At 64.8% G+C, this 45,615-nt stretch carries 39 protein-coding genes, 1 tRNA gene and 2 pseudogenes; 15 read left to right on the forward strand and 27 right to left on the reverse strand.

The genetic code is table 11. From position 1 onward, the window contains the following. Together V2I30_RS05715 and alaS are read left to right on the forward strand one after the other, a co-directional pair. A pseudogene (locus tag V2I30_RS05715) lies at positions 1 to 466 on the forward strand (recombinase RecA); the annotation flags it as partial. Positions 467 to 736: 270 nt separating this feature from the next. Continuing rightward, a complete protein-coding gene (gene alaS / locus V2I30_RS05720) occupies positions 737 to 3,436 on the forward strand; it encodes an alanine--tRNA ligase (RefSeq protein WP_330661118.1) in 2,700 nt (899 codons plus the stop codon). 34 nt (positions 3,437 to 3,470) lie between these two features. On the opposite strand, the gene V2I30_RS05725 is transcribed toward alaS, so the two are convergent. The 8 genes from V2I30_RS05725 to cpdR all read right to left on the reverse strand — a co-directional run bounded on the left by V2I30_RS05725 (position 3,471) and on the right by cpdR (position 12,313). Continuing rightward, positions 3,471 to 3,656 carry a hypothetical protein gene (locus V2I30_RS05725; RefSeq protein WP_330661119.1) on the reverse strand — a complete coding sequence of 62 codons (186 nt, stop codon included), beginning with the start codon at positions 3,654 to 3,656 and terminating at the stop codon, positions 3,471 to 3,473. A gap of 46 nt (positions 3,657 to 3,702) precedes the next feature. Further along, entirely contained in the window at positions 3,703 to 5,463 is a 1,761-nt protein-coding gene (locus V2I30_RS05730; RefSeq protein ID WP_330661120.1) for a cation:proton antiporter domain-containing protein, read from the reverse strand. 44 nt (positions 5,464 to 5,507) lie between these two features. Next, complete coding sequence (locus tag V2I30_RS05735) at positions 5,508 to 7,148, reverse strand: GNAT family N-acetyltransferase (RefSeq protein WP_330661121.1); 1,641 nt, start codon at positions 7,146 to 7,148, stop codon at positions 5,508 to 5,510. A gap of 23 nt (positions 7,149 to 7,171) precedes the next feature. Further along, entirely contained in the window at positions 7,172 to 8,392 is a 1,221-nt protein-coding gene (locus V2I30_RS05740; protein ID WP_330661122.1) for an NADP-dependent isocitrate dehydrogenase, read from the reverse strand. A gap of 243 nt (positions 8,393 to 8,635) precedes the next feature. Next, on the reverse strand, positions 8,636 to 9,331 hold the full coding sequence (locus tag V2I30_RS05745) for an SDR family oxidoreductase (RefSeq protein WP_330661123.1): 696 nt from the start codon (positions 9,329 to 9,331) through the stop codon (positions 8,636 to 8,638). Between the two features lie 116 nt (positions 9,332 to 9,447). Then, positions 9,448 to 9,522, reverse strand: a tRNA-Val gene (locus tag V2I30_RS05750). A 673-nt stretch (positions 9,523 to 10,195) separates the two neighbouring features. Beyond that, positions 10,196 to 11,701 carry a zinc ribbon domain-containing protein gene (locus V2I30_RS05755; protein WP_330661124.1) on the reverse strand — a complete coding sequence of 502 codons (1,506 nt, stop codon included), beginning with the start codon at positions 11,699 to 11,701 and terminating at the stop codon, positions 10,196 to 10,198. 222 nt (positions 11,702 to 11,923) lie between these two features. Further along, positions 11,924 to 12,313: a cell cycle two-component system response regulator CpdR gene (cpdR, locus tag V2I30_RS05760; RefSeq protein ID WP_330661125.1), complete on the reverse strand. Its 390-nt coding sequence runs from the start codon at positions 12,311 to 12,313 to the stop codon at positions 11,924 to 11,926. 108 nt (positions 12,314 to 12,421) lie between these two features. Here cpdR and V2I30_RS05765 point away from each other — a divergent pair, with 108 nt between their 5' ends. Then, the gene (locus V2I30_RS05765; RefSeq protein ID WP_330661126.1) at positions 12,422 to 13,447 is read left to right on the forward strand and encodes an N-formylglutamate amidohydrolase; all 1,026 of its coding nucleotides are present in this window, start codon (positions 12,422 to 12,424) and stop codon (positions 13,445 to 13,447) included. Positions 13,448 to 13,766: 319 nt separating this feature from the next. On the opposite strand, the gene V2I30_RS05770 is transcribed toward V2I30_RS05765, so the two are convergent. Then, entirely contained in the window at positions 13,767 to 14,573 is an 807-nt protein-coding gene (locus V2I30_RS05770) for a SapC family protein (RefSeq protein ID WP_330661127.1), read from the reverse strand. A 221-nt stretch (positions 14,574 to 14,794) separates the two neighbouring features. Continuing rightward, a complete protein-coding gene (locus V2I30_RS05775) occupies positions 14,795 to 16,291 on the reverse strand; it encodes an FAD-binding oxidoreductase (protein ID WP_330661128.1) in 1,497 nt (498 codons plus the stop codon). Positions 16,292 to 16,466: 175 nt separating this feature from the next. On the opposite strand from V2I30_RS05775, the gene V2I30_RS05780 reads away from it, so the two are divergent. Both V2I30_RS05780 and V2I30_RS05785 read left to right on the forward strand, forming a co-directional pair. After that, positions 16,467 to 17,111 carry a hypothetical protein gene (locus tag V2I30_RS05780; RefSeq protein WP_330661129.1) on the forward strand — a complete coding sequence of 215 codons (645 nt, stop codon included), beginning with the start codon at positions 16,467 to 16,469 and terminating at the stop codon, positions 17,109 to 17,111. Between the two features lie 188 nt (positions 17,112 to 17,299). After that, entirely contained in the window at positions 17,300 to 18,751 is a 1,452-nt protein-coding gene (locus tag V2I30_RS05785; protein ID WP_330661130.1) for a DEAD/DEAH box helicase, read from the forward strand. A gap of 24 nt (positions 18,752 to 18,775) precedes the next feature. On the opposite strand, the gene V2I30_RS05790 is transcribed toward V2I30_RS05785, so the two are convergent. From V2I30_RS05790 to V2I30_RS05800, 3 genes are all read right to left on the reverse strand, one after another. Then, on the reverse strand, positions 18,776 to 19,141 hold the full coding sequence (locus tag V2I30_RS05790) for a response regulator (protein ID WP_330661131.1): 366 nt from the start codon (positions 19,139 to 19,141) through the stop codon (positions 18,776 to 18,778). A 1-nt stretch (position 19,142) separates the two neighbouring features. Further along, positions 19,143 to 20,237, reverse strand: a complete 1,095-nt coding sequence (locus V2I30_RS05795) for an HWE histidine kinase domain-containing protein (RefSeq protein ID WP_330661132.1) — start codon at positions 20,235 to 20,237, stop codon at positions 19,143 to 19,145. A gap of 139 nt (positions 20,238 to 20,376) precedes the next feature. Next, entirely contained in the window at positions 20,377 to 22,689 is a 2,313-nt protein-coding gene (locus tag V2I30_RS05800; RefSeq protein WP_330661133.1) for an ATP-dependent helicase, read from the reverse strand. A 187-nt stretch (positions 22,690 to 22,876) separates the two neighbouring features. Between V2I30_RS05800 and V2I30_RS05805 the strand changes: the two genes are divergently transcribed. Beyond that, on the forward strand, positions 22,877 to 23,188 hold the full coding sequence (locus tag V2I30_RS05805) for a hypothetical protein (RefSeq protein ID WP_330661134.1): 312 nt from the start codon (positions 22,877 to 22,879) through the stop codon (positions 23,186 to 23,188). 280 nt (positions 23,189 to 23,468) lie between these two features. Further along, positions 23,469 to 23,846: a hypothetical protein gene (locus V2I30_RS05810; RefSeq protein ID WP_330661135.1), complete on the forward strand. Its 378-nt coding sequence runs from the start codon at positions 23,469 to 23,471 to the stop codon at positions 23,844 to 23,846. Here the strand turns inward: V2I30_RS05810 and rsmD are convergent. The 3 genes and pseudogenes from rsmD to V2I30_RS05825 form a co-directional block, all read right to left on the reverse strand. Further along, the gene (rsmD, locus tag V2I30_RS05815; RefSeq protein WP_330661136.1) at positions 23,843 to 24,394 is read right to left on the reverse strand and encodes a 16S rRNA (guanine(966)-N(2))-methyltransferase RsmD; all 552 of its coding nucleotides are present in this window, start codon (positions 24,392 to 24,394) and stop codon (positions 23,843 to 23,845) included. The genes V2I30_RS05810 and rsmD overlap by 4 nt on opposite strands. Positions 24,395 to 24,572: 178 nt before the next feature. Beyond that, positions 24,573 to 25,346 (reverse strand): annotated as a pseudogene (locus tag V2I30_RS05820) (pseudouridine synthase); the annotation flags it as partial. Positions 25,347 to 25,474: 128 nt separating this feature from the next. After that, on the reverse strand, positions 25,475 to 26,647 hold the full coding sequence (locus V2I30_RS05825) for an aromatic ring-hydroxylating oxygenase subunit alpha (RefSeq protein ID WP_330661137.1): 1,173 nt from the start codon (positions 26,645 to 26,647) through the stop codon (positions 25,475 to 25,477). 71 nt (positions 26,648 to 26,718) lie between these two features. Here V2I30_RS05825 and V2I30_RS05830 point away from each other — a divergent pair, with 71 nt between their 5' ends. Both V2I30_RS05830 and V2I30_RS05835 read left to right on the forward strand, forming a co-directional pair. Continuing rightward, positions 26,719 to 28,542, forward strand: coding sequence for an AmpG family muropeptide MFS transporter (locus tag V2I30_RS05830; protein ID WP_330661138.1), 1,824 nt, complete (start codon positions 26,719 to 26,721; stop codon positions 28,540 to 28,542). Between the two features lie 143 nt (positions 28,543 to 28,685). After that, positions 28,686 to 29,999 (forward strand): AmpG family muropeptide MFS transporter, encoded by a 1,314-nt coding sequence (locus tag V2I30_RS05835; RefSeq protein ID WP_330661139.1) that lies wholly within the window; start codon positions 28,686 to 28,688, stop codon positions 29,997 to 29,999. Between the two features lie 81 nt (positions 30,000 to 30,080). On the opposite strand, the gene V2I30_RS05840 is transcribed toward V2I30_RS05835, so the two are convergent. From V2I30_RS05840 to radC, 11 genes are all read right to left on the reverse strand, one after another. Continuing rightward, positions 30,081 to 31,370 (reverse strand): bifunctional folylpolyglutamate synthase/dihydrofolate synthase, encoded by a 1,290-nt coding sequence (locus tag V2I30_RS05840; protein ID WP_330661140.1) that lies wholly within the window; start codon positions 31,368 to 31,370, stop codon positions 30,081 to 30,083. A gap of 142 nt (positions 31,371 to 31,512) precedes the next feature. Then, positions 31,513 to 32,364 (reverse strand): acetyl-CoA carboxylase, carboxyltransferase subunit beta, encoded by an 852-nt coding sequence (gene accD, locus V2I30_RS05845; protein WP_330661141.1) that lies wholly within the window; start codon positions 32,362 to 32,364, stop codon positions 31,513 to 31,515. Beyond that, a complete protein-coding gene (trpA, locus tag V2I30_RS05850) occupies positions 32,361 to 33,152 on the reverse strand; it encodes a tryptophan synthase subunit alpha (protein WP_330661142.1) in 792 nt (263 codons plus the stop codon). The genes accD and trpA overlap by 4 nt, the downstream gene beginning before the upstream one ends. 82 nt (positions 33,153 to 33,234) lie before the next feature. Next, complete coding sequence (locus tag V2I30_RS05855) at positions 33,235 to 33,690, reverse strand: endonuclease domain-containing protein (protein WP_330661143.1); 456 nt, start codon at positions 33,688 to 33,690, stop codon at positions 33,235 to 33,237. 37 nt (positions 33,691 to 33,727) lie between these two features. Next, positions 33,728 to 34,945: a tryptophan synthase subunit beta gene (gene trpB / locus V2I30_RS05860; protein ID WP_330661145.1), complete on the reverse strand. Its 1,218-nt coding sequence runs from the start codon at positions 34,943 to 34,945 to the stop codon at positions 33,728 to 33,730. A gap of 88 nt (positions 34,946 to 35,033) precedes the next feature. Then, positions 35,034 to 35,702 carry a phosphoribosylanthranilate isomerase gene (locus tag V2I30_RS05865; protein WP_330661146.1) on the reverse strand — a complete coding sequence of 223 codons (669 nt, stop codon included), beginning with the start codon at positions 35,700 to 35,702 and terminating at the stop codon, positions 35,034 to 35,036. Positions 35,703 to 35,707: 5 nt separating this feature from the next. Beyond that, positions 35,708 to 36,214 carry a hypothetical protein gene (locus V2I30_RS05870; protein ID WP_330661147.1) on the reverse strand — a complete coding sequence of 169 codons (507 nt, stop codon included), beginning with the start codon at positions 36,212 to 36,214 and terminating at the stop codon, positions 35,708 to 35,710. 5 nt (positions 36,215 to 36,219) lie between these two features. Next, entirely contained in the window at positions 36,220 to 36,894 is a 675-nt protein-coding gene (gene pyrF, locus V2I30_RS05875) for an orotidine-5'-phosphate decarboxylase (protein ID WP_330661148.1), read from the reverse strand. After that, positions 36,891 to 37,334, reverse strand: a complete 444-nt coding sequence (locus V2I30_RS05880; protein ID WP_330661149.1) for a LapA family protein — start codon at positions 37,332 to 37,334, stop codon at positions 36,891 to 36,893. Before V2I30_RS05880 ends, pyrF begins: the two co-directional genes overlap by 4 nt. A gap of 65 nt (positions 37,335 to 37,399) precedes the next feature. After that, positions 37,400 to 38,710, reverse strand: a complete 1,311-nt coding sequence (gene purB, locus V2I30_RS05885) for an adenylosuccinate lyase (protein ID WP_330661150.1) — start codon at positions 38,708 to 38,710, stop codon at positions 37,400 to 37,402. Between the two features lie 110 nt (positions 38,711 to 38,820). Continuing rightward, complete coding sequence (gene radC, locus V2I30_RS05890; protein ID WP_330661151.1) at positions 38,821 to 39,582, reverse strand: RadC family protein; 762 nt, start codon at positions 39,580 to 39,582, stop codon at positions 38,821 to 38,823. Between the two features lie 118 nt (positions 39,583 to 39,700). On the opposite strand from radC, the gene V2I30_RS05895 reads away from it, so the two are divergent. The 6 genes from V2I30_RS05895 (at position 39,701) to V2I30_RS05920 (ending at position 45,565) form a co-directional block, all read left to right on the forward strand. Beyond that, positions 39,701 to 42,988 carry an intermembrane phospholipid transport protein YdbH family protein gene (locus V2I30_RS05895; RefSeq protein ID WP_330661152.1) on the forward strand — a complete coding sequence of 1,096 codons (3,288 nt, stop codon included), beginning with the start codon at positions 39,701 to 39,703 and terminating at the stop codon, positions 42,986 to 42,988. Then, positions 42,985 to 43,245, forward strand: a complete 261-nt coding sequence (locus V2I30_RS14915; RefSeq protein WP_442896905.1) for a YnbE family lipoprotein — start codon at positions 42,985 to 42,987, stop codon at positions 43,243 to 43,245. The genes V2I30_RS05895 and V2I30_RS14915 overlap by 4 nt, the downstream gene beginning before the upstream one ends. 33 nt (positions 43,246 to 43,278) lie before the next feature. Then, on the forward strand, positions 43,279 to 43,665 hold the full coding sequence (locus V2I30_RS05905; protein WP_330661153.1) for a YdbL family protein: 387 nt from the start codon (positions 43,279 to 43,281) through the stop codon (positions 43,663 to 43,665). A gap of 422 nt (positions 43,666 to 44,087) precedes the next feature. Beyond that, positions 44,088 to 44,426 (forward strand): AtpZ/AtpI family protein, encoded by a 339-nt coding sequence (locus tag V2I30_RS05910; protein WP_330661154.1) that lies wholly within the window; start codon positions 44,088 to 44,090, stop codon positions 44,424 to 44,426. 105 nt (positions 44,427 to 44,531) lie between these two features. Next, positions 44,532 to 45,287 (forward strand): F0F1 ATP synthase subunit A, encoded by a 756-nt coding sequence (locus tag V2I30_RS05915; protein WP_330661157.1) that lies wholly within the window; start codon positions 44,532 to 44,534, stop codon positions 45,285 to 45,287. A gap of 50 nt (positions 45,288 to 45,337) precedes the next feature. Continuing rightward, the gene (locus V2I30_RS05920; protein ID WP_330661155.1) at positions 45,338 to 45,565 is read left to right on the forward strand and encodes a F0F1 ATP synthase subunit C; all 228 of its coding nucleotides are present in this window, start codon (positions 45,338 to 45,340) and stop codon (positions 45,563 to 45,565) included. Positions 45,566 to 45,615: the final 50 nt, after the last annotated feature.

Below are 45,615 nucleotides of genomic sequence, written 5' to 3' on the forward strand. Positions count from 1 at the left end.
CATGGTGATCTTCATCAACCAGCTGCGCATGAAGATCGGCGTGATGTACGGCAACCCGGAGACGACGACCGGCGGCAACGCGCTCAAGTTCTACGCCTCGGTCCGCCTCGACATCCGCCGCACGGGTCAGATCAAGGATCGCGACGAGGTGATCGGCAATTCGACGCGCGTGAAAGTGGTCAAGAACAAGGTCGCGCCCCCGTTCAAGCAAGTCGAATTCGACATCATGTATGGCGAGGGCATCTCCAAGATCGGCGAGATACTCGATCTTGGCGTCAAGGCCGGCATCGTCGAGAAGTCGGGCAGCTGGTATTCCTATGACAGCGTGCGCATCGGCCAGGGCCGCGAGAACGCCAAGGTCTATCTGAAGGAAAACCCCGAAGTTTGCGACCGGTTGGAAGCCGCCATCCGCGGTAAGACCGACGAGGTTGCCGAGGAGATGATGACCGGTCCGGACGCGGACTGAGCATTCGCCTCCTCAAGCGGGTGCGTACAGGTTGAACGGGGCGCGAGGTCCTGTGGCACAACCTGACGCCGCCCGGAGAAACGGAAAACCGGCCCGAGGCCCGTTCCTGTCGCTGGGAACCGCGCCCGGGCCGGTTTTTCGTTGGTCACGGCCGGCCGCGGCTGCCAGGTCGGAGTCGTTCGCGGCCCCATCGCGCGCCCCCATCGCTCACGCGCCAGCGGACCTTTCGCTTGTCGCGATGCAGCGCAGGGCTTACTTGGCGCAGCCATGATGTCCAGCGCCACCACCAACGATATTCGCCGCTCGTTTCTCGACTTCTTCAAAGATGCCGATCATCTCGAAGTGCCCAGCGCCCCGCTCGTGCCGCACAACGATCCGACACTGATGTTCGTCAATGCCGGCATGGTGCCGTTCAAGAACGTCTTCACCGGCCTCGAGACGCCGCCCGCCCCGCGCGCCGCCTCCTCGCAGAAATGCGTGCGCGCCGGGGGCAAGCACAACGATCTCGACAATGTCGGCTACACCGCGCGCCACCACACCTTCTTCGAGATGCTCGGCAATTTCTCCTTCGGCGACTATTTCAAGGAACAGGCGATCCACAATGCCTGGACCCTGCTGACGAAAGAATGGGGCCTCGATGCCGGGCGCCTGACCGTCACCGTCTACCATACCGACGACGAAGCCTTCGATCTCTGGCGCGCAATCAGCGGCCTGCCCGAAGATCGCATCATCCGCATCGCGACCAGCGACAATTTCTGGTCGATGGGCGAGACCGGCCCGTGCGGCCCATGCTCGGAAGTGTTCTACGACCACGGCGAGGACATTCCCGGCGGCCCCCCCGGCAGCCCGGATGAGGACGGCGATCGCTTCGTCGAGATCTGGAACCTCGTCTTCATGCAGTTCGACCAGCAGGCCGACGGCACGCGCCGCGACCTGCCGCGTCCCTCGATCGACACCGGCATGGGCCTCGAGCGGATCGCCGCAGTGCTGCAGGGCGTGCACGACAATTACGACACCGACACGTTCAAGGCGTTGATCGCGGCGTCGGAAAGCCAGACCGGGGTCGAGGCGCGCGGGGATCACACCGCCTCGCACCGCGTCATCGCCGACCATCTGCGCTCGACTGCGTTCCTGATGGCCGACGGGGTCCTGCCGTCCAACGAGGGCCGCGGCTACGTGCTGCGACGCATCATGCGCCGCGCCATGCGACACGCGCATCTTCTGGGCGCATCCAAGCCGTTGATGCACCGCCTCGTGCCGGCGCTCGTCACCGAGATGGGGCAGGCCTATCCCGAATTGCCGCGCGGGCAGGCGCTGATCGAAGAGGTGCTGCTGCGCGAGGAGACGCAGTTCCGCCGCACGCTCGACAAGGGGCTGAAGCTGCTGGACGAGGCGGCCGGCGATCTCGATGCGGGCGCCGAGCTCGACGGCGAAACCGCCTTTCGCCTCTACGATACTTACGGCTTCCCCTACGACCTCACCGAAGACGCGCTGCGCGACCGGGAGATCGGCGTCGACCGTGCGGGGTTCGACGCGGCGATGGCGCGTCAGAAGGAGGCGGCGCGCGCTGCCTGGAAGGGCTCGGGCGAAGCGGCGTCGGACGAAATCTGGTTCGACATCGCCGAGCGCGAGGGTGCGACCGAGTTCACCGGCTATTCTGCGACCAGTGGGGAAGGCACGATCGTCGCCATCATCAAGGACGGCGCAGAAGTCGAACGCGCCGCTGCCGGCGAGACGGTGCTCGTCGTCGCGAACCAGACACCGTTCTACGGCGAGAGTGGGGGCCAGACCGGCGATAGCGGCACGATCGCCCGTCCCGGCGGCTCGGATTCGCAAGGCGCGATGGGCCGCGTCGAGGAGACCCGCAAGCCGCTCGGCCGATTGCATGTTCACCAGGTCCGGATGGAGCAGGGCGAGATCGCCCGTGGCGACAACGTCCAACTCGACGTTGACGCCGAGCGCCGTGCGCAGATCCGCGCCAATCACTCGGCCACGCACCTGCTCCACGCCGCCCTGCGCGCGCAGCTGGGCGATCACGTAACCCAGAAAGGTTCGCTGGTCGCGGAAGACCGGTTGCGGTTCGACTTTTCTCATCCTCGTCCGCTGGGCAAGGAGGAGATCGCCGCAATCGAGGCCGAGGTGAACGCCGAAATCCTCGCCAACGAACCAGTTGGCACGCGGCTGATGAGCCCCGACGAAGCGGTCGAGGCGGGCGCGCTCGCGCTGTTCGGCGAAAAATACGGCGAAGAGGTGCGCGTCCTGTCGATGGGCCGGATGGGAAGCGCGGGCAAGGGCCCGGCGCGCAACTATTCGGTCGAATTGTGCGGCGGCACCCATGTCCGCGCCACCGGCGATATCGGCGTCTTCCGCATCATTTCGGAAAGTGCCGTCTCCTCCGGTGTCCGCCGGATCGAGGCGTTGACGGGAGAGGCGGCGCGCGACTGGCTGGTCGCGCGCGAAGAGGCGCTGAAAGCCGCCGCTGCTGCGGTGCGCGCAGCGCCCGAAGAGGTGCCGGCGCGTGTCGCGGCGCTGCTCGATGAGCGCAAGCGGCTCGAAAAGGAGCTGGCCGAGGCGCAAAAGGCGCTGGCGTTGGACGGTGGCGGCGCGGCACGGTCCGATGGACCGCAGGACGAAGAAATCGGCGGGATCGCTTTCAGCGGTCAGGTGCTCGTCGGCCTCAACCCAAAGGAATTGCGCCCCCTGCTCGATGAAGCCAAGACGCGGCTCGGCTCAGGCATTGCCGCCCTGGTTGCCGTAAACGACGGCAAGGCGGCGATCGCGGCTGCGGTGACCGAAGATCTCACCGGTCGTTTCAGCGCGGTCGAACTGGTGCGCGCCGGGGTCCAGGAACTGGGCGGCAAGGGCGGCGGCGGGCGGCCCGACATGGCGCAGGGCGGAGGACCGGACGGCGACAGGGCCGAGGCCGCGCTCGATGCGATAAGGTCTCGACTGGCTGCAGTCGACGCCTGACCATCAGGCGCGGCGACTGCTGGCCTATGCGCGCTCAGGCGGCGGGCGTCTTTTTCGTCACGCCATCGCTGCCCTGCTCGACATCGTTGCCGCCGGTATCGCCCGGATGGCCGCGGCCCTTGTCGGTCGGCGCCTGATCCTTGCGCGTGCTCTGCACGTTTTGCGGCTTGAACTTCTCGTCGTTCGGGATCGGCTTGGTCGGATCTATGTCCTTGCTCATAATCTTTCTCCTTTTGCCGTACCAACGCATGGGACCGGCAAAAGGTTCAGCCCTCCAGCGTCGATGGACGCAATTTGGGCGGTTCCTTGAGTTCTCCATCGATCTCCAGCCGCGCGCGATATTCGTCGCGCTTCTCGTGGATCGAGGCGATGACCGGCCCCATCGCCACCCCGATATCGACGAGCACGGCTTCGGATAATTGCAGCGAGCTTTCGAGCGTTTCGGGGACGGCATGGCTGGCCCCGGCACGGTAGAGCTGGGCGGCGTGATCGGTATCGCGCGCGCGGGCGACGATCAGCAAATCGGGATATTCGGCGCGCAACTTCCCGACCAGGCGCTGCGCGAGCACCGGCTCGTCCATCGTCAGCACCACCGAAGGCGCGGTCGCGATGCCGAGCCGGTCCAGCGCATCGCCGCGCGCTGCATCGCCGAATGTCGCGCGGTAGCCATCGCGCCGCGCCCGGTCGATCAGGTCGGGATCGGAATCGAGCAGGACGTAGGACTGATCGTGCGCGGTCAGCATGTCGGCGATCAGCCGCCCGACGCGCCCGCCGCCGACGATAATCGTGCGCGGTTCGTCCTCGTCCCCGTCGGGCAGTTCGGGCGCGGAATCGACGCGGCGTGCGATCACGCGGCCCAGCTTCGCCAATAGCGGGGTGATGGTGAGGCCGATCGCGGTTACGGTCTGCCAGAATTGCGCGGTTTCCAGATCGATCACAAGCGCGCTGGTGGCGGCGGCCAGCACGATCAGCGTCGTCTCGCTGGGGCTCGCCATCAGCACGCCCGTTTCCGCCGCGGTGCTTCGCCGCGCGCCCATCAGGCGCAACAGGGTTCCGGTGACCACCGCCTTGAAGACGAGCACCCCGACCACGGCCGCGACGATCTCGGCGAGGTTGGCCGCGATGTCGGCAAGATCGATGCTCATGCCGATGGTGATGAGGAAGACGCCGAGCGCCAAGCCCTTGAACGGGTCCATGATCGCTTCGACCTCGCCGTGATATTCGGTTTCGGCGATCAGCAGGCCGGCGATCAGCGCACCGACGATCGGGGATAGGCCGGTCGCGGCGGTGGCGAGACTGGCGCCGATGACGACGAGGAGCGAAGCGGCGAGGAAGAGTTCGGGGCTCTTGGTGCGGGCCGCCTGACTGAACAGGCGCGGCAGCGCCACGCGCCCCACCACCAGCAGGACGAGAATGACGAGACCGCCATAGATCAGCGTGTTGGTGATCCCCTGAATGCCGTCCTCGGCGTTGGGCGCGAGCGCGCCGAGGATGAAGATGATCGGCACGATCATGATATCCTCGAACAGCAGCATCGAGAGCGCCGCGCGGCCCACCGGAGTGCGCGTGCCCGATATCGGCAGCACGATCGCGGTCGAGGAGAAGGCGAGCGCGAAACCCAGCGCGAGCGCTGCGGTCGTATCCATTCCCACATACTGACCGAAGAAGGCCGCCGAGATGCTGCCGATGATCAGCAGCTCGAGACTGCCGAGCCCGAACACCAGCTTTCTCAGCTGCCACAGTCGGTTGAACGACAGTTCAAGGCCGATCGCGAACAGCAGCAATATAATCCCGAAATCGGCGAAGGGGGTTAATCGCTCGGGGTCGGATATGGTTATGAAGCGCAGCCAGGGCACCTCGCCCACCAGCGAGCCGAGGCCGAATGGGCCGACGAGGATGCCGATCAGGATGAAACCGATGATCGGCGTGATGCGGAAGCGCGCGAAGACCGGAATGACGATCCCCGCCGATCCCAGGATTACCAGGGCGTCCTGCATAACAGGAGACATCGTGAGTTCGCCGGCCATATTCGTCGATTACCGCGCCTGCGAAGCGCTGTCATGCAAATGCGTCATCCGCCGCCATGACCTCGCGCACCGCTGGCGCTCGCAGGAGGCGTGTCCACCTCTTCGCCGAGCCGGTCGGAGATGTTGCCGACGCGGGCGTCCCATTCGATGCGGTAGAGGTCGAAGCGGCGATCGGCGAGGTTCTGCACGGTGCCCTCGGCGCGTGCCCATTGCAGGTCGGCGAGGTTCACGTCGCTGATCGTCAGCGTCTCGACATTCTCGCTCGCCTCCGCCGCGATCCCGTCGCGCGCGAAGGGGAAGTCGCAAGGTGTGAGGATGCAGCTTTGAGCGTATTGAATGTCCATATTGGCGACGTTGGGGAGGTTGCCGACATTGCCGGAGAGGACCACGTAGCACTGGTTTTCGATCGCGCGGGCCTGCGCGCAGTAACGAACCCGCATATAGCCCTGGCGGCTGTCGGTGCAGAAGGGCACGAAGATGATCCGCGCGCCCTCGTCGACCAGGCGGCGGGCGAGCTCCGGAAACTCGCTGTCGTAGCAGATGAGGACGCCGATCGGGCCGCAATCGGTCGGGATCGCATCGATGCTGTCGCCGCCCTTGATGTTCCACCAATAGGCCTCATTCGGAGTCGGGTGGATCTTCTCCTGCGCATAGATCGATCCGTCGCGCAGACATACATAGGCGACGTTGTGAATGTCGCCGTCGGGCAGCTTGGTCGGGTGCGATCCGCCGATGATGTTGATGTTGTGGCTTAGCGCAAGTTCGGACAGCGCCGCGCGGATCTGCGGCGTATAGTGCGAAAGGCTCTCGATCGCTTCCATGGGGTTGAGCTCGTCTTCCTCGGCGCTGAGCAGCATCAAGGTGAACAGTTCTGGGAAGACGATGAAGTCCGCTTCGTAATCAGAGGCAACGCCGACGAAGTACTTCACCTGCCGCATGAATTCGTCGAAACCCGAAACCGCGCGCGCCTGCAACTGGCAGGTGGCGATGCGCACGCCTTCGACATCGCGCGGCAGGCGGTGCTTGGGCGGGGCGTCGGCATCGACATAGGGGTTGCGCCAGACCATCCGCACGGCATTGCCGCGGCTCGCCTTGTCCTCGGGCAGGTAGCCGGGCAGGATGCCCGAAGGCTCGAACCCGTTGGCCAGTTGAAAGCGCAGGACGGGATCGTGGACCTTCCCTTCGAGGATCAGGTCGAGATATTCCCGCGGGTTTTCGGCGCGGTTGTTCTTGCGCCGCTTGGCCCGCGCATAGCCCGGCATCCGCCCGCCGAAGACGATGCCAGTCAGGTCGAGCCGTTCCGCCAGCGCCCGGCGTTCCTCGTAGAGACGCCGCCCGAGCCGTGACCCGCGCACATTGGGATCGACGCAGAGCTCGTAGCCGTAGAGCCAGTCGCCGGTCGGATCGTGGCGCGAGCCAAAGCCGTTGCCGGTCACCTCGTCCCAGGTGTGGTCGGACAGCGCGACATTCTCGTCGAGCCGCATCGAGGCGCAATAGCCGACGATCTTCCCGTCGAGCACCGCGACGAAGCAGCCGTCGCGGTAATTGTTGATCTGTCCGCGGATCTCGCCCTGCGTATAGGCGGGCAGATCGTCATAGGCGCGGCGGACGAGATCGCCGATGGCGCGCACGTCCTTGAGCTTCGCCTGCCTTACCTCAAGCCGCGCCTTCGACCCGCCCGCCATCGCCTAGAGAACAACCGGGCCGATCAAGCCCAGTTTTCCATCTCTTTCTCGAGGTTCTCGACGATCGCCTCGAAGAACTGCTCGGTGGTCAGCCAGTTCTGGCCCGGCCCGATCAGCAGCGCCAAGTCCTTCGTCATCTGGCCGTTCTCGACCGTCTGGATGCAGACCCGCTCGAGTGTTTCGGCGAACTTCACGACGTCGGGCGTCTCGTCGAACTTGCCGCGATACATCAGGCCGCGGGTCCAGGCGAAGATGCTGGCGATCGGATTCGTCGAGGTCGCCTTGCCCTGCTCGTGCTGGCGAAAGTGGCGGGTGACGGTGCCGTGCGCGGCTTCGGCTTCGATGGTCTTGCCGTCGGGCGTCATCAGCACCGAAGTCATCAGGCCGAGCGAGCCGAACCCTTGCGCCACCGTGTCGGACTGAACATCGCCATCGTAGTTCTTGCAGGCCCACACGAACTTGCCGGACCATTTGAGCGCGGCGGCGACCATGTCGTCGATCAGGCGGTGTTCGTAGGTAATGCCGGCTTCTTCGAACTTGTCCTTGAACTCGTTCTCGTAGATCTCCTCAAACAGGTCCTTGAACCGGCCATCGTATTTCTTAAGGATGGTGTTCTTGGTTGAGAGATAGACCGGCCACTTGCGGTCCAGCCCGTAATTCATCGAGGCTCTTGCAAAGGCGCGGATCGAATCGTCGAGATTGTACATCGCCATCGCGATGCCCGAGGTCTCGAACTCGAACACATCGAGATCGATGTTCTTGCCATCTTCACCCTCGAACACCAGGCGCAGTTTGCCCGGGCCGGGGATGAGGGTATCCTTGGCGCGGTACTGATCGCCGAAGGCATGGCGCCCGACCACGATCGGGTGGGTCCAGCCCGGCACCAGACGCGGCACGTTGTCGATCACGATCGGCTCGCGGAAGACCACGCCGCCCAGGATGTTGCGGATCGTGCCATTGGGGCTGACCCACATCTTCTTGAGGTCGAACTCCTCGACGCGCGCTTCGTCGGGTGTGATCGTCGCACATTTGACGCCGACGCCGTGCTCCTTGATCGCGTTCGCCGCATCGACCGTAATCTGGTCGTCGGTTTCGTCGCGCTTCTCTATCGAAAGGTCGTAATACTTCAGGTCCACGTCGAGATAGGGCAGGATCAGCCGCTCGCGGATCCACTGCCAGATGATCTTCGTCATCTCGTCGCCGTCGAGCTCGACGACCGGGTTCTTGACCTGAATTTTCTGCATGTCTCTGCCCTATCCCCTGGACTGAATGTGTGTGGCTTGCGCGCGCTCTAGCAGAGGTGCGGACGGGCGCAAGCGGCGCTCGCTTTCCTACTGGATGGAACAGGTGGAACACGGTTCTGGAGAAGAATTCCGCGGCCCTGAACCCCCGCGAAAAGGTAAGGGCTTTCAGGCGGATGACGAGCGGCGAGGTCATGGCGGGAGACGCTAGAGCACCCGCCCCATGTAGGAAAACGCGGACGCGCTCTAGAACGGCCAGAATTCCTCGATCAGCGCCGGCGGGGTCTCGAGCGCGGCGCTTTCCTTGCGCGCGACGAACGGCCGCTCGCGCACATGCTTTTCGAGCGTCGCGCATTCAAGCATGAACTGCGCGAGGTCCGGGCGACGGGTTCGCAGAGTGCCGGCGGGCAGATCGTCCAGCGACACTTCGAAATCGCCGGTCCGCTCACGATTGAGCAGCCAGCCGGGGCGGACCGCAGTCCAGTCGATGTCTTCGCACACGCGCAAGATCCGCTCCATCTCGCCCATCTGGCGAAAGATGCGATCGAGCGGCGCGGTCGCCGCCTTGAACCAGATCGGCACGGTCGCATCCTTGTCTGCGAAGGCAGCAGAGATCGTCACCAGTCGTTTGACCTTGGCCTTGCGCATCGCGGTGATCATGTTGACCGCGCCTTCGGTGTAAAGCGGCGGCGGATTGACCAATGTCTGCGGATCGCGCGGCACGCCGACCGCGGAGATGACATAGTCGATCCCGTCCATGAGATCGTCGAGGCCGCCGCTTAGAAGGTTGGCCTCGCGCGTTTCGAGATTGGGATGCGAGCGGAAGTCGCCGGGAAAGTCACGCTCGGCGGCACGTACATGATGGCCCGCCGCAAGCGCCTGATCGAGCAACGCGCTGCCGGTGTCGCCGGTGGGTCCGAAAAGAAGGATATGGGATGTCATGCGCGCCCAACGAACGGCGCGCGACAAAGTGCCAAGGCGCGGCTGAAAACCCGCCCTACGTTCACCCGCCACGCGTGCAGCTTTGCTAAACAGTTACCGATGAGGGGGGAGGATAATGGTGGGCGTAGGAAGAGTTGAACTTCCGACCCCTGCGATGTCAACACAGTGCTCTACCACTGAGCTATACGCCCACGCGATTATCGCCGGCACGCCATATCGCATGCGGGAGGCGGCGCACTAGCGAAGGTGGCGCGGGGTTGCAAGCGATTTGGTTGGGGAGGTGGATCGGGGGTTTCGGATTTGAGTGTTTCGACCCGATCTCGGAAAGAGTCGATTTGTAGTTTAATTGCAGAAAGAAGACAAGAGACGGACAGAGAACTACATAAAGAAAAAAGCAAAAGAGGCCCACCCACCCACCGGATTTGGCTGGTCCGCTCAAAAGGGGAGCAGAAAAAGGATCGCTGGACTGAGATCGGCGCTATCTGGCTGCACAAGGGTGACAAAGGCGGGAGTATCGTTTCCAACATGATCCCGCTCGAAATGATCAATGGCGCAGGTCGGATCGTTTATCGGGCAGTGTGATCAATAGAGGTATACTATGCGACGAACGTTCGCAAAGTGTCTCTTGGGCGCTAACTAGGGATCGCTTTACAAAACGAGAAATAAATCTGCATTTGCAATGTCGAGACCATTCAAAAACAGCGGTAGAAGAAATCGCTATCGCCGTCAGCAACAAAGGCCATTCTTCGCCCGTTGCGATCGATAGTAATTACTGCTTCGGCTCGTTGAGTTGGGCCACGTTCATCGTCCATAAATTCCATACTGAGCCGATCATTGTTTAGTTCATAAGTTCCAGTAAAACGATCAAACCACCTGAACTGTCCAGAGTTGAATACCGCATATCCCCCGTCCCGAAAGCAATCGATAAGCGCTTTCCGAGTCCCGCCAAATACCCCTCAGCTGGGAAGCGCCAGCGAGGTTGCTAGTTTCAGAGGGGAAACTGTACAGACTGTCGTCAAAAACGTTATTGAACGCATACCCAGCAATTTTGCCATCCACATCAACGATAGCCTGTGCAAAATCCGAGTCTTCCATCTCGTCGCTTGGGATACCACTCCTCCAAGCAATACGTCTTACGACAGAGTCCCCTACGTTAAGTCTGAAAAGTACTGGGGAAGTTGGATCAGGTTTTGCATGAACATCAACTTCCCGCTCTACAATACCAAAGAAAGACGTCCTTTGAACATTCCACTCTTCCGAGAGGGGGGCACGCGGGTCGGCCATCGCTAGTGCTGCGTCTGAAGGAGAAGCCGAGGCTGGCTGACCTTGATTCGGTTTTTGCTCTGCCCGCGCGCGAGCAATAGCTTCCTCATAGTCACGGTCTATCTCATCGAAGCGTTGCTCAGCATCGATCACCTTGCTGGCGATATTAAGTGCGATTAAAAGAGTCGCGAAGCTCGCTGTTGCGATCGCGAGAGCATAAGAAAACTTGTGCTTAACTCCAAGCCGACCAATGATGTCGGCAGCGGTGCGCATCCTGTCGATCTCAACTCCTGGGATCGCTCTGCGGCGGAACAGCAATGTATGGCGGATTACATATTTTTGGCCGTCATGGTTAGATTGATCAGCGAGGATGAGAACCATCCATTTTTTCCAAAATGAAGTGCGATACACGACTTTCTGGATATCGGAGAGGAGGAAAATTGGGCCGGGCTTAGCTTGCCAATTTTTTCCGCTTTTTTGGAGGTCTCTAAAGACCGATATCCAATCATCATGCACGACCATAAGGTCAAATGGACGTTTGATCAGCTGCCGCAGCCGCAGAAACGCTACTATCGGAACACCTATAAAGGCGACGGCAAGAATGAAATAAATGAGAATTTGTTCGCCAGCGATCCAATAAATCAAAGCGCAAAGCGTGACAATAAATAGAAATCCAGCAAAGAGATAGCCTAGGCCGCGAAGGATCAGTGACCAGTCTTCCCACTCAGCCTGTCCTCCTGCAATGGTGTAAGTCGTTTCCAGATCACGAAGCGCGGCGAGGCTGTTGAAATCTGCAAATTCTAATATCTTATCGTTTGTCGTTTCTAAACTTTTTCCCCTATGCGGGTGTTGGGTTCGGTCCGTAATTCTGTCTGGTTGTGAGCTTTCCTGCGAGACCATGACATCTGCTGGTTCTCCAATCCTATCCTCGGAGGTTGACTTTGGCGGCGATGCTAAAGCATTCGTATCGTTTGCGCCTTTAGGTGTTTTATCCTTCGACGCAGCTTGCGCTTCAAGGGTCGCGCTGACAGGCGTGCCGCAGTGTGGGCAATTCGTTGCTCTGTCTGAAACTTTGCCGCCGCACTCAATACAATCTAAAAGTGCCATTCGATCAGCCCCACCACCCAATAGCTAGCGCAAGTTGGTCGAAAGGCTATCAGTACCCGCTGTTAGTTCAAGGCATATCATTGGCTACCTCCACGGAGGCTCGCACTTCTTTTAGAGCATCAGCGCCCACGCATCACCGCGGGCGCTTCACCCCTCAGCCGACGGCGCTACTGTCGCTGCACGATGGCGAGCCGTAAGAGGAAATCCGAAAAAACTGCGGCGCTAAATCCGCGCCTTCGCCTGGTCCTCGAACACCCGCTCCACTTCCAGCACGAGGTCGCGCAGGTGGAAGGGTTTGGAGAGAACCTTCGCGTGCGGCTGTTCGCGGCTGGCGCGTAGGCTTACTGCGGCGAAGCCGGTGATGAACATCACCTTGGTGCGCGGGCTCACCTCGGCGCAGCGTTGGGCGAGCTCGATGCCGTCCATTTCGGGCATGACGATGTCGGAAAGCAGCAGGTCGAAGCTCTCCGATTGCAGCAGCGGAAGCGCCGCCGTCCCGCGATCGACGCTGGTGACTTCGTATCCCGCCTTGACGAGCGCGCGCTCGAGATAGAGGCGCATCGCGTCTTCGTCTTCGGCGAGCAGGATGCGAGGGGCAGAGGGTGTGTTCATGGGACAGGCGCATACAGGAAAACGCTTAAGAAATCTTTGGCCTTTTCCCTGCCGCCCACCGCTATTGGCTTTTGACAGGCGAGGGCAAATTGGGCAGGCGAACCGGCGATGACTCGTCCCGCTTCCAGTCGCCCTGCCAATCCCCCGCAGGGGCCCGAAACCGCCGCCGCTCGCCGCTCGCCATCGCCCGATGACGGCGCGTCCATCCAGGGCGGGCGGGTCAGCGCCGAATGCGGCGAAGCGGCGTTTACCATGGCGGTGCCCGCGCGCTCGCCGCTTCCGGTGCTGATCGCGGTGCCGCATGCCGGGCGCGCCTATCCGCGCGCGGTGCTGGACGAGATGCGCGATCCGCTGCTCAGCCAGCTGAGGCTCGAGGATCGGCATGTCGATGCGCTTGGTCGAGAGGTGGCGCGGCTGACGGGCACGGGATTGCTCGTCGCCCATGCGCCGCGCGCGATGATCGACCTCAACCGCTCGCAGCGGGATGTGGACTGGGACATGGTCGCATCGGGCGGCGAGGGGGAGGGCCGTTTGAGCCGCCGCGAGCGGCTGACCGGACCGGGCGCACGCGCGCGCAGCGGGCTTGGCATCGTGCCGCGCCGGCTGCCGGGCTTCGGCGAAATCTGGCGCCGGCCCCTGCCGCGCGCCGAGCTGGAACGGCGGATCGAGGACATCCATCGCCCCTATCACACGGCGCTGGGCGAAGAGCTTGCGCGGATCCGCGAGGGCTGGGGCGCGGCACTGCTGATCGATCTGCATTCGATGCCGCCGCTGCGCCGCCAGCCGAGCGAGGAACGCAGCCCCCGGATCGTCATCGGCGACCGGTTCGGCGCCTCGTGCCACGCCTCGATCGCGAGCGCGGCGCTCGCCCATCTCGAACATCATGGCTACCCGGCGGCGCATAACCGCCCCTATGCGGGGGGCTACGTGCTCGATCGCCATTCGCGGCCCGCGGACGGGTTTCACGCGGTGCAGCTCGAAGTGTGCCGTTCGGCCTATCTCGATGCGGGCTTCAACGAACCGACGCGGGGGCTGGGCCCGCTGGCGCGGATGCTGGCTGGGCTCGTGCGGGTGCTCGGCGCGCAGGCGGCGGGGCTGGGCGCGGGCGGCGAGATGCCACAGGCGGCGGAATAGGAGCGCGGGGGTGCTGGGAGTCGCTCGCCGCTCTTTCCGAACCAGACAAAAAAATGCCACCTCGTGCGAATGAGGGGGGGTGCACGAGGTGGCCAGGTTCAGGGAGGGATGGCACCCGCTTGGGGTGCGATCCCGGACGGCCCATGAGGGGGGTGGCCGCCCGTTTTCGTAATATAGGAAAAGGGCCGCCCGCCTTCAAGAACGGGCGACCCCCTAAATGATCGCATACGATTGTAATCTATTGTTCATGTAAGCGCTCGGCCGCTCGTAAGCGGCTGCGCTTTACTTGCCGTCTTACATGGTTCCTCGGGGAACCGCCTTACATGGTGCCTTTGGGAACCGTCGCCGAACCGTCGGGCACGGGCACCTTGCCCTGCGCGCTTTGACGCTCGAACAGCGAGCGCATCAGGTTCAGCGAGAACAGATGCGCATGGATCAGCATCAGGATGCCGCTCTTGTTCATCGCCTCGAGCTTGTTGGCGGGCAATTCGCGCAGCTTGTTTTCGTCGACCATCCGGAAACCGCGATAGATGAACGGCTTGTTGGGCATGTCGTTGCGGGTGATGGCGATCTCGCCGTCCATCAACAGGTCGCTCGACTTGAGCTCGTCGAGAAACGCCTTGGTGCGCTGGCCCGAATTTTCGAACCGGCGGCAGAAATCGAGCACGCCGTTGGTGTATTCGGTCGGCTTGGCGCTATCGCCGTCCTTCTCGAACAAGGCCTGGCCGTCCTTGTTCTTGCCGACGACGCCCGATTCCGGATCGAAGCACAGCGACATGTCGTCGCTGTCCTGCCTGAGCTTCGCAAGGATGAAGGGATAGCGGCGGATATAGGCCGGCACGTAGAGGCCGGCTTCGAGCTTGCCGTCGTCGGCGACATGCACGTTGACGCCTTCGTTCAGGCCGAACAGCGCGATCGGCAGCGGATTGTCGTTGGCGGTGAAGACGATGGGAAAATCGCGCTGGGCATCGACGAATTCGTCTACTGTCAGCGGGATCGCGTGCGTGTTGGCGAGGAACGAGGCGTCTTCGAAATTGCTGACCTTCCACTCGCCATGTTCCTGGCTGTTGAGGGGCATGAGGTCCTTGTAGAACAGCGGAAGCTGCGGGCTTGGCGCGGTGGCCATGGGAAGTCTCCTGAAATGGCGGCGTTGGTTAGCCTTGCGGGTTGGATTTGGCGCCGGGCCGGTCCGTTTGGCGGGCCTGCCCCGCACCCTTGAAAAATGCGGGTCCGGGGCGGCAGGCAGCCGGTCGGCGGCGCTCCGGCGCGCCGGATGCGGCCCTTTAGGCGGATCGCGCGCACGGTGCAAGGCTGGCCAGGGCAGCCGGGTCGTGCACTCGGCCCGCTTTACCGATCGCGCGGTGGAACGAGCTTTCCGGGGTTGAGCAGACCACGCGGATCGAGCGCCTGCTTCACCCGCCGCATCATGTCGAGCGCGATCGGATCGCCGAGCCGGCCGAGTTCCCCCACCTTCATCTGGCCGATCCCGTGTTCGGCGCTGATCGATCCGCCCCATTCGCTGACGAGATCGTAGACCGCCGCGCTGATTTCCTTGCCTTCGCGCTCCTCCCATTCGTCCGGGACGGCGCCGGGCGGGGCGATGACGTGGAAATGGACATTGCCATCGCCCAGATGCCCGAAAGCGAGCGCCCTGGTGCCGGTGAACGCCTCCTCGATCGCAGGCGTGGCGGCGAGGATGAATTCGGGCATGTTTTCGACCGGCACCGAAATATCGTGCTGCATCGCGGGGCCGAGCGCGCGTTCGGCCTCGGAGATCGAATCGCGCAAGGTCCACAGCGCCTCGGCCTGTGCCTCGCTCGCCGCGATGGTCGCATCTTCCAGCAGCGCCTCGTCCGCCGCCTGCGCCAGCGCGTTTTGTAGCCGCTCGCGCAATTCGGCGTCGGACCCCTCGGCGCTGACGCATTCGACCAGCGCGTTCCATTGATGCGTGCCGGTCAAAGGCGCGCGCGCGCCGGGCAGATGCGCGACGACATTGGCGAGACACCGCGCGGGCACGATCTCGAACCCTTCGAGGCTGTCGCCCATCGCCCGTTCGAGCCGCCGCAGCAGCGCGCGCGCGTCGGGGAGGGCGGCGAGGCCGATCCAGGCGGTGGCGCGGGCGCGCGGGGCGGGGAGCAGGCGCAGAGTCGCCGCGGTGACGATGCCGAGCGTCCCCTCCGATCCGATCAGAAGCTGCTTCAGATCGAAGCCGCGATTGTCCTTCTTGAGCACGGTCAGCGCATCGAGCACGCTGCCATCGGCGAGCACCGCTTCCATCCCCAACACCTGCGCGCGCATCGTGCCGTGGCGCAGCACCTGCGTGCCCCCCGCATTGGTCGAGATCAGTCCGCCCACCGTCGCCGAGCCCTTGCCGCCCAGCGTCAGGGGGAAGCGCATGTCCGCCTCCGTCGCCGCCTCGTGCAGCGTCTGGAGGATCACGCCCGCCTCGCACAATGCCTGGCCTGCACTGGCATCGATCCGGCGGATCCGGTTCATCCGGCGCAGCGAGAGGAGGATCGCCGCGCCGCTGTCGTCGGGGGTGGCGCCGCCCGCCATGCCGCTGTTTCCGCCCTGCGGCACGATCGGCACGCGGTGCTGCGCGCACAGTTTCACCAGAGCGGCAACCTCCGCGGTGGAGGCGGGGGCGGCGAGGCCGAGCGCGCGGCCGTGATAGCGCCCGCGCCAGTCCGACAGCCAGGGCGCCATCTCGTCCGCAGCTTGCGTCCAGCCCTTTTCCTCAAGCAATCGCGCGGCTGCATCGGCGAAGTTCGCATGGTCCGTAGCAGTAGAGGCGGCGGGCGAGGCTGGACGTTCCAGCGCGTCGGTATGATCGGAGCTTGCCATCGTGGCCCTTATGCCACACCGTGCCTGCGCTTCGCCAGCGCTTTTCCGCTCGGCTTGCGGCGAGTTAAGCGGGCGTTCAATCGCATGTGCTAGCGCATATGCCGCAACAATTGAGTGGGCCCTGCACGCCCTTTCGACACCGGGATCCCATCGGGAAAGGACCCCCCAGGCGCCCATGCCTTTCTTCGCCGCCCTCGCAGCGCCTCTTACGCTGATCCTGCCGCTGTTCGGGCAAGGGCCGGCCACGTCCGCCGCGCTCGCACCGCGACCGGTGGCGGAGAGGCCGGGCGGCAGCGATCATTGCCCAGCGCCTCAGTTGCCAGGCACGCTCGCGCATCAAAAGAAGCTGCCCCCGCCGCGATCTTCGCCGCTGCGCTCGATCGCGCCGGTCACCAGCGCTGGTCCGCTCGACATGCTCGAACGCGCCCAGCGCGCGCAGCAGGTGCGGATCGAGCAGCGTGTGACCATTCGCATTTCGCCGCGCCCGGCGGTCAATCCCAACAGCTTGCTCGCCCGGTTGCCGCAGCGCGGCACGCGGGCCGCCTATGCCGAAGGCGAGGCGCAGAGCTGCATTCCGGTTGCCGGCATTTCCGGTGTGCAGACAGGCACCGGCAATCGCCTGCTGCTGTTCCTGCGCGATCAGCGCATTCTCAGCCTCAGCCTCGAGCGCGCGTGCCGCTCGCGCGATTTCTATTCCGGCTTCTATGTCGAACGCAGCGAGGACGGACAGCTTTGTGTCGGTCGCGACCTGCTGCAATCGCGCAGCGGCGCCAAATGCGAGGTCGAGGTGATGCGCCGGCTCGTCGCGATCGAACAATAGGCCCGCCCCGCGTCGGAATAGTCCAAATGGCGCTGTCTGCCGGGCACCTTTCTTGACTTTTTGCGTTAATGCCCCCAAGCGCGAGCCGCGCTCGATAGGGGTATTGCGCGAGCTCTTCGACAATCCGTGGCCGCACGCCTATAAAAGACGAGCGACCTCTCCCACCCAAGCGAAATGACCCAACCTTCATGACCTTTGCCGATCTCGGCCTTTCTCCCGACCTTCTCAAAGCCGTCGAAGATGCCGGCTATACCGAGCCCACGCCGATCCAGGCCGAGGCGATCCCCGCCGTCCTGATGATGAAGGACCTCATCGGCATCGCGCAGACGGGGACCGGAAAGACCGCGAGCTTCGTGCTGCCGATGATCGACGTCATGGCCGCCGGGCGCCGGCGGGCGTTGATGCCGCGCTCGCTGATCCTCGAGCCGACGCGCGAGCTTGCCGCGCAGGTCGCCGAGAATTTCGAGAAATACGGCGCCAATCACGATCTCAAGATGGCGCTGCTGATCGGCGGCGTGCAGATGGGCGATCAGATTAAGGCGCTGAACGAAGGCGTCGACGTGCTGATCGCGACGCCGGGCCGGATGATGGATCTGTTCGAGCGTGGCAAGATCCTGCTATCGGGTTGCGAATTGCTGGTCATCGACGAGGCGGACCGGATGCTCGATATGGGCTTCATCCCCGATATCGAGTTCATCTGTTCGAAACTGCCCGAAACCCGCCAGACCATGCTGTTCTCCGCGACGATGCCGCCGCCGATCGCGAAGCTGGCCAAGCAATTCCTGAACAATCCCAAGCGGATCGAAGTCAGCCGTGCGGCCTCGACCAACGAGAACATCACCGCGTTCAAGGTCCCGGTGAAGTCGCGGCAGAAGCGCGATACGCTCGAATGGCTGCTCGCCCACGACCAGGTCGAGACCGCGATCATCTTCGCCAACCGCAAGACGACGGTGCGCGAGCTCAACAAGCACCTGCAAAAGCGCGGCTTTGCCAGCGGCGAGATTCACGGCGACATGGACCAGGCCTCGCGCCTCAAGGAGCTCGACCGGTTCAAGTCGGGCGAGGTGAATATCCTGGTGGCCTCGGACGTCGCGGCACGTGGGCTCGACATCAAGGGCGTTTCCCACGTCTTCAATTTCGACACGCCGTGGCATCCGGACGATTATGTCCACCGCATCGGGCGGACCGGACGCGCCGGCGCGAAGGGCCGCGCCTTTACCCTGGTCGCAGAAGAAGACGGTGAAGCGATCTCGAATGTCGAGAAGCTGACCGGCGCCAAGATCAAGACCTTCGGCAAGGACGACGTGCGCGTCGAACTGGCGGAGAAGGGCTCGGCGAAAAGCGAGCCGCGCGGGAAAAGCGAGCGTGAAGCGTCCTCCGCCGACGATCGCGAGGACGAAACGCGCGCGAAACCTGCGCGCAGCCGCAAGCGTTCGGACGATGCGCCCGCCAAGGCGAAAACGCGCCGGCGCGGGTCTTCGGACGATCGGGGCGAGGACAAGCGGGCCGGCGACAAGCAGGCGGACAACAGGCAGGCCGGCTCGGGCCGCCAGCGCCGCGGCGAGCGCAGCGAACCCCCGGCCCCGGCGGGCGAATGGAACGGGCCGAAGCCCGGCTTCCTCGACGTCGAACTCGGCTAGGTCGGCTCAGGCCGCCCGGCGCCGCTAGCGCTCCTTCACGATACTGCGCAAAGCCGCGAGCAGCGCGGGGCTGGAAACTGGCTTCGACAAAACCCTGTCCTTGTCCTCAATGAAATCGATTTGCGAATGATCGTAGGCGGTTATGAAGACGTAAGGGATATCGCGTTCCTTCAGGATGTCTTTCACCGGTTTCGAAGTCTTGCTCTCGCCCAGATTGACGTCGAGAAAAGCGACGTCGATCCGCTCTTCGGCGGCGACGGCCTTGGCCTCCTCGAGATGGACGCTCGGGCCCACGACTTCGAAACCGAGATCCTCGAGCAAGTCGGACATCTCGAACGCGACCAGCATCTCGTCCTCGACGATGAAAATGCGTTGCGGTAATTCTTTCACTTTATTCCTCGGTATCGATTTTATCTGCGGGCATATCGAGGCTCCACTTGAGTCCCGTCGGCAAATAGTCGGTCGTGACCTTGCCGCCCGTTTCCGCCGCGAGCGCGCGGCCTGTGACAAATGAACCGAATCCCTTGGCCTTTGGTTCCGAGCAGGGCGGCCCGCCGCGCTCGTCCCAATGCATGTTGAGCCGCCGCATCTCTGCTTCGCCGCCCAGCGTCCAAGCGAGATCGACGCGCCCCGCCTCTTCCGACAAAGCGCCATATTTCAATGCATTGGTGGCAAGCTCGTAGAAGGCCATCGAGAAGGCGAGCGCCTGGCGGGTGGGGACGAGCACGGGCGGGCCGGAGATCGAAACGCGGTCTGCCGCGATGGCGGAGACGATCTCGCGCGCGATCTCGTCCAGCCGGGCCGCGTCCCACTGATTGCTGACCAGGCGGGCATGGGCCGTCGCATAGGCGTTCAACCGCTGGTCGAGCGTTGTACGCAGGCCCGCGGGCACGTCTGCGTTGCGCAGCGACTGGGCGACGATCGACTTGACCACCGAAAAGGCGTTCTTCACTCGGTGGTTGAGCTCTCCGATCAGCACGCGCTGCATCTTCTGTAGCCGCCGTTCCTCGTCGATATCGATCAGCGCCACCGTCGCGCCGATCAGTTCGCCGTCCACCCCGCGAATGCTGCGTCCGATGATCCGCATCCAGAACCGGGTGCCGTCGCCGCGCTGATAGCTGACGTCGAGTTCGGCATGTTCTTCGCCCTCCAGGATAACGCGGGCGAGGGGATATTCCCGGCTTTCGACCTTGCGACCGTCCTCGTGGAACGACACCCATTCGCCGTAGCTTTCGGCGTCCGGCGAATAGAGGACCGGGTGGCGCACCATGTCCTCGACCAGGTCATTGGCGTAGATGATCCGACCGTCCCTGTCGGCCACCACCAGTCCGACCGGCACCGCGTCGAACATCGACTGAAACAGGTTCAGCCGCTGCGCCGCCGTGTCCGCGAGCAATCCGTCGAGAAAATTGTCGGTCGTTTTCTTGGCAAGTGACTGCTGGATTACCTTCATTTCGGCGGCGGGATCGTCGGGGTGTTCGGACATAGAGCGGCTCCTGTCGGGCGGCGGTCAGAGGCAGGAAGGCCCTGACGATCTGACGGGGGAATGCACCTGCCACTCCCCCGGTTCCGGTTGGGGGACACCGGTACGCGATTAGCGCCGCACGCGCCAGCGACGCCGCATCTTACCCGATCGGGGTAACGAAGCTGTCGATCACGCGCTTTTCGCCCGCTTGCTCGAACTGGATGGTGAGCTTGTTGCCCTCCTGATCGATGACGCAGCCAGTGCCGAATTTTTTGTGGCTGACCATCGCGCCGATCGCGATGTCGCTGCGCGGCGTGCCGGCAAAGCTCGCAGCGCTGCGCCCTGGCTCGGCGATGCGCTTTTGCTGCGGGTCGTAGCCGGTCGCGATGGCGCGTTGCCAGCCGGGCCCACGCGCCTGCGCCCGGTCGGGCCTGGCCTCGGCCACATGCGCGAAGGGATCCTCGTTCTCCGACCAGTTCGCACGCCACAGCGAAGCGCCGCCGGTCATGGTCGTCTCCTGCTCGATATGCTCCTCGGGCAATTCCTCGATGAAGCGCGAGGGGATCGAGCTCGTCCACTGGCCGTAGATGCGCCGGTTCGCCGCATGGAAGATCCAGGCGCGCCGCCGTGCGCGAGTGATCGCGACATAGGCAAGGCGGCGCTCTTCTTCGAGACTGGCGAGCCCGCCTTCGTCGATTGCGCGCTGCGAGGGGAACACGCCTTCTTCCCAGCCGACGCAAAAGACATGGTCGAATTCAAGGCCCTTGGCGGCGTGGATGGTCATGATCGTGACCGTTTCCTCTTCCTCGCCGCGATCGTTGTCCATGACGAGGCTGACATGTTCGAGAAAGTCGCCGAGCGTCTCGTATTCCTCCATCGCGCGGGCGAGTTCGGAGAGGTTCTCCGCGCGCCCTGCGCTTTCGGCCGAGCGATCCTTCGCCAGCATGTCGTTATAGCCGCTTTCGTCGAGGACGAGCCGCAGCAGGTCGGCCGGGGAAAGCTGCTCGGACGCTTCGCGCCAGGCAAGGAAGCTGCGCATCAGCGCGCCGATCGTATTCGCCGCTCGGGCGGGCAATTCGTCGCTGTCGGCGAGCTGGAGCGAGGCGGCGGCCAGCGGCAGGTTCGAGCCGCGGGCATGGCTGTGCATCTTCTCCAGCGTCTTGGCGCCGAGCCCGCGCTTCGGCTGATTGTAGATGCGCTCGAAGGCGAGATCGTCCTGCGGCTGCGCGATCACGCGCAAGTAGGCCAGCGCGTCGCGGATTTCGGCGCGTTCGTAGAAGCGGAAACCGCCGATGATCCGGTAATTGATCCCGGTCTGGATGAAGCGGTCTTCGAATTCGCGCGTCTGATATTGCGCGCGCACCAGAATCGCGACCTCGTCCAGCGACGCGCCTTCGCGTTCGAGCCGCTCGATCTCCTCGCCGACGCGGCGTGCCTCTTCCGGCGCATCCCAGACGCCTACGACCTTGACCTTGTCGCCGCCATTCGCCTGCGTCCAAAGCGTTTTTTCGTGGCGCTCGGAATTGGCGCGGATCAGACCCGATGCGGCGCCCAATATTTGCGGGGTCGAGCGGTAATTCTGCTCAAGCCGCACGACATGTGCGCCGGGAAAATCCTTTTCGAAGCGCAGGATGTTGGCGACCTCGGCCCCACGCCAGGAATAGATCGACTGATCGTCGTCGCCCACCACGCAGATATTCTTGCGGGTCTGGGCCAGCAGCCGTAGCCACAGATACTGGACTGCATTGGTGTCCTGATATTCGTCGACCAGAATGTAGCGAAAACGCTCCTGATAATCCTTCAGCACGTCGGGATGTGCGCGAAAGATATTGAGCATATGCAGCATCAGATCGCCGAAATCGCAGGCGTTCAATGCCTTCAGCCGCGCCTGATAAGCGGCGTAGAGTTCCTTGCCCCGGCCATTGGCGAAGGCTTCGTTCTCAGCCGGATCGAGATCTGCGGGATTGAGCCCGCGGTTTTTCCAGCGATCGATCAGGCCGGCGAGCTGGCGCGCGGGCCAGCGCTTCTCGTCTTCGCCTGCCTCGACGATCAGCGGCTTCAAGAGCCGCAACTGATCGTCGGTATCGATGATGGTGTAATTGCTTTGCAGGTCGACCAGCTCGGCATGGCGGCGCAGCATCTTGGCGCAGATCGAATGGAACGTGCCGAGCCATGGCAACCCCTCTCCCGGCGCGCCCAGATGGCCCGCGACACGCTCGCGCATCTCGCGCGCGGCCTTGTTGGTGAAGGTGACGCACAGGATCTGGCTCGGCCAGGCGCGGCGCGTCGCGACCAGATGCGCGAGGCGCGCCGTCAGCGCCGCGGTCTTGCCGGTGCCCGCGCCGGCCAGCATGAGCACCGGCCCCTCGGTCGTCAGCACCGCCTCGCGCTGCGGCGGATTGAGCCGCGCGGCATAGGGCGGCACCTCGCCCGGCGGGGCGGCGTCGCTGGTCTGGGGCAGGGTGTCGCTCATGTTCGTGTCGTGAACAGGTAGGGAACGCGGGCGCTCCCCGCAAGCGCGCGTGATCGGTTTTCATCCGGCCCTGTTCAATGGGCGCGTCGAGTGAGAGCGTTAATCGCCAGTCCGGATTTTCTTGGAACTCCCCCAGCGCCTGCCGCATTATACGAACAACGAAACGCAAATTCGAGGATCGACAGCCATGAAAAATCTTATCGCAAGCGGCATCTGCGTCGCCTTCGCCGGAGCGCTTGGAATCGCCGCGCCCGTTCTCGCCGACGATCACAAGCAGCAGAGCACGGTGACCGGCGATGCCAACTGGAAGGCGCAGAGCCCGGAGATCGTTGAACGCAACAATCGCGGCCGCGTTACCAAGGTGCGGATCGACGGCCAGGTTATCGACGTCTGCATGAACAGCGAGCAGGACAGCTGCATCAATCCGCGGGCCGCCGGTCTCGGCTTCGGCAATCGGCCACTGATGTACTGGCCGGGACAGCCGGCGAGCTCGATGTAACGGCGACGAACACCAGTATACTTTGAGAAAGAGCAGCCGGCGCGCTGCCCTTTTTCGTTTTCGCGACAGGCGGGCGCCGGGCCGGCGGCGTCATCCCGGCGCGTTCCCGCCACACCTCTCGCCCGTCCGTGCACAAGGCGGGATGGCGCCGGGCCGTTCGGCTTGATCGCAGCAATTCCGGTGACATGATGAAAGCACACGGGCCGACAGGGGGCCGGATTTTTCCAGCGGTCGATATGCGTTCGTTCGCGCTTGGGTAAGTGTTCAAGGAGAACCCCCAATGCGTAAGTCCCACATGTATCTTTTCGGTGTTGCCGCGGCGACCGCCGTCTATCTCGCCGCCGCCCCCGCGGTGGCTCACGCGCAGGACGAGATGGAAGATGCCGACACCATGACAGAGCCGGTGCCCAGCGCCGCGCTCGACGAGACCCAGCAGGCCGATTACGACAGCTGGTCAGAGGAGCAGAAGGTCGCTTACGCCACTTGGCCGGTCGAAACGCAGAACTATTACTGGTCGCTCCTGCCCGAGCGCCAGATGATGTTCTGGCGGCTGACCGACGAGGACAAGGTCGCGCTTACCGCGATGACCGGGCCGGAGCGCGAAGCGGCCTGGGAGCAGGTTGAAGGACGGACCGGCTCGGCTCCCGGAGGACGCTAGGCCGGGCTTGCGCCGGTCAGCAGGGTGAGGCGCGCCTTGCCGACCCGGCGCGACGCCTTGCAGGCGAGCCCCTTGACCTCGGGCGCCTCGTCGCGGCCGGTTTCGAGCGCGATCCAAGTCGCCTCGCCGATCCAGCCGAGGCGCAGCAGCCGGTCGAGCGCAACCTCGCCGGCGCCCGTGCCATAGGGTGGATCGAGCAGCAGAAGGTCGAGCGGCTCGGACGCAGGCCGCAGGGCCATCACCGACCCTTCGACGAGGGTCGCTGCCCCGGCGAGGTCGAGCGCGGTAAGGTTGGCACGGATGGCGGCGATCGCCGCTCGTTCCTGCTCGACGAACAGGCAGTGCGCCGCGCCGCGCGACAGCGCTTCGAGCCCCAATGCGCCCGAGCCGGCGAACAGATCGGCGCAGCGCAACCCCTCGAATTGGCCGAGGCGGCTGGCGAGCATCGAGAACAGTGTTTCGCGGGTGCGATCGGCGGTCGGACGGGTCGCCTGCCCCCGCGGAGCTTCGAGTTTGCGCCCGCGATGGGTGCCAGCGATGATCCGCATAAGTGCCGGCGCCTCAGGACGAACGCCGCGCGGAGGAGCGCGTGCGACGGGAAGCGGGGGGCTTGGGGGAGGGGGACGGTCTGCGCGGCGGGGAAGAACTCCCTCTGTCCGCCGTGTTGCGGCCGCCTCCTCCTCCGATGCCCGCTTCGACTGTCTTCGAAGTGGCGCGGGTCGAGGACTTCAATGACGAGCGAAAGCGATCGAGATCGCCTTTGCGGATGCGCGCCGCCTGCCCGCGCGGCAGATCGCCGAGCGCGAAGGGGCCATAGGCGGTGCGAATCAGGCGGCTGACCTGCAGGCCGAGATGTTCGAGCACGCGCCGAACCTCGCGGTTCTTGCCCTCGGTGATGGTGATCTCGATCCAGTGGTTCTTCGTGCCCGCCCCGCCGGACCCATGTTCGAGATTGGCGTCGATCGGTCCGTAACGCATGCCATCCACCTCGACGCCTTCGCTCAGAGCTTCGAGTTGTTCCTGCGACACCTCGCCGAAAGCGCGCGCGCGGTAGGTGCGGGGAACCTGCGAGGCGGGCAGCTCCATCTGCCGCTTCAATCCGCCGTCATTGGTCAGAAGCAACAGCCCCTCGGTGTTCAGGTCGAGCCGCCCGATCGGCATCAGCCGCGGCGTGTCCTTGGGCAGGGCATTGGTGAGAGCGGCATAGATGGTTGCGCGGCCCGCCGGGTCGCGCTCGGCGGTGATAAGCCCGGTGGGCTTGTGAAAGGCCCAGAGCTGTGCCGGCTCGGGCGGGCCGACGGGCTTGCCGTCGACGCTGACGCCGCGAAGGCTGGTGAGGAAGGTCGCGGGGGTTTCGACCGGCTTGCCGTGCAGGGTCACACGTCCCTCGGCGATCATCCGCTCCACCTCGCGCCGGCTCGCAACCCCGGCTCGGGCAAGCAGCTTGGCGATGCGGTCGCCTTCGGGGCGGTCTTCCGCTTTCTTCGGGTCGGTGGGCACGTGATTGTCCTTCGAGACAGGGTTCGGACATGCGTCCTCACCCTTTCTCAGGATGAGCGGAAACACCACATCCCCCTAGCCGCTCATGCCGAGGAGGTGAAGGCGCAGCCGTCTCGAAGGACGGAAGATCAGTTCGCAGCCCGCAGCGCCTCCTGCACCGCCTCGTCAAAGCGCGCGATGCCGCCTTCGAGCGTGCCAAGCGTCAATTCCTCGATCGCCCCGCTTTCCAGACCCTGCTGCCCCAGCTCGGCGGCGCGGAAATCCTCGCTGGCGAACACCCCGCCATCGAGCAATTTCCAGCTGCGCTCCCAGTGATCGCGCGCTTTGTCGGTTCGCGGTTCTTCCGGGATCAGCATGAAATCCTCGACCAGCGTCAGATCATGGCGCTGCGGCATCAGCACCATGACGTTGACGTAATCGGGGCTCGGCACGATGACGGTTGCCGGCATCAGTTGATAGGCGAAGGTCACCACCCGGCGCAGCGCCGCCATGTCGCTCAGATCGACCGCTTCCATCTCCTCCAGTCGACCGACCGCCGAGCGCATGTGCGGGCCGACGGTGTCGCCGCTCGTGATTCCGTCCTTGAAGAACGGGCCGATCGTGTTCGCGTGCAACCGGGTGACGTGATAGCTTTCGAGGAAGGCATCCATGATGAGCTTCCAGTTGCCCTTCACATGGTGGAGCTTGCGGCGGAAGAGATAGGCCTCGTCCATCCCGAACGCCTCGAAATCCGCGCCCACCCGGCGCGCATCGGCGAACAGAGCATTTGCTTCCGCATTCCGGTCGGGCGAGAACCAGATCAGTCCGCCGCTTTCGCATGATGGCAGTTCGACAAGGCCGTGCTCGCTCTTGTCGAGGCCGGGAAAGGTTTCGGGCCGCGGCAGGGCGAGAAGCGCGCCGTCCAGCCGGTAGGTCCAGGCGTGATAGGGGCATACCAGCCGCTTGGCGCATTGCACTTCCTCGCCCTCGACCAGCCGTGTCCCGCGATGGCGGCAGACATTGAGGAAGACGTGGACCTGCCCTTCCGCATCGCGCGTGATGAGCAGCGGCCTGCCGGTCGCATCGTGCGGCAGCGCCAAGCCGGGATCGGGCAGCAGCGCGCTTGGTACCAGCACCTGCGCCATCTTGTCGAACAGGGCCGTCTTCTCGCGCTCGAAATGCGCAGGATCGATGTAGCGCGACGCGGGTACGGTCGAAATTCGCTCGCTGCTGCGCCCCTCGCCCTCGCTGATCGCCTTGGCCAGTGCCAGTTGACCCGGCGTCGGCGTGCGTCCTCGCGCTGTCGTTGTAGATGCGTTCATCGCGCTCTCCCTATCTCTTGGCCACAGGTTATGTCACAGACCACGCGGTCAATACAAAAAAAGAGGTGCGAGTGACTGCAGCGACGGCCGACAAAGCGGGCGACGAGGGCAAACCGGCAAAGCCCGGATGGCGCGAGGTCGCGCGCGCGATGAAGAACCGCAAGTCGGCCTTCATGGTGCTGTTCGGCTTTGCCAGCGGCCTGCCCTTCGCGCTGTTCCTCGGCACGCTCTACGCCTGGCTCAGCGAGGCTGAGGTGGACCTGGAGACCATGGGCGTGTTCTCGCTGATCGGGCTTGCCTATGCCTTTCAGTTCGTGTGGTCGCCGATGGTCGACAAGGTCGATCTGCCGGGGTTGAGGCGGCTGGGAAAACGCAAGCAGTGGATCGCGCCGATGCAGCTGATCCTCGGCATCATCCTGGTTACGCTGAGCCTGCTCGAACCCAAAACGCAATTGGGCTGGTTTTCGCTGCTCGCCGGGATCGGTGCGCTTGCTTCGGCGACTCAGGACATCGCGATCAACGCCTGGCGCATCGACGTCGCCGACGAGGAGGCGACGCTCGATATCCTCTCGACGATCTACCAGATGGGCTTTCGCATGGCTTCGCTGGTCGGCGGAGCGCTAGGCCTCATCATCGCGGCGCGGATCGGCTGGCCGGAAACCTACATGCTGTTCGGCGCCCTGATCCTCGCGGTCGGCATCAGCGGGCTGTTCGCGCCCGACACCGCACGCGACGAAGCCTCCGCCATCGGGCCGAGCGGCGAGGAGATCGACGAGCTCTATCGCCCCGGAGAAGTGCGTGCCCACGTGCGCCAGCGTTACCTGTGGATGGTGCTCGGGCTGTGGGGCTGGGCGCTGCTGGTGCTGGGCATCTTCATGGTGCGTGCGCTGGGCGGTTATGTGCCGATGCTGGGCACGATGGAGCTGGGCGCGCTGGTGATCGATCTCAACTGGCTATTCGGCATGTTCCCGCTGAACGAAAGCGGACGGCCCGACCCGACCGAGTTTACCGCGAAGATGGGCCCGCCGATCATCGCTGCGACCATCGTCCTGCCGGCAAGCATCGCCGCGCTGCTCCACCGCCACCGGGTGCGCCAGGACGACGTGATCGAGCTGAACGAGACCTCCACCCGCGCACCCGGCGCGGTGGATCATCTCTACCGCGCGCTGCTGGTGCCGCTGGTGGAATTCGTCGGACGGATCGGCTGGCCGCTGATCCTGATCCTGGCGCTCGTCCTCACCTATCGCATCTGCGACGCGATCTGGGGCACCTTCGCCTATCCGTTCTATCTCGGCGAGCTCGGCTACACCAATGACGAGGTCGCGTTTGCTTCGAAGTTCTTCGGGGTGGGCGCGATCATTGCCGGGCTGGCGCTGGGCGGGTACATGCTGACCGTGCTCGGGCGGATGCTGACGCTGACGCTCGGCGCGCTGCTGGCCGCGCTGACGAACCTGCTCTATGCCGACATGGCGGTGGGCGGGGCAACGATGCAGGCGGCAAGCGACCTGACCGGCTTTTCCGCGATGATCGGCTTTTTGGCGCCGTTCGGTTCGGAAGGGCTGCCGCGCCTCACCTTCACCATCCTGTTCGAGAATCTCGCCATCGGCATTGCCGGCGCTGCTTATGTCGCGTGGCTGTCCTCGATCGTCTCCAAACGATACGCCGCGGTGCAATATGCGCTGCTGTCTTCGCTGACGCTGCTTGTGGGCACGCTCGGGCGCGGGGCGCTGGGTGAGATGATCGAGGATCGCGGTTATTACTACGTGTTCATCCTCACGACCTTTATCGGCCTCGTCGCGGTCGTGCTATGCATGGCGGAATGGTATCGCCAGTCGCGCGGGGGCAGCGCGGCCGGCGTGGTGACCCCCGACCCTGCGGCGCAGCCGGCGGAGTAAAGCCAAACCCAACGAGACCGCTCGTGCTGAGCTTGTCGAAGCACCGCTCTTTTCTTCTGCGCCTTCGGAAAAGGTGAAGGACGGCCCTTCGACAAACTCAGGGCGAGCGGGGGTAGTTTAAGGGAGTTCCTTGCCACCAGATGATGGACAAGCCCACCCTCTGGCTTTCGGTCAAACCATATCTGGAGAAGGAATCGCTTGCCGCCTTTCTGGTCGGCGTGTCTTCGGGCTTTCCCTACGCGATGATCGGCGCGACGCTGACCACGCGGCTGGCGCAGGACGGCATCGACAAGGCGACGGTCACCGCCTTCACGCTCTCCTTCTTGGTCTACAATCTCAAAGTGTTCTGGGCGTGGATCGTCGACGGCATCCGCTTGCCCGTCCTGCACCGCATGGGCCAGCGGGTCTCGTGGATGCTCGTGTCGGGCTGCGCAGTGATCGCCGCGGTGGTGAACCTCGCGCTCGTAGACCCCGAAGCGAGCCTCGGCATGACCATCGTGGCCGCGCTGCTCGTCGGCGTGGCGGGCGCGACCTTCGATATCGTCATCGACGCCTACCGGATCGAGACGCTGAAGCCGCGGCAGCTCGGCGTCGGCTCGGGCATGAGCCAGTATGGCTGGCGCGTCGGATCGGCAGGCGCGGGCGCGCTCGCACTGGTGGTCGCGGCGCGGGAAGGGTGGAGCGCGGCCTATCTCGCCTGCGCCGCGCTGGCGCTCCCCGCCATGCTGACCGCGCTGGTGCTGGGCGAACCGGCGCGACGCCGCGCTGCGGTCGCCAAGCGGGGCGTACGCGACGTCTGGGCGTCGATTGCCGATCCGTTCGCCGAGTTCTTCACTCGCCACGGCGCCTGGCTCGTCCTCGCCTTCATTCTCGTCCACAAGATCGGCGACACGCTCGCCAACCTTACCTTCCGCCTGCTGTTCGACGATCTCGGCTTTACCAATGACGAGATCGCCATCTACGATGTCGGCGTCGGTTTCTGGGCGTTCATGATCGGCATCTTCGTGGGCGGCGTGCTCTATGCACGGGCCGGGCTGAAGCGCTCGGTGATGATGGCGCTCATCCTGATGGCGGTGTCCAATCTGAGCTTCGCCGGACTTGCCGTGGCGGGCCATTCGAATCTCGGCATGGCAGCGGCGATAGGGTTCGAGAACTTCGCCAGCGGCTATGGCGGGGTGGTGGTGGTCGCGTATTTCTCCGCCCTGTGCGACCTGCGCTTCACCGCCGCGCAATATGCGCTTATCAGCGCGGGGGCGAGTGTCGTCGGACGGCTGCTCACAGGGACGAGCGCGGGATCGCTGATCGAGGCGATGGGCTATGTGAACTTCTACCTGCTGACGACATTGTTGGCGCTGCCGGGCATCGCGCTGTTTGCGTGGATGATGCGCAGCGGGCTGATCGACGACGCAATGGGGACGGCGGGGACTGAGACGGCGCCGGACTCTCCCCTCCCTTGAGGGAAGGGCTGGGGGTGGGTGTACCGCCCATGCGGCCCACGCCGAACCCCCACCCCGGACCCCTCCCCACGGGGAGGGGAGTCATTGCGGTATCTCGTCGTTCAAGCGCAATGCCTCACCCGCAAGGTAAAGCGACCCGGCGATGAGCACAGGCAAGCCATCGTCGGGCACGTCGAGCATCGCCTCTTCAAGATCGTCGCGCGCAACGGCGTCTTTCCCGAAGGCGCTTGCCGGATGGCTGTCATGCCCCGGCACGGGCACGACCTGCAACGTGCGCATTCGTTCCCCAAGCGGTTCGACGATCGCGCCCGGGTTCTTGTTGTCCAGCATCCCCAGGACGAGGTGAAGCCGCCCATCGAGCGCCCTCGCAATCGCCGTGCCCGCGCTCGGATTGTGCCCGCCATCGAGCCACACCACGCGGTCCCTGACCAGAGGGCCGGCGCGCATCCGTTGAAGGCGCGCGGGCCATGTGGCGCTGCGCATTCCTTCGGCCATCGCCTCGCGCGTGATCGCGACCCGCTCCTGGTGCCGCAGCATGGCGACGGCCAGGGCGGCGTTCGCGAATTGGTGCGGACCGGCAAGCACCGGGACGGGCAGGTTCAACCGACCTGCAGCGTCGGAATAGGCGAGCGTGGGACCGTCGCGGAAGTCCCAGCCGTCCCCGCAAAGGAGCAGCGGCGCGCCGGCCCTGGCGCAGCTGGCGGCGAGTTGATGATTGGCTTCGGGCACCGAACGCAAGGTGGCAAGCGGGACTCCCTTCTTCGCGATCCCCGCTTTCTCGAAGGCGATCCGCGCCATCGGCTCTTTCGGCACCCCTTCCTCCGGCGCCAGCAGGAACCGCTCGTGGTCCAGCCCCAGCGCCGCGATCCCGCTCGCCGCCACCGCTTCAGGCTCGAGCACGTTGGTTGCATCGAACCGTCCGCCGAGCCCGACCTCGACCACGCAGGCATCGGCCGGCGTTCGGGCGAAGGCGAGGAAGGCGGCGGCGATCGTGACCTCGAAGAAGCTAGGGCCGAGATCCTCGCCTGCGTCCAGCACTTCCTCGAGAAGCTCGGCCAGCGCGCCGTCCCCGATCAGCTCGCCCGCCAGCCTTATCCGCTCGTTGTAGCGCACCAGATGCGGGCTCGTGGTGACGTGCACGCGCTTGCCAGCCGCCTCCAGCATCGCGCGCAAAAAGGCGCAGACCGAACCCTTGCCGTTGGTGCCCGCGACATGGAACACCGGTGGCAGCGTGCGATGCGGGTTGCCGAGCCGCTCCACCAGCGCGGCGATCGTCTCCAGCCCGAGGCGCCCCTGCGGCACGCTGAGCTTCGCCAGCCGGTCGAGTTGCGTCTGCACGCGCGGGTCGGACGAGGTGGCGAAGTCCATCAATCCTCCCCCACAGGGGGAGGGGGACCATCCACAGGATGGGGGAGGGGCAGGCGAACCTGTTCCGCTGCTCGGTTGGTTTGATAAGCCGAGGGTGCCCCTCCACCAGCTTCGCTGGTCCCCCTCCCCACAATGGGGAGGATCATTAAGCAGCCGCCTTTGGCTGCAGGTAGCCCAACACCTGCGCCAGCCGCGCCTTCAACTCGCTGCGGGGCACGACCATGTCGACCATGCCGTGCTTGTGGAGGTATTCCGCCCGCTGAAAGCCTTCGGGCAGCTGCTCACGGATGGTGTCCTGGATCACCCGCTGCCCCGCAAAGCCGATCAGGGCGCCCGGCTCCGCGATATGCACGTCGCCCAGCATCGCATAGCTTGCCGTGACCCCGCCGGTGGTCGGATCGGTCAATACCACGATATAGGGCAGGCCCGCTGCCTTCAGGCGCCGTGTCATCACGGTCGCGCGCGGCATCTGCATGAGGCTGAGGATACCCTCCTGCATCCGCGCGCCGCCCGCCGCGGTGATGACAACATAGGCGCAGCCGCGCCGCAGCGCTTCCTCGGCCCCGCGGCAGAACGCCTCGCCCACCGCCATGCCCATCGAGCCGCCCATGAAGGTGAAGTCCTGCACGCCGACGACCGCGCCTTGCCCCTCGATGCTGCCCGATCCGACAACGAACGCATCGCTATGCGCGCTCTTCGCGCGCGCGGCTTTCAGCCGTTCGACATAGCGTTTGGAATCGCGGAACTTGAGCGGGTCTTCGGCGACCTGCGGCGCTTCGAGCAACGTGTAACCCTCGTCCAGCAGCATCGAGAGCCGGACATCCGCGCCGATCCGCCCATGATGCCCGCATTTGGGGCAGACATGCAGGTTGTCCTCATATTCCTGGACGAACAGCATCTCCTGGCAATTGCTGCACTTGATCCAGAGATCCTTCTCGGTCGCCTTCTTGCCGGCGCCGAAGCCGAGCGAATTGCGGACGCGGTTGAACCAGTTCATGCGCGCGCTTCCTTCATTGCGGTGACCATGCTTGCGGTCAGTTCCTTTAGCTTGGCAGGCGCATCAGTGCCATACTCGCCGACCAGATCGACGAAGGCCGATCCGACGACCACGCCATCGGCCACGCGGGCGATCTCCGCGGCCTGCTCGGGCGTGCGGACGCCAAAGCCGACCGCCACGGGGAGGTCAGTCGATTGCTTGATGCGCGCGACATTGGCCTCGATGGAGTCGATTGCCGCCTGCTGCTTACCCGTGATCCCCGCGACCGAGACGTAATAGAGGAACCCCTCGCTGCCCGCGATCACCGCGGGCAGGCGCGCTTCGTCGGTGGTCGGGGTGGCAAGGCGGATGGGGGCGATGCCGCGTGCGCGCAGCGCCGGACCGAGGCTCTCGTCCTCCTCGGGCGGAATGTCGACACAGATTACCCCGTCCACGCCCGCCTGGGCAGCGGCAGTCGCGAACCAGTCGCTCCCGCGCCGCACCATGGGATTGGCATAGCCCATCAGGACGAGCGGCACGTCGGCGTGCCGAGCGCGAAAGTCGGTCGCGGTCTGCAAAACGTGTGCGGTGGTGGTGCCACGGCCAAGTGAGCGCAGATTGGCGCTCTGGATCGCGGGACCATCGGCCATCGGATCGGTGAAGGGCATGCCCAGCTCGATCACGTCCGCACCGCCCGCAACCAGCGCATCGAGGTTTGCAGGCGTATCGCCATCGCCAGCGGTGATGAAGGCGACGAAGGCCGTGTGGGGCTTGGCGAAGGCCTGATTGAAGCGATTGGGGGCGTTCATACTACGGGAGCCGGGGCTGAATGGTGGAACACATGGAACACGGTCCTGGGGTTGGAATCGAGGGGGTAGCGGTGTCGGGCGGTTATGCGCTGCTCATGGCATGGGAGAGGCGGTGTAGGACACAGGGTTGGGCAGCGGCATCACCTTCAAGCCCCCTCACCTTCAGGGGGGGGGTTGGGGGAGGGGCCGGGCGCAGCGCTTCGATCGAAGCAGCGAGGCTCGACAACACGCCGTCCAGATTCTCCATGACCTCCAAATTGGTAAAACGGACCACCTTATAGCCCTGCTCCTCGATAAGCTGCGTCCTAGCCGCGTCCTGCTCCTCACGCAGGACATGACTGTCGCCATCCAATTCCACGACCAACTTCGGATCGTTGGCTGCAAAATCCGCGATGAAGCGACCGATGACCTTCTGTCGCCGAAACTTCACACCGAGCAACCTGCCCGCGCGTGCCGCCATATCACCCGTTCGGGCTCCGGCATGTGCTTGCGCATCTCTCTTGCGCGGCTCGTAAGTTTCGGATCGCGCATCGGCCACTCTCCCAACCCTCTCCCCGAGCGGGGAGAGGGCTAAGTCAAATCTCCACCCCGAGCTTCTCCGCCACGGTGAAGATGTCCTTGTCCCCCCTACCGCATAGATTCATCAGCACGATCTGATCCCGGTCCATCGCCTTGGCGCGTTCTGCGACCGCGTGGAGGGCATGGGCGGGTTCGAGTGCGGGGATGATCCCCTCGGTTCGGCACAGCAGCTGGAAGCCTTCGAGCGCTTCGTCGTCGGTGACGGCGGTGTATTCGACCCGGCCGCTTTCTTTCAGCCAGGCGTGTTCGGGGCCGATGCCGGGATAATCGAGGCCAGCGCTGATCGAGTGGCCTTCGGTGATCTGGCCGTCCTCATCCTGCAGCAGATAGGTCTTGTTGCCGTGGAGCACTCCGGGCGCACCTCCGAGGAGGCTCGCCGCGTGTTCGTCACCGTCGAGGCCGTGGCCTGCGGCTTCGACACCGAGCATTTTCACACCCGTGTCGTCAAGAAAGGGGTGGAACAGGCCAAGCGCATTCGATCCGCCGCCGATGCAGGCGACCAGCAGGTCGGGGAGGCGGCCGACGCGGTCGAGCATCTGCGCGCGCGCCTCGGTGCCGATCACGCTTTGAAAGTTGCGCACCATTTCGGGGTAGGGGTGTGGGCCGGCGGCAGTGCCGATGATGTAGAAGGTGTCGTGGACATTCGCGACCCAGTCGCGCAGCCCCTCATTCATCGCATCTTTCAGGGTCGCGCCGCCGCTGGTGACGGGGATGACCTCAGCGCCAAGCAGCTTCATCCGGAACACGTTCGGCGACTGCCGCTTCACGTCCTCCGCGCCCATATAGATGACGCAGGGCAGGCCGAAGCGCGCGCAGACAGTAGCGGTGGCAACGCCGTGCTGCCCCGCGCCGGTTTCGGCGATGATGCGGGTCTTGCCCATGCGCCGCGCGAGCAGGATCTGGCCGATGCAATTGTTGATCTTGTGCGCGCCGGTGTGGTTGAGCTCGTCGCGCTTGAACCAGACTTGCGCGCCGCCGACCGCCTCGGTCAGCCGCTCGGCGAAATAGAGCGGGGACGGGCGGCCGACATAATTTTCGAGCAGATCGTCGAATTCGGCCTGGAACGCCGGATCGCTCTGCGCGGCGCGATATTCGCGCTCCAGATCGAGGATCAGCGGCATCAGCGTCTCGGCGACATAGCGGCCGCCGTAATCGCCGAAATGGCCGCGTTCGTCCGGCTGGGTGCGGAAGGAGTTGGGGGTGGTTTCGTTCACACCAAAAAATCCGTTCGTGCTGAGCCTGTCGAAGCACCGCCCTTTTCTTCAGCGCGGCATCATAAGGAAGGACGGCCCTTCGACAGGCTCAGGGCGAACGGGTCAAGGGGAAACGGGCGTTTCTTACCGCGCTGCAGAACGCCGCGATCTTGTCCACGTCCTTGACGCCGGGCGCGGTTTCGACGCCCGAAGACGTGTCGACCAGCGGCGCACCCGTCGCCGCGATGGCGGCCGCGACGTTCTCGGGGGTGAGGCCGCCGGCTAGGCCCCATGCGGTGCCCTTGTCGAACGCTGCGAGAAGCGTCCAGTCGAAGCCCATGCCCATTCCGCCGGGCAGCGCGCCCTTGGGGGTCTTGGTGTCGAACAGGATCAAGTCCGCGACATCTGTATAGGCGCCAGCGGCGGCGACATCGTCTCGGGTCGCAACGCTCAACACCTTCCAGACCGGCACGCGCAGCCGCCTGGCGACCGCGCGCACCCGGGATGGAGCCTCCTTCCCATGCAGCTGGATTGCATCGAGACGCGCACGGCTCACCGCCTCGTCCAGAAGCGCGTCGTCGGGTTCTACGAACACGCCCACTTTCGCGAGCGGGGCAGGGGTTTGCGCGGCCAGCTCGCCCGCCCGCGCGGGGCTGACGTAGCGCGGCGAGGGCGGATAGAAGTTGAATCCGATATGGCTCGCTCCTGCCTTCGCGGAAGCGGCAACGGTTTCGGGCGTGGTCAGCCCGCAAATCTTGATGGCGGGTCCGCCCGGCATCGGGATCAGGGTTCGATCGGATCGAGGAACGGCCCGCCGAGCCCGCCATTGAACGCAATCCGCACCAAGCGATTGCCGGTCAGGTCGTATTCGGCACCGAAAAAGGCCGGACCGCCGTCGCAAACGATCACCGGCTCGCCCGCTGAATTCTCGCCGCTAGAGGGCAAGAAATTGCCATAGGCGAAGCGGCGCTCGCCGATGCTGTAGCCGACATATTGGCGATCGTAGAGCGAGGGGTCACCGGGCCAGTCGAAGGGCGAGGGTCGGACACCTTCCACCTGTCCGCCGAGCCTCTCCTGCGCACCTCGCAAGGCCGCCATCGTCGCGGTTTCGATTGCAGTGACTTCGGCGGGTGCGAGCGTGAAGAAGTCCGTCGCCCCCTCGGGCCCGGGGCGGGAGCATTGCGCGAGGAGGCGCGGGCCGTCGGCGGGCGCGATCAGGGTAACCGCTTCGCGCGTCGAACCGAGGCTCGCGCAACCTGCGAGGGCGATCGCCGCGGGCAGGATGATCATGCGCTTCAAAGCGTCGCCTCGATCGCGCGGGCGGCGGCTTCGGGGTCTTCGGCGCGGCTGATCGGGCGGCCGATAACGAGAACGCTCGCCCCATCATCGCGTGCCTGCCGCGGGGTGACGGTGCGTTTCTGGTCGGCGGTGAGCGCGCCCGCGGGACGTAGGCCGGGGACGACGAAGAAGCCGTCCTTCCATTGCTTGCGCACCTGCTTCACCTCCTGGCCCGAGCACACGATCCCGTCGAGGCCCGAGGCATGGGCGAGTTCGGCCAAGCGCATGACGTGATCGTGCGGGGTGCCCTCGACGCCGGTGCGAGCGAGGTCGGTCTCGTCGAGGCTGGTCAGCATCGTGACGCCCACCACCTTGCACCCTTCCGCCGCCGCAGCCTTCGCATCTTCCATCATCGCGCGCCCGCCGCTGGCATGGACGGTGACGATGGCGGGTTCGTAGACATGCACCGCCTGCATCGCGCCCGCGACCGTGTTGGGAATGTCGTGAAACTTCAGATCGAGAAAGACCGGCAGGCCCATATGCGCGATCTCGTGGACGCCGTGGGGGCCGTGCGCGCAATAGAATTCAAGCCCCAGCTTGATCCCGCCGATATGGGCGCGAACCTTCTCGATCAGTGCCTTGGCAGGCTCGATCTGCGGCACGTCGAGCGCGAGATAGACCGGGTTGGTCATTGCGGATCGCGGGTCCCGGCAGCGGGGTTGGTGCGTTCTGCCGGTGAACTTTCGGGTGCGATGTCTTCGCTGCGCGACGTGACACCCGACGTCGCAGCGGTGTGCGCCGGGGGCGTCGCGGCGGCGTGCGGCGCTGGCGTCGCCGCTGTGTCGCCGCGCGCGCCATGGTCCGCCTGCGAGCCTATCGCGTTCGACTTGATCGAATTCTCAAGGCTGCGGATGCGGCGGTTCTGCCCCCATTTGACGCTGCGATGATAGAGCCACATCGGCACCAGACCCAGCAGGAAGGCGAGGATTACCAGCGCGGGCACCTTGGTTTCGACGATGAAGCCATCCCACAAGGTGATCTCGACCGGCTTCCAGTTGAGGAAGGAAAACAGCATGATCCCCGAAAGGATCATGACCCAGATGATGGTGCGCACGATCTGCACTGGCGACAAGTCCCCTCTAGCCGTTTGCCCGAATGCGATGAAATCTAGGACACTTGCCGATGGCGGTCCAGCGTTCAGCCGAAGACCCGGGCGAAGATCGTGTCGACATGGGCCAGATGGTAGTCCAGATCGAACTTGTCGGCGAGCTCCTCCTCGCTTAATGCCGCGCGAACCTCCGCGTCGCTTTTGAGCAGCTCGAGCAGCGAAAGCGTGCCGTTCGATTCCCACACCTTCATCGCGTTGCGCTGCACGAGCCGGTAGGCATCCTCGCGGCTGACCCCGGCCTGCGTGAGCGCCAGCAGCACGCGCTGCGAATGGACGAGGCCGCCCATCGCGTCGAGATTGGCCTGCATGCGCTCGGGATAGACCAGCAGCTTCTCGATCACCCCGGTCAACCGCGCCAGCGCGAAATCGAGCGTGATCGTCGCATCGGGGCCGATGAAGCGCTCGACGGAGGAATGGGAGATGTCCCGCTCATGCCACAGCGCGACATTTTCGAGCGCGGGCAGCGCATAGGCGCGGATCATGCGCGCTTGCCCTGTCAGATTCTCGGTCAGGATCGGATTGCGCTTGTGCGGCATGGCGCTCGATCCCTTCTGGCCCGGAGCGAAATATTCCTCCGCCTCGAGCACTTCGGTGCGCTGGAGATGCCGAATTTCGACCGCCAGGCGCTCGATCGAACCGGCGATCACCGCCAGCGTAGCGAAGAACATCGCGTGCCGATCGCGCGGGATCACCTGCGTGCTGACGGGTTCGGGGGTGAGGCCCAGCTTGTTCGCGACATAGGCTTCGACCGTGGGATCGATATTGGCGAAAGTGCCGACCGCGCCCGAAATCGCGCAGGTCGCGATTTCCGCGCGCGCCGTGACGAGGCGGGCGCGACAACGATCGAATTCGGCGTAAGCCTGCGCGAGCTTGAGCCCGAAGGTGACGGGTTCGGCATGAATGCCGTGGCTGCGCCCGATCGTGGGCGTGTATTTGTGCTCCTCGGCGCGGGTCCTGAGCGCTTCGAGCAAGGCGTCGAGATCGGCCAGCAGGATGTCGCTCGCGCGCGAGAGTTGGACCGCGAGCGCGGTGTCGAGCACGTCGGAGGAGGTCATGCCCTGGTGCATGAAGCGCGCCTCTTCGCCGACCTGCTCGGCCACCCAGGTGAGGAAGGCGATGACGTCGTGCTTGGTCACCGCCTCGATCGCCTCGATCGCTTCGACATCTATCGCCGGGTCTGTCGCCCACCAGTCCCACAGCGCCTTGCCCGCGCTCTTGGGCACAACGCCCAGCTCGCCCAGTTTGACGGTCGCATGCGCCTCGATCTCGAACCAGATGCGAAACCGCGATTCCGGCTCCCACAAGGCTGACATTTCGGGGCGGGCGTAGCGGGGGACCATGTGGCGGGCTTTCGTGGCGGAGGGTGTGCGGCGCGGCTATGCGGGCGCGTGACGCTTGGCAAGGGGGCGCGCCTGTCTGACCCCCTGAAAGCGTCGGACTTGCCCGGCTGCTAGATCAGCCCCTTGGCGCGCAAGGATACATGGCCTTCGCGTCCGACGATAACATGGTCATGGACGCTCACGCCCATCAGGCGTCCCGCTTCCGCGATCCGCTGGGTCACGTCGATATCGGCGCGGCTGGGCTCGGGGCTGCCCGAAGGGTGATTGTGGACGAGTATGAGCGCCGCCGCGCCCACGTCCATCGCCCGGCGAATGACTTCGCGCGGGTGGATCGCGGCCTCATCGATCGAGCCGTCGCCGACATGGTGATCGTCGATCAGGCGGTTCTTCGTGTCGAGATAGAGCACGCGCACCCGCTCGACCGTCAGATGCGCCATGTCGATCGCGAGATAGTCGATCAGCGCCTGCCAGCTGCCGAGCACGGGGCGGGTGTTCACCTCGCTGCGGGCCATGCGCCGGGCGGCGATGGCGACGCTTTTGAGGGCGGCGGCGCTGGTCTTGCCGACGCCCTTGGTGCGCTGCAACGCGCCCGGATCGGCGTTGAGCACGCCCGCGAGCGAGCCGAACTGCGCGATCAGCGCCTTGGCGATGGGCTTGGTGTCGCCCTGCTTGATCGCGGCGAACAGCAGATATTCGAGCACTTCGTAATCCGCGAGTGCTTCGGCGCCGCCTTTCAGCAGCCGTTCGCGCAGCCGCTCGCGGTGGCCGGCGCCGGCATGTTTGCCGGCATCCGAAGATGGGGCCGGCGCCGGCGCGTCCGCGCCGAAGTCGAAGCCCTGCGCGGGTTCCCGATTGTCTTCAGTTGGGGGCAATCTCGTCCTCGCTAGGGCCGGGTAAAGGGCGCGCGCGGTCCGCTCGCCCCTCCGGGCCATATCATTGCCTTTGCCGGGCGATACGCGCAAGTGAGCAACCCATGAAGGCGTTCGACTTATGAAGGCGTTCGACCGGCCGCGTCCCGATGGCTCCGCCGAGCGGGCGAGCAAGGGGGTGCGTCTGTGGCCCGAACGCTGGCGCTGGCGATTGAGCCTGGTTGCGCTGATCGCCCTTGTTGCCCTGGCCGCCGCGGTCTGGCTGGGGCGCGAGCGGATCGCGGGCAATCTGATCGACGATGCCCTGGCCGATAACGGGATCGAGGCAAGCTACGACATCGTGGAGATCACTCCGCAGGCGCAGGTGATCGCCAATCTCGTGATCGGCGATCCCGGTGCGCCCGACCTCACCGCCGAGCGTGTCACCATCGACATCGTCTATTCCTTCGGCGCACCCGAAATCGGTCGCATCACGCTGATGCGTCCCCGCCTGTTCGGGACCTATCGCGGCGGCGAGCTGAGCTTCGGCACGCTCGATCCGCTACTTTTCGCCGAGAGCGAAGAACCAGCCGGCTTGCCCGAGCTCGACATAGCCGTGCGTGACGGGCGCGCGCTGATCGAGAGTGATTATGGCGATTTCGGGATCAAGCTGGAGGGGGCGGGTCGGCTGGATGACGGCTTTGCCGGCGAGATCGCGCTGACCGCGCCGGGGATCGGCACGCGAGGGTGCGGCGCGCGGACGGCCACTGCCTATGGAGAACTGACCAGCGCGGATGGGCGGTTGGGCTTCGAGGGGCCCGTGCGTCTGCGCGAGGTGAATTGTGCCGAAGCACAGCTGGAAAGCGCCGACATCGCCGCGCAGCTGACCATGTCGCGCGATCTCGCCGCGTTGGAGGGCGAACTTGGCTTGAGGGCGGCGGAGATCGGCCGGGGCGACGTGGCGCTCGCGCAGCTTGCTGGCGATATCGATCTTGCCTGGCGCTTCGCCGAGGGGGAGGGCGGCGCGGCGACGGGCCTCAGCCTGCGCCATGATCTGGAAGGCACCGGGCTCGCCAGCCCCTATGCCGGGCTCGCTGCCATCTCGGCAGAGGGTACATTGCGCAGCATTGGCGGCTTCGCGCGCAGCGAATGGCGCGCGCGGTTCGCCGGCGAGGGGGTCGATGTGGCGCGGGGCCGACTTGGGGTGCTTGCCGAGGCGCAGGAGGCGGCGTCGGGCAGCTTCGTGGGCGCGCTGATCGGCAAACTGCGCCGCGCTCTGCCGCGCGCGCTTGGCCGCGGGAGCCTCGCTGGCGAAATCTCGCTGCGGCAGGACGGCGAGAGCCTGCGCCTGCTCGTCCCCGAAGCGCGCCTTGCGACCGCAGCGGGCGATCCTGTCATCGCCGTCTCACGCCTCTCTTTCGCTTCGCGGGGCGACGGGGCGGCACCACGCCTCACCGGCAACATTCTGACTGGCGGCCCCGGCCTGCCGCGCATCACCGCGCGCATCCAGCAAGTCGCGGGCGGCGCGTTCTCGATGCGGATGAGCATGGCGGAATACAGCGAAGGCCGCGACAGGCTCGCCATCTCCCGGGTCGAAGCGCGTCAGGATGCGGGCGGCACGGTGCGTTTCGACGGGACGATCCTGGCGCACGGCGCCATTCCGGGAGGCGCCGTGCGCGGACTGACCCTGCCGCTCGAGGGCACATGGTCGCCGCGCACCGGGCTCGCCATCGGGCGGCGATGTACTGAATCAAGGATCGATGCGCTGTCCTATGCGCAGCTGACGCTGGAGGCGCAGACGCTCGATCTGTGCCCGGCCGACGGTGGCGCGATCCTTGCCTATGACGGGGCGCTTCGCATCGCTGCCGAGACCCGCGATCTGGCGTTGCGCGGCGCGTTGGGCGGCACGCCCGCCCGCATCGCGGCGGAGCGCGCGCGGTTCACCTCGAGGGGCGGGTTCGCGCTGGATGAACTGGTCGCGGCGATCGGTCCGCCCGGAAATGCGGTGCGCCTTTCCGCTGGCAGCCTTACCGGCGCGCTGGGGGGCGAGCTTGCCGGGCAGTTCGCCGATGGCAGCGCCGCTATCGACGCGGTGCCGCTTGATCTGGCGAACCTCTCCGGCAACTGGCGGTTCGACAAGGGCACGCTGCGGATCGGGGAGGGCGCGTTCACCCTCTCCGAACGCGAGGGCGCCGCCGAGGGGCCGGAGCCGCGCTTCGAACCGCTCGAGGCGCGCGGCGCCACCCTAGTGCTCGCCGATGGCACGATCCGCGCCGAGGCCGCGCTGCGCCACCCGGAAAGCCAGCGCCTCGTCACGGATGTCACCGTCACCCACAACCTCGCCAGCGGACGCGGGCGGGCCGTTCTGGACGTGCCCGGCGTCCTCCTCGACAAGCAATTGCAGCCCGACCAGCTGAGCTACCTCGCCGACGGCGTGATCGAGCTGGCGCGCGGCACCGTCACCGGCGAGGGCCTGATCGAATGGGACGGGAGCGACATCACCAGCACCGGCAGCTTTACGAGCGAGGGGCTCGATTTCGCCGCCGCTTTCGGCCCGGTGCAGCGGCTGAGCGGCACGCTCGAATTCACCGACCTCCTCGGCCTCACCACCGCGCCGGGACAACGGCTCGCCATCGGCGCGGTCAATCCGGGGATCGAGGTCATCGATGGCGAAATCGTCTTCGCGCTCGACGGCGGTACGGTGGTCGATCTCGAGGAGGGGCGCTGGCCGTTCTTCGGCGGCACGCTCGTCCTGCGCCCGACTACGCTCGAATTCGGCGGCCGGCAGGGGCAGGACTATGTCTTCGAGCTGATCGGCCTCGATGCCGCTGTCTTCGTCGCCGAGATGGAGCTCGACAATTTCGACGCCACCGGCACGTTCGACGGCACCGTCCCGATCACTTTCGATGGCGACGGCAACGGCTTCATCCGCGGCGGCCTGCTGCTCTCCCGCGCACCTGGCGGGAATGTCTCCTATGTCGGCGAGCTGACCTACGAGGACATGGGCGCAATGGCGAATTTCGCCTTTCAGGCGCTGCGCTCGCTCGACTATCGGCAGATGAGCATCGAACTCGACGGCAGCGTCGCGGGCGAAATCCTCACCCGCTTCGTGATCGACGGCGTGACGCAAGGGGCAAGCGCAAGCCGCAATTTCATCACCGACCGCATCGCGCGCCTGCCGATCCGCTTCAACATCAACGTCCGCTCGGAGAATTTCAGCCAGCTGGCGCTGATCGTGCGCGGGCTTTCCGATGCCACCGCCTTTGGCGACGCGGTCGATCAAGGGGTGTTCCGGTTCGAGGACGGCGTGCTGGTCAGACCCGATCCCGCGCCGCCGCCGCTCCCCGAAGACAGCGACGATCCCGAACCCCCGGCCAATTGGCGCGATGAAGCGCCCGTTCAACCTCCAGAAAGCGACGATCTGCCATGAAACGACCCGAATTGACCCAACTTTGCGTGCCTGCCAGAACGGTGTCGAAACCGGGGCGGGGGCGCGCGATGAACCGACGAATTGGGGCCATGATAGCGGCACTGCCGGCGGCGTTTTTGCTGCCGGGATGTATCAATATTTCCGCCCCCGAAGAGCCGATCGTGATCGAGCTCAACGTTAATATCAGAGCCGAAGTGCTGTATCGGCTGGCCGAGGATGCCAGCAACACGATCGAGGAAAATGCGGACATCTTTTGAGGGTTCGCGAGAGGTAAGGAAACGAGACCGGACATGAGCAATCGCATCCTTCTTGGCATTGCCGCCGCGGCCACCGCCGCGCTTGGTGTCGTCGCCGCGCCCGCCCAGGCGCAGCGCGATCCGGCCTATGCCGCCGCGCGCGCGCAAGGGACCGTGGGCGAGCAGGTCGACGGCTATCTCGGTATCGTCGGCAATGCGACGCCCGCGCTGCAGCGGCTGGTCAACGACATCAATATCCGCCGCCGCGCGGTCTACGCCGAAAAAGCGCAGGAGAACAACGCGACGCTCGAGCAATATGCGATGACCGCCGGCTGCCAGGCAATCGCGCGCACAGTGCCGGGCGAAAAGTATCAGGCGCCCGACGGCACCTGGCAAACGCGCACCGATGCGCCGCCCGAGCGCGATCCGCGGTGTCCGTAGGTTTTTAAGCTGTGTTCGCCCATCCGGGCGAACTCCTCGGTGCTGTTCCCTACTCTCGCTACGCTCGATCCGGGGCACCTGCGGACGGGCGGTCGCCCTTGCGGCTGCTGCGCAGCCGATTTTCAGAAAACTTCCGCTCATCCTGAGGAGAGACTGAGTAGCCGCGCAAGCGGCGTATCGAAGGCTCGTCTCGAAGGACAGGCACCGACATCAGCCTCAACGTCCTTCGAGACGGTTCGGCCTTCGGCTTCACCTCCTCAGGATGAGCGGCCGATATAAGGCTCTGCACGAAGAAGGCATGCATTCGCCTTCTCAAACCCGCAACCCAATGTTGACTCGAACAAACCCACCTTCTAGGGGGCAGGCGCCCTCGGCGGGCACCTTGTTGCTGCGTGTCTCGCTTACCCCTGTTGGAAGCATCCATGAGCGACGAGAAGCCCGCCCGAGAACCCATCGCCGAGGATGCGCGGATCCACGCGCTCGAGGAGCGGCTCAGTGCCGCGCACGAGCGTGAAGATCAGCGCAACCGGCCACGAGTGAAGGGCGCCGATGCGAATTATCGCAGCGGCAACCGGGTGCTCGCGGACCTGCTTGGCGGAATTCTCGGCGGGAGCGTGATCGGCTGGGCGTTCGACGCCTTTTTCGACACTCTGCCCTGGGGTCTGTTGGTCGGCCTGTTCCTCGGGATCGCGGTCGCCTTCAGGAACATCATTCGTGCGGCAAGTGCGCGTCCCGACGATCCGGGGTCCGGCCCGCAATAGGCCGGTCTTTCGCGCATCGCTCCCCTTTCCGGGGTGCGTTTTCATCAAGTGATTATCTTAAGGAACGATAAGGTCGTGGCAGCCGAAGCGGGCAAAGTCGATCCGATGAAGCAATTCCAGATCGAGCCGATTTTCGGCGAGGCCTGGGAGATCGCCGGTCTCAACATCGCCTTCACCAATTCCGCCCTGTGGATGGCGATCACCACCGTGCTGCTCTGGGCGTTCGTCGCCGGCGGCATGAAGCGCGAGCTGGTGCCCGGTCGCTGGCAGATGGCGGTCGAAAGTTTCACCGGCTTCATCGACGACATGCTGGAGGCCAATATCGGTAAGGAGGGGCGCAAATACCTCCCCTATATCTTCAGCCTGTTCATGTTCATCCTGTTCGGCAACCTCCTGGGCCTGCTGCCCGTCGGTCTCGCCTTCCTGCACCCGTTCACCTTCACCAGCCATTTCACGGTTACCGGCGTGCTGGCGGTGATCAGCTTCTCGATCGTGCTGATCGTCGGTTTCTGGAAGCACGGCTTCCATTTTTTTAGCCTGTTCGTGCCGCACGGCACACCGCTGCCGATGATCCCGGTGATCTTTCCGATCGAGCTCATCAGCTTCCTCGTGCGCCCGTTCAGCCTCGCGTTGCGGCTGTTCGTCGCGATGATGGCGGGGCACGTGTTGTTGAAAGTGCTTTCCAGCTTCGTCATGGACGGTCTCAACTATTCGGTCGGCACCAGCCTGATCGTCGCGTTTCCGAGCTTCATCCTGATGATCGGCATTTCCGCGCTCGAAATCCTGGTCGCAGGGATCCAGGCCTATGTCTTCGCCCTGCTGACCTCGCTCTACATCAACGATGCCGAAAATCTTCACTGATTTTCACAACTTTCCCTTCCAACACATCTGAATTTCAAGGAGTTTTTACAATGGATCCAGAAGCAGCCAAGCTCGTCGGCGCAGGTCTCGCAGCGATCGGTGCCGGTATGGCCGCGATCGGCGTGGGCAACGTCTTCGGCTCGTTCCTCGAAAGCGCGCTGCGCAATCCGGGCGCGGCCGACGGTCAGCAGGGTCGCCTGTTCATCGGCTTTGCCGCGGCCGAACTTCTCGGCCTGCTCGCCTTCGTCGTGGCGATGATCCTGATCTTCGTCTCCTGATATATCGTCGCGCCGGCGGGACGGGGGCGATAGCCCTGCTTCCCGCCGGC

Source organism: Erythrobacter sp., assembly GCF_036351135.1.
Lineage (GTDB): Bacteria > Pseudomonadota > Alphaproteobacteria > Sphingomonadales > Sphingomonadaceae > Erythrobacter.

Coding starts and splice junctions, on each gene's coding strand:
- alaS (WP_330661118.1), top strand. CDS start 737: ATGTCCAGCGCCACCACCAACGATATTCGCCGCTCGTTTCTCGACTTC.
- V2I30_RS05725 (WP_330661119.1), bottom strand. CDS start 3,656: ATGAGCAAGGACATAGATCCGACCAAGCCGATCCCGAACGACGAGAAG.
- V2I30_RS05730 (WP_330661120.1), bottom strand. CDS start 5,463: ATGGCCGGCGAACTCACGATGTCTCCTGTTATGCAGGACGCCCTGGTA.
- V2I30_RS05735 (WP_330661121.1), bottom strand. CDS start 7,148: ATGGCGGGCGGGTCGAAGGCGCGGCTTGAGGTAAGGCAGGCGAAGCTC.
- V2I30_RS05740 (WP_330661122.1), bottom strand. CDS start 8,392: ATGCAGAAAATTCAGGTCAAGAACCCGGTCGTCGAGCTCGACGGCGAC.
- V2I30_RS05745 (WP_330661123.1), bottom strand. CDS start 9,331: ATGACATCCCATATCCTTCTTTTCGGACCCACCGGCGACACCGGCAGC.
- V2I30_RS05755 (WP_330661124.1), bottom strand. CDS start 11,701: ATGGCACTTTTAGATTGTATTGAGTGCGGCGGCAAAGTTTCAGACAGA.
- cpdR (WP_330661125.1), bottom strand. CDS start 12,313: ATGAACACACCCTCTGCCCCTCGCATCCTGCTCGCCGAAGACGAAGAC.
- V2I30_RS05765 (WP_330661126.1), top strand. CDS start 12,422: ATGACTCGTCCCGCTTCCAGTCGCCCTGCCAATCCCCCGCAGGGGCCC.
- V2I30_RS05770 (WP_330661127.1), bottom strand. CDS start 14,573: ATGGCCACCGCGCCAAGCCCGCAGCTTCCGCTGTTCTACAAGGACCTC.
- V2I30_RS05775 (WP_330661128.1), bottom strand. CDS start 16,291: ATGGCAAGCTCCGATCATACCGACGCGCTGGAACGTCCAGCCTCGCCC.
- V2I30_RS05780 (WP_330661129.1), top strand. CDS start 16,467: ATGCCTTTCTTCGCCGCCCTCGCAGCGCCTCTTACGCTGATCCTGCCG.
- V2I30_RS05785 (WP_330661130.1), top strand. CDS start 17,300: ATGACCTTTGCCGATCTCGGCCTTTCTCCCGACCTTCTCAAAGCCGTC.
- V2I30_RS05795 (WP_330661132.1), bottom strand. CDS start 20,237: ATGTCCGAACACCCCGACGATCCCGCCGCCGAAATGAAGGTAATCCAG.
- V2I30_RS05800 (WP_330661133.1), bottom strand. CDS start 22,689: ATGAGCGACACCCTGCCCCAGACCAGCGACGCCGCCCCGCCGGGCGAG.
- V2I30_RS05805 (WP_330661134.1), top strand. CDS start 22,877: ATGAAAAATCTTATCGCAAGCGGCATCTGCGTCGCCTTCGCCGGAGCG.
- V2I30_RS05810 (WP_330661135.1), top strand. CDS start 23,469: ATGCGTAAGTCCCACATGTATCTTTTCGGTGTTGCCGCGGCGACCGCC.
- rsmD (WP_330661136.1), bottom strand. CDS start 24,394: ATGCGGATCATCGCTGGCACCCATCGCGGGCGCAAACTCGAAGCTCCG.
- V2I30_RS05825 (WP_330661137.1), bottom strand. CDS start 26,647: ATGAACGCATCTACAACGACAGCGCGAGGACGCACGCCGACGCCGGGT.
- V2I30_RS05835 (WP_330661139.1), top strand. CDS start 28,686: ATGGACAAGCCCACCCTCTGGCTTTCGGTCAAACCATATCTGGAGAAG.
- accD (WP_330661141.1), bottom strand. CDS start 32,364: ATGAACTGGTTCAACCGCGTCCGCAATTCGCTCGGCTTCGGCGCCGGC.
- trpA (WP_330661142.1), bottom strand. CDS start 33,152: ATGAACGCCCCCAATCGCTTCAATCAGGCCTTCGCCAAGCCCCACACG.
- V2I30_RS05865 (WP_330661146.1), bottom strand. CDS start 35,702: ATGCCGGGCGGACCCGCCATCAAGATTTGCGGGCTGACCACGCCCGAA.
- V2I30_RS05870 (WP_330661147.1), bottom strand. CDS start 36,214: ATGATCATCCTGCCCGCGGCGATCGCCCTCGCAGGTTGCGCGAGCCTC.
- pyrF (WP_330661148.1), bottom strand. CDS start 36,894: ATGACCAACCCGGTCTATCTCGCGCTCGACGTGCCGCAGATCGAGCCT.
- purB (WP_330661150.1), bottom strand. CDS start 38,710: ATGGTCCCCCGCTACGCCCGCCCCGAAATGTCAGCCTTGTGGGAGCCG.
- V2I30_RS05895 (WP_330661152.1), top strand. CDS start 39,701: ATGAAGGCGTTCGACCGGCCGCGTCCCGATGGCTCCGCCGAGCGGGCG.
- V2I30_RS14915 (WP_442896905.1), top strand. CDS start 42,985: ATGAAACGACCCGAATTGACCCAACTTTGCGTGCCTGCCAGAACGGTG.
- V2I30_RS05905 (WP_330661153.1), top strand. CDS start 43,279: ATGAGCAATCGCATCCTTCTTGGCATTGCCGCCGCGGCCACCGCCGCG.
- V2I30_RS05910 (WP_330661154.1), top strand. CDS start 44,088: ATGAGCGACGAGAAGCCCGCCCGAGAACCCATCGCCGAGGATGCGCGG.
- V2I30_RS05915 (WP_330661157.1), top strand. CDS start 44,532: ATGAAGCAATTCCAGATCGAGCCGATTTTCGGCGAGGCCTGGGAGATC.
- V2I30_RS05920 (WP_330661155.1), top strand. CDS start 45,338: ATGGATCCAGAAGCAGCCAAGCTCGTCGGCGCAGGTCTCGCAGCGATC.